Origin of the sequence: Cryobacterium sp. Hh7, assembly GCF_004403155.1 — a bacterium.
GTDB classification, from domain to species: domain Bacteria; phylum Actinomycetota; class Actinomycetes; order Actinomycetales; family Microbacteriaceae; genus Cryobacterium; species Cryobacterium levicorallinum.
On sequence record NZ_SOHG01000055.1, the window covers coordinates 1 to 44,846 of the forward strand.

Annotated in this window: 42 protein-coding genes, 1 tRNA gene and 1 other RNA gene; 24 read left to right on the forward strand and 20 right to left on the reverse strand. The window is 64.7% G+C overall.

Annotated features, from left to right (window positions below):
* Nucleotides 1–44: 44 nt before the first annotated feature.
* Both E3T43_RS15045 and E3T43_RS15050 read right to left on the reverse strand, forming a co-directional pair.
* Nucleotides 45–962 carry a hypothetical protein gene (locus E3T43_RS15045; RefSeq protein ID WP_134473027.1) on the reverse strand — a complete coding sequence of 306 codons (918 nt, stop codon included), beginning with the start codon at nucleotides 960–962 and terminating at the stop codon, nucleotides 45–47.
* An 875-nt stretch (nucleotides 963–1,837) separates the two neighbouring features.
* Nucleotides 1,838–1,913 (reverse strand) — tRNA-Lys (locus E3T43_RS15050).
* 125 nt (nucleotides 1,914–2,038) lie between these two features.
* On the opposite strand from E3T43_RS15050, the gene E3T43_RS15055 reads away from it, so the two are divergent.
* Nucleotides 2,039–2,881, forward strand: coding sequence for an inositol monophosphatase family protein (locus tag E3T43_RS15055; RefSeq protein WP_134473028.1), 843 nt, complete (start codon nucleotides 2,039–2,041; stop codon nucleotides 2,879–2,881).
* Nucleotides 2,882–2,892: 11 nt separating this feature from the next.
* Here E3T43_RS15055 and E3T43_RS15060 read toward each other — a convergent pair whose 3' ends face one another.
* Nucleotides 2,893–3,636, reverse strand: coding sequence for a trimeric intracellular cation channel family protein (locus tag E3T43_RS15060; protein WP_134473029.1), 744 nt, complete (start codon nucleotides 3,634–3,636; stop codon nucleotides 2,893–2,895).
* A 54-nt stretch (nucleotides 3,637–3,690) separates the two neighbouring features.
* Between E3T43_RS15060 and E3T43_RS15065 the strand changes: the two genes are divergently transcribed.
* The 13 genes from E3T43_RS15065 (at nucleotide 3,691) to E3T43_RS15130 (ending at nucleotide 18,749) form a co-directional block, all read left to right on the forward strand.
* Nucleotides 3,691–4,134, forward strand: coding sequence for an Rrf2 family transcriptional regulator (locus E3T43_RS15065; protein WP_134473030.1), 444 nt, complete (start codon nucleotides 3,691–3,693; stop codon nucleotides 4,132–4,134).
* A 114-nt stretch (nucleotides 4,135–4,248) separates the two neighbouring features.
* Nucleotides 4,249–5,412 (forward strand): globin domain-containing protein, encoded by a 1,164-nt coding sequence (locus tag E3T43_RS15070; RefSeq protein WP_134473031.1) that lies wholly within the window; start codon nucleotides 4,249–4,251, stop codon nucleotides 5,410–5,412.
* A gap of 39 nt (nucleotides 5,413–5,451) precedes the next feature.
* Nucleotides 5,452–6,984, forward strand: a complete 1,533-nt coding sequence (locus tag E3T43_RS15075; protein WP_134473032.1) for a CYTH and CHAD domain-containing protein — start codon at nucleotides 5,452–5,454, stop codon at nucleotides 6,982–6,984.
* Nucleotides 6,985–7,108: 124 nt separating this feature from the next.
* The gene (locus E3T43_RS15080) at nucleotides 7,109–8,296 is read left to right on the forward strand and encodes a TerC family protein (RefSeq protein ID WP_104132639.1); all 1,188 of its coding nucleotides are present in this window, start codon (nucleotides 7,109–7,111) and stop codon (nucleotides 8,294–8,296) included.
* Between the two features lie 76 nt (nucleotides 8,297–8,372).
* Nucleotides 8,373–9,332, forward strand: a complete 960-nt coding sequence (locus E3T43_RS15085; protein ID WP_241979026.1) for a xanthine dehydrogenase family protein subunit M — start codon at nucleotides 8,373–8,375, stop codon at nucleotides 9,330–9,332.
* A gap of 13 nt (nucleotides 9,333–9,345) precedes the next feature.
* A complete protein-coding gene (locus tag E3T43_RS15090) occupies nucleotides 9,346–9,849 on the forward strand; it encodes a (2Fe-2S)-binding protein (RefSeq protein WP_092449329.1) in 504 nt (167 codons plus the stop codon).
* Nucleotides 9,846–12,239, forward strand: a complete 2,394-nt coding sequence (locus tag E3T43_RS15095) for an aerobic carbon-monoxide dehydrogenase large subunit (RefSeq protein ID WP_134473033.1) — start codon at nucleotides 9,846–9,848, stop codon at nucleotides 12,237–12,239. Before E3T43_RS15090 ends, E3T43_RS15095 begins: the two co-directional genes overlap by 4 nt.
* 10 nt (nucleotides 12,240–12,249) lie before the next feature.
* Nucleotides 12,250–13,239, forward strand: a complete 990-nt coding sequence (locus tag E3T43_RS15100; protein WP_241979027.1) for an XdhC family protein — start codon at nucleotides 12,250–12,252, stop codon at nucleotides 13,237–13,239.
* A 78-nt stretch (nucleotides 13,240–13,317) separates the two neighbouring features.
* Complete coding sequence (locus E3T43_RS15105) at nucleotides 13,318–14,211, forward strand: MoxR family ATPase (RefSeq protein WP_241979028.1); 894 nt, start codon at nucleotides 13,318–13,320, stop codon at nucleotides 14,209–14,211.
* 13 nt (nucleotides 14,212–14,224) lie between these two features.
* Entirely contained in the window at nucleotides 14,225–15,589 is a 1,365-nt protein-coding gene (locus tag E3T43_RS15110) for a VWA domain-containing protein (RefSeq protein WP_241979029.1), read from the forward strand.
* A 19-nt stretch (nucleotides 15,590–15,608) separates the two neighbouring features.
* Entirely contained in the window at nucleotides 15,609–16,508 is a 900-nt protein-coding gene (locus E3T43_RS19335) for an SRPBCC family protein (protein ID WP_241979030.1), read from the forward strand.
* A gap of 29 nt (nucleotides 16,509–16,537) precedes the next feature.
* Nucleotides 16,538–17,776: an XdhC/CoxI family protein gene (locus tag E3T43_RS15125; protein WP_134473036.1), complete on the forward strand. Its 1,239-nt coding sequence runs from the start codon at nucleotides 16,538–16,540 to the stop codon at nucleotides 17,774–17,776.
* Between the two features lie 241 nt (nucleotides 17,777–18,017).
* Nucleotides 18,018–18,749 (forward strand): PIG-L family deacetylase, encoded by a 732-nt coding sequence (locus tag E3T43_RS15130; RefSeq protein ID WP_134473037.1) that lies wholly within the window; start codon nucleotides 18,018–18,020, stop codon nucleotides 18,747–18,749.
* A gap of 77 nt (nucleotides 18,750–18,826) precedes the next feature.
* Here E3T43_RS15130 and ssrA read toward each other — a convergent pair.
* The 5 genes from ssrA to prfB all read right to left on the reverse strand — a co-directional run bounded on the left by ssrA (nucleotide 18,827) and on the right by prfB (nucleotide 23,097).
* Nucleotides 18,827–19,201: a transfer-messenger RNA gene (ssrA, locus tag E3T43_RS15135) on the reverse strand.
* Nucleotides 19,202–19,312: 111 nt separating this feature from the next.
* A complete protein-coding gene (smpB, locus tag E3T43_RS15140; RefSeq protein ID WP_092449344.1) occupies nucleotides 19,313–19,789 on the reverse strand; it encodes an SsrA-binding protein SmpB in 477 nt (158 codons plus the stop codon).
* Nucleotides 19,790–19,902: 113 nt separating this feature from the next.
* The gene (gene ftsX, locus E3T43_RS15145) at nucleotides 19,903–20,817 is read right to left on the reverse strand and encodes a permease-like cell division protein FtsX (protein WP_134473038.1); all 915 of its coding nucleotides are present in this window, start codon (nucleotides 20,815–20,817) and stop codon (nucleotides 19,903–19,905) included.
* Nucleotides 20,814–21,908 (reverse strand): cell division ATP-binding protein FtsE, encoded by a 1,095-nt coding sequence (gene ftsE / locus E3T43_RS15150; protein ID WP_134473039.1) that lies wholly within the window; start codon nucleotides 21,906–21,908, stop codon nucleotides 20,814–20,816. The genes ftsX and ftsE overlap by 4 nt, the downstream gene beginning before the upstream one ends.
* Nucleotides 21,909–21,984: 76 nt before the next feature.
* A complete protein-coding gene (gene prfB / locus E3T43_RS15155; RefSeq protein ID WP_134442700.1) occupies nucleotides 21,985–23,097 on the reverse strand; it encodes a peptide chain release factor 2 in 1,113 nt (370 codons plus the stop codon).
* Nucleotides 23,098–23,282: 185 nt separating this feature from the next.
* Here prfB and E3T43_RS15160 point away from each other — a divergent pair, with 185 nt between their 5' ends.
* Genes E3T43_RS15160 through E3T43_RS15170 form a run of 3 tightly spaced genes read left to right on the forward strand, consistent with a single transcriptional unit; the run spans nucleotide 23,283 to nucleotide 25,724 of the window.
* Nucleotides 23,283–24,572 carry an MFS transporter gene (locus E3T43_RS15160; RefSeq protein ID WP_134442699.1) on the forward strand — a complete coding sequence of 430 codons (1,290 nt, stop codon included), beginning with the start codon at nucleotides 23,283–23,285 and terminating at the stop codon, nucleotides 24,570–24,572.
* 55 nt (nucleotides 24,573–24,627) lie between these two features.
* A complete protein-coding gene (locus tag E3T43_RS15165; protein ID WP_092449355.1) occupies nucleotides 24,628–25,065 on the forward strand; it encodes a nitroreductase family deazaflavin-dependent oxidoreductase in 438 nt (145 codons plus the stop codon).
* 2 nt (nucleotides 25,066–25,067) lie between these two features.
* Nucleotides 25,068–25,724, forward strand: coding sequence for a pentapeptide repeat-containing protein (locus tag E3T43_RS15170; protein ID WP_134473040.1), 657 nt, complete (start codon nucleotides 25,068–25,070; stop codon nucleotides 25,722–25,724).
* Nucleotides 25,725–25,798: 74 nt separating this feature from the next.
* On the opposite strand, the gene E3T43_RS15175 is transcribed toward E3T43_RS15170, so the two are convergent.
* The 11 genes from E3T43_RS15175 to E3T43_RS15215 form a co-directional block, all read right to left on the reverse strand.
* Complete coding sequence (locus tag E3T43_RS15175; RefSeq protein ID WP_241979031.1) at nucleotides 25,799–26,683, reverse strand: DMT family transporter; 885 nt, start codon at nucleotides 26,681–26,683, stop codon at nucleotides 25,799–25,801.
* 83 nt (nucleotides 26,684–26,766) lie between these two features.
* Complete coding sequence (locus tag E3T43_RS18860; protein WP_134467497.1) at nucleotides 26,767–27,051, reverse strand: hypothetical protein; 285 nt, start codon at nucleotides 27,049–27,051, stop codon at nucleotides 26,767–26,769.
* A gap of 340 nt (nucleotides 27,052–27,391) precedes the next feature.
* Nucleotides 27,392–27,838: a pilus assembly protein TadG-related protein gene (locus E3T43_RS15180; RefSeq protein WP_134473042.1), complete on the reverse strand. Its 447-nt coding sequence runs from the start codon at nucleotides 27,836–27,838 to the stop codon at nucleotides 27,392–27,394.
* Nucleotides 27,835–28,308: a hypothetical protein gene (locus E3T43_RS15185; RefSeq protein ID WP_134473043.1), complete on the reverse strand. Its 474-nt coding sequence runs from the start codon at nucleotides 28,306–28,308 to the stop codon at nucleotides 27,835–27,837. Before E3T43_RS15185 ends, E3T43_RS15180 begins: the two co-directional genes overlap by 4 nt.
* Entirely contained in the window at nucleotides 28,283–28,705 is a 423-nt protein-coding gene (locus E3T43_RS15190; protein WP_241979032.1) for a TadE/TadG family type IV pilus assembly protein, read from the reverse strand. The genes E3T43_RS15185 and E3T43_RS15190 overlap by 26 nt, the downstream gene beginning before the upstream one ends.
* Before the next feature lie 7 nt (nucleotides 28,706–28,712).
* A complete protein-coding gene (locus tag E3T43_RS18865) occupies nucleotides 28,713–28,889 on the reverse strand; it encodes a hypothetical protein (protein WP_166789417.1) in 177 nt (58 codons plus the stop codon).
* Nucleotides 28,890–28,933: 44 nt separating this feature from the next.
* A complete protein-coding gene (locus E3T43_RS15195) occupies nucleotides 28,934–29,866 on the reverse strand; it encodes a type II secretion system F family protein (RefSeq protein ID WP_134473044.1) in 933 nt (310 codons plus the stop codon).
* A gap of 16 nt (nucleotides 29,867–29,882) precedes the next feature.
* Complete coding sequence (locus tag E3T43_RS15200) at nucleotides 29,883–30,746, reverse strand: type II secretion system F family protein (RefSeq protein WP_134442693.1); 864 nt, start codon at nucleotides 30,744–30,746, stop codon at nucleotides 29,883–29,885.
* Nucleotides 30,743–31,975, reverse strand: a complete 1,233-nt coding sequence (locus E3T43_RS15205) for a CpaF family protein (RefSeq protein WP_134442692.1) — start codon at nucleotides 31,973–31,975, stop codon at nucleotides 30,743–30,745. Before E3T43_RS15205 ends, E3T43_RS15200 begins: the two co-directional genes overlap by 4 nt.
* 419 nt (nucleotides 31,976–32,394) lie before the next feature.
* Nucleotides 32,395–33,552 carry a Gfo/Idh/MocA family protein gene (locus E3T43_RS15210; RefSeq protein ID WP_134473045.1) on the reverse strand — a complete coding sequence of 386 codons (1,158 nt, stop codon included), beginning with the start codon at nucleotides 33,550–33,552 and terminating at the stop codon, nucleotides 32,395–32,397.
* A gap of 1 nt (nucleotide 33,553) precedes the next feature.
* Nucleotides 33,554–34,393, reverse strand: a complete 840-nt coding sequence (locus E3T43_RS15215; protein ID WP_134473046.1) for a class I fructose-bisphosphate aldolase — start codon at nucleotides 34,391–34,393, stop codon at nucleotides 33,554–33,556.
* Between the two features lie 172 nt (nucleotides 34,394–34,565).
* Here E3T43_RS15215 and E3T43_RS15220 point away from each other — a divergent pair, with 172 nt between their 5' ends.
* From E3T43_RS15220 to E3T43_RS15245, 6 genes are all read left to right on the forward strand, one after another.
* On the forward strand, nucleotides 34,566–35,588 hold the full coding sequence (locus E3T43_RS15220; protein ID WP_166791347.1) for a carbohydrate kinase family protein: 1,023 nt from the start codon (nucleotides 34,566–34,568) through the stop codon (nucleotides 35,586–35,588).
* Nucleotides 35,589–35,674: 86 nt separating this feature from the next.
* The gene (locus E3T43_RS15225) at nucleotides 35,675–36,661 is read left to right on the forward strand and encodes a LacI family DNA-binding transcriptional regulator (RefSeq protein ID WP_166791348.1); all 987 of its coding nucleotides are present in this window, start codon (nucleotides 35,675–35,677) and stop codon (nucleotides 36,659–36,661) included.
* A 33-nt stretch (nucleotides 36,662–36,694) separates the two neighbouring features.
* Nucleotides 36,695–37,723, forward strand: a complete 1,029-nt coding sequence (locus E3T43_RS15230) for a class I mannose-6-phosphate isomerase (protein WP_134473049.1) — start codon at nucleotides 36,695–36,697, stop codon at nucleotides 37,721–37,723.
* A 128-nt stretch (nucleotides 37,724–37,851) separates the two neighbouring features.
* Nucleotides 37,852–38,958, forward strand: a complete 1,107-nt coding sequence (locus tag E3T43_RS15235) for a substrate-binding domain-containing protein (RefSeq protein WP_134473050.1) — start codon at nucleotides 37,852–37,854, stop codon at nucleotides 38,956–38,958.
* Nucleotides 38,959–39,040: 82 nt separating this feature from the next.
* Nucleotides 39,041–40,084, forward strand: coding sequence for an ABC transporter permease (locus E3T43_RS15240; protein WP_134473051.1), 1,044 nt, complete (start codon nucleotides 39,041–39,043; stop codon nucleotides 40,082–40,084).
* A gap of 2 nt (nucleotides 40,085–40,086) precedes the next feature.
* Nucleotides 40,087–40,857: an ATP-binding cassette domain-containing protein gene (locus E3T43_RS15245; protein ID WP_134473052.1), complete on the forward strand. Its 771-nt coding sequence runs from the start codon at nucleotides 40,087–40,089 to the stop codon at nucleotides 40,855–40,857.
* An 83-nt stretch (nucleotides 40,858–40,940) separates the two neighbouring features.
* Here E3T43_RS15245 and E3T43_RS15250 read toward each other — a convergent pair whose 3' ends face one another.
* Nucleotides 40,941–43,808, reverse strand: coding sequence for an FAD-binding and (Fe-S)-binding domain-containing protein (locus E3T43_RS15250; RefSeq protein WP_370449987.1), 2,868 nt, complete (start codon nucleotides 43,806–43,808; stop codon nucleotides 40,941–40,943).
* A gap of 103 nt (nucleotides 43,809–43,911) precedes the next feature.
* Here E3T43_RS15250 and E3T43_RS15255 point away from each other — a divergent pair, with 103 nt between their 5' ends.
* A complete protein-coding gene (locus E3T43_RS15255; protein ID WP_134473057.1) occupies nucleotides 43,912–44,592 on the forward strand; it encodes a GntR family transcriptional regulator in 681 nt (226 codons plus the stop codon).
* The last annotated feature ends 254 nt before the right edge of the window (nucleotides 44,593–44,846 follow it).

Here is a 44,846-nt window from a genome sequence, read left to right on the forward strand (position 1 = left end):
GAAGCAAGCCCTCAGCCAGCTCGTGATGATTTACCCCGACCGAATCAACCCCCACCTCTAACCAATTCCCAACACTTACACAAAAGATTTGACAGGCTCAGCAACACCGCCTCCAACTCGGCCCGGGCGGGCTGCGGGACGGAATCGAGCTGTTCGAGCAGCCGCTGGGCATGCCGCAGGGAGATCTCCCCAGTGCGGAGGGCATCGAGGGTCTCGGGCCGGGACTCGACCAGCACCCGGCTCTCCCGCAACAGGCCAGAGGCTGTGCCGGCCGGGATGCGCAGCGCACAGGCCATTTCGGCGACCAGGCCCTGCTGGGCGGCGAAGGTCGCATCCCAGTCATGCTCATGTTGCGGACCGGCTTGCGGCCGCCCGGTCTCAGCACTGTTGGTGGTGTAATCCCACGCCTCCGTCAAGACCTCGGCCTTACTCGCCTGCGCCCACGCGATCACCTTCTCGAGGTAGAGCACTCGGTCGACGAACTGCGCCTGGTGCCGTTGAAACGGACTCAGGTCGTCGGCCCGACTACTGTCGGCCGGTAGCAGCGGACCCGGTTCGTCGTCCATGTCGTGCTCGGTGCGGAGGTACTCGGCATAAAGGAACTCCTCGCGAAGGTCGTCATCGAACAGGTGCTCGGGCGGCACCGCGGCGAACACCTCGATCAGTTCCAGGCCGGCCGGAATGGGCGGGCCGTCAAGCATCTCACGGCGATAGAACGCCGGGCCGACAGGATCCGCTACGAAGGGGTCGGTACTGAAAGGCTCCGTATCGACGTCTTCGAGGGCGTCGTACGGAGCGAACTGCCCGAGGCCCTCGGCGATCTCAACGCGCCAGTCTGCCTGGCACTGCGCCCAGAACGCATCAAACTCGGCGCGCTCCTCGGGTGTCGAAGGCCGGTAACCGTGGGCCGCAAAGAACGGATCGACGAGGCCCGGCTGGGGGGTGTCGCCGCTCTGGCTCATAGAACAAGTGTACCAAACTCATCCCTAAAAGTCGAGGAATTTTCAGACATCTTGGGAACTCTGAACGAAACTGCATTCGCATTATCAGTCCCGTTTTCGGCCGGCTCGACCCACGGGGAAAGGGCCCGGTTGTCAACGCCGGGCCAAAACAGGGCCAATAAGCCCGATACTCGCCCGGTTTTCGATCGGCGCCAACAGCCCCCAACACACGTGGGGGATGCGGTAATAATTTAATGCTCAGCAAGAACGCAGTTGCTCGAGGGAGTAGCACACTGTGGCGAGAACGATGCCCGGAGAGGTTGACGCCCTGAGCACGAATCCGCGAGGGCCACAGCTCTTCGAACCTCTGAATCAAACCAGACCTTATGACAACGACAGACCCTTCAGCATGAATACTCGCATGGCTGAAGAAAGGGCCTTCAGCGACGGGCGCCGCGGACATCAAATTGCAATCGGACATCGATATCACCGGGGTGCGGTACGTCCGTGAATACACCATTCCCACGCCACGCAATGTTCGCGACAATTTCCAAAGCGCTAACAATCCAACACAGCGGCCGCCCGAAGACGTCCAGACCGGGCGACGATCAGCAGTAGCTATTATCGACTTGCAGCAGCTAGCGATTCCGACGGAACCTCTGGCCCCGCTGCCGAACACACTGCCGTAGGCAAGCGGCTGGCGAGTGAGGGGCGATCGTGGGCCCGACCATCATTCGGGCGCAGAATGGCCAGCACCTCGCGGATGCCACGTTGGGGTCGGTCTGCGTACGCGTGGCCACGCGCAGGGCCCCGGCGATGCCGACACTGGTCGGGGACTCGAAAGACCGCGCACGAAAAACCCCGCCGCACTGAGAAACAGTAATGACGGGGTTTGATGGTGCACCCCCCCGGACTTGAACCGGGAACCCACTGATTAAGAGTCAGTTGCTCTGCCAATTGAGCTAGAGGTGCATGTCAAACAGCGGAACTATCCGCGGCAACGTGTAACCCTAACACCCCAAGAGGGCATGATGCCAATCGAGGCCGAAAAGCGGCGGTGACCGGCATCCGTTCGTGAAATTACTATCCTTGAGACCGTGACCGAACCGCAAAACTACGCCCTTTCCGACGATCTGCAGCTGGCTCTTGCCCTAGCCGATGCTGCCGACGCGATCTCCCGTGCCCGCTTCACAGCGCTCGATCTCGTCGTGACGACCAAACCCGACCGCACCCCGGTGACGGATGCCGACCGGGCGGTCGAGCGCGCCATCCGCGACCGGCTGGCCAAGCAGCGCCCCGATGACGGCATTCTCGGCGAGGAATTCGGTACGGCCGGATCAACCACGCGCCAGTGGATCATCGACCCCATCGACGGCACTGCCGGGTTCCTCCGCGGCATCCCAATCTGGGCCACCCTCATCGCGCTCGCCATCGACGGCGTCCCGGTGCTCGGCGTGGTCAGCGCCCCCGCGCTCGGCAAACGCTGGTGGGCCGCAACCGGCAGCGGCGCCTGGACAACTAATACAACCGCCGACAGCAGCAGCAGCAGCAGCAGCAGCAGCAAAGCGGATGCCGCCCCCACCCGCCTACGCGTCTCCGGCATCGCGACCCTCGCCGAAGCATCCATCAGCTACGGCAGCCTGCAGCAGTGGGATCAAGCCGGGCACCTCGACGAGCTCGTCACGCTTTCGCGCCAGGTCTGGCGCACCCGCGCCTACGGCGACATGTGGTCGTACATGCTGCTTGCCGAGGGGCACCTCGACGTGGCCGGCGAATTCGACCTGCAGCCCTACGACATGGCCGCCCTGGCCCCGATCGTGCAGGAAGCCGGCGGCACCTTCACCTCGATCGACGGCCAGCCAGGACCGTGGCACGGCAGCGCCCTGGCCACGAACGGCCTGCTGCACGCGGCAACCCTCGCCGTGCTGAACCCGGCCTGAGGGCGCCGAAACTAGACTCCGACACCCGGATCGTCGGGATTCACACCGTTGCGGGCGTTGCGCGCATCGAGGCGGCGCTTCCGCCAAGCCCGGGGGTTGAGCAGCAGAATCGGCTTGGGGATGCGCAGCGCGTACCCGGTCGGAAGAATCCAGCCGTAGCGTTTGGCCAGCAGTGACAGCGCGGCGCCGCTGAGAATCGCGACTCCGGTGCCGATCGCGACGAATCCGAGCTTGCTCAAGATGACCATTTCGGTGCTCGCGAGCAGCGCGCTCGTGGCGTAGAGCGTGTTTCCGCCGAAGATCGTCGGCACCTTGAGCAGCATAATGTCCCGCACCATGCCGCCGCCGACGGCCGTGATCATGCCGAGCAGAATCGCCGGGAGCCAGCCGAGACCGGCCTCGAGCGCCTTCTGCGCCCCGACCGCCGACCAGCAGCCCACGGCGAGTGCGTCGAGCAGCAGCAGCACACGGCGAGTCCACCGACCGTTGAAGGTCACGAAGTAGGCGATGACCCCGCCGAGGATGGCGCAGATCAGGTAGGCCGGGTCGAGCAGTGCGGCCGGCGTGCCCTGCTGCAGCAGCGTGTCGCGAATCATGCCACCGCCAAGCCCGCTCATGATCGCGAGCACCACGAAGCCGACAATGTCGAGGCGTGCGGTACGCGCGGCGACGCCGCCGAGAATGGCATTGGCGAGCACGCCCGCCAGGTCCACGAAGCGGATTATCTCAAACAGCGTCTCCGACTCAGTGTTCACTTGCCCCATTCTCTCCTACTCTCGGGGCGCAAGCCGCGCACCTACAGTTAGGGAATGAGGATCACTGCTTTTTCCGACGTGTGCCTGCGGATCGTCATGCTGCTGGCAGCCGCGCCGGAGAGCATCACGTACACCTCACGGGTCGTCGCCACCGAGGTCGGCACGCCCTACAACCACGTCACCAAGGCCATCATGCGGCTCCGCGAGCTGGGCCTGGTCGAGGTCATCCGGGGACGCACCGGCGGCGTGCGCATCAGCACGCTCGGCCGCGAAGCCACCGTCGGGGCGCTGCTGCGCCAGCTCGATACCCGCACCGATCTGGCAGCGTGCGACTCGCCCGATGGCCCCTGCCCATTATTGAGCGGATGCGGCCTCCGCGGCGCCCTGCGCCGGGCGCGGGAATCCTTCTACCGCGAGCTCGACGGCATCGTCATCGCGGCTCTGCCACACGGAAAACCGAATGGACCGGTTCTGGTCGAACTCGGTCTGGTGCGGTAGGACTAAAGTCCCTAATTTCTACAACTTGTAGAAAACATCCGTTTAATTGGTATATCAAATGCTACTTTTGACGCAGACCCCACGAACGGGTATCGCCACGCAGAAGGAGTATTCATGCTTTCGCCCCAGTCTCTCCCCTTCATCGAAGCCACCCTGCCGCTCGTCGGCGAGCGGATGCCCCAGATCGCGAAGAACTTTTACCACCGCATGCTCACCATTCACCCCGAACTGTTCGACGGGCTGTTCAGCCGCTCCAACCAGAGGAACGGCACGCAGCAGCAGGCCCTCGCCGGCAGCATCGCCGTCTTCGCGACCTACCTCGTGCAGAACCCGGACACCACGCCGGAGGCCATGCTCTCCCGCATCGCCCACAAGCACGTCTCCCTTTCTATTACGCCCGAGCAGTACGACGTCGTCTACAAGTACCTGTTCGAGGCCATCGCCGACGAACTCAGCGACGTCATCACCGCCGACATCGCCGCCGCCTGGACCGAGGTCTACTGGTTGATGGCTCACGCCCTGATCAAGATGGAGAAGGGCCTCTACGCCGGACTCGCCAGCGACAAGCCGCTCGCCCCCTGGATCGTCGTGAAAAAAGAAGCGGCCGGAACCGACGCCGTCACGTTCACCCTCGAGCCGGCCGACGACACTCCCGTGACGCCCGCCCTGCCGGGCCAGTACGTCAGCGTCACCGCCGTCATGCCCGACGGTATCCGCCAGGTGCGTCAGTATTCGCTCTCGGCCGGCACGGCCACGACCCGCGTCTTCACCACCAAGCTCGACGCCGACGGCGAAGTCTCCCCCGTGCTGCACCGCGACGTACAGGTCGGTGACACGCTCATCCTCTCCGTACCCTGTGGCGACATCACCCTCGATGCGGGCACCGGCCCGTTGGTCCTGGCCTCGGCCGGAATCGGCTGCACGCCCAGCGCCTCGATTCTGCGTTCTCTGGTAGACACCGGCTCAAAGCGTGAGGTGCTCGTACTGCATGCCGAGAGCAACCTTGAGCGCTGGGCGCTGCGCGACCAGATGAACGAAGACGTCGCCCTGCTGGAGGCGGCCGAGCTCGAACTCTGGCTGGAGATCCCGAGTGAGGGTCACCACGAGGGCTTCATGTCGCTGGAGAACGTGACGATCCCGGAGGACGCCTCGGTGTATCTCTGCGGTCCGCTCCCGTTTATGCAGAGCCTCCGCTCCCAGGCGCTAAAGTCCGGCGTTCCGGCCGACCGCATCCACTACGAGATCTTCGGCCCCGACCTCTGGCTCGCGGGCGTCTGACCTCGGCAGCCTGGCGCGGGTCCCGCGCTAGGCTGAATCGTGGATACTAACGGCGGCATCGAGACAGAACTCAAGTTTGACGTCGACGAAACGGCGCTGCTGCCCCGGTTGTACGACCTTCCCGGGGTGCAGACGGTTGCCGCGCCGGTCACCCACGATCTTCAGGCCGTCTATTTCGACACCGCCGACCTCGTGCTCACCGCCCAGCACGTCACCCTGCGTCGCCGCACCGGCGGCGACGACGCCGGGTGGCACCTGAAACTGCCGCTGGATGCCGGGCGTCGGCGCGAAATTCACGCACCGCTGGGCAAGCACGTACTCGTTTCTGATGGGCACAGCGAAGCGGATGCCGTCCCCGAGTCGCTCGCCCAACTCGTGCGGTTTCACGTGCGGGACTCCCCGCTCGTTCCCGTGGCCCGGCTGAACACCGAGCGGGTGGTGCATGCCCTGATCGGCCTGGGCGGCGAGACCCTCGCGGTGCTCTGCGACGACCACGTTCAGGCCGAGCGTCTCACCACCGATCCGGCAACGGCGGCCTGGCGTGAATGGGAGCTCGAACTCGTCGATGGTCCGGACGACCTGCTCGACGCCGGGGAGTCCATGCTCGCGGCGAGCAGCATCCACGTGTCGCTGCACGGGTCAAAGCTGGCCCGCGCCCTCGGCGACCGGTTTCCCGAGCGTCCGGACGCTGCGCCCCGGCGGCCCCGGTCTTCGGGATGGGCCGGCGACGTTTTGGTGTTGAACCTGCACGAACAGTACGAGGTGCTGCGCGCCCAGGATCCCCAGGTACGGCAGGCCACAGCCGGAAGCGTGCACGCCCTGCGCGTCGCCACTCGGCGGCTGCGCTCGGTTCTCGCCACCTATCACTCCCTGCTCGATGCGACCGTGGTGCCGCACCTGCGCAGCGAACTCGCCTGGCTCGGGGCCGTTCTGGGCGGCTCCCGCGACGAAGAGGTGATGCAGCGCCGCCTCACAGGCCACCTCGACCGCGAACCCGAGGGGCTGCTGCTCGGCCCGATTCGCGAGCGTCTTGGCAGTCGCGCGGATACTGACACCGACGCGGCGCACCACGCGCTCCTGACTGCCCTCAACAGCCACCGCTACTTTCGGCTGCTCGATGCGCTCGCGGCGCTCGTGACCTCACCGCCGTTCACCGCCGTGGCCAGGCAGGAAGCACGCACGGTCGTGCCGGCACTGATCAATAAGGAATGGAAGAAACTGCGCCGTGCGGTGCGAGCCGCCACGAAAACCGTGCCGGGCGCCGAGCGCGACCTCGCCCTGCACGAGGTGCGCAAGCGGGCCAAGCGGCTGCGCTATGCGGCTGAGACGGCGCATCCGCTCAGCCGCAAGCGCGCCGCCACGGTCAGTGCCTTCGCCCAGAAACTTCAAACCATTCTCGGCAACCAGCACGACAGCGTCATCGCCCGCGAGCGCCTGCTCAAGCGCGGCGCGGTCGACGCCTACCTGCGCGGCGAGAACACCTTCAGCTACGGCCGCCTGCACGCCCTCGAGCAGCAGAAGGCAGCCGTAGCCGAGTCGAAGTTTTGGCAGGAGTGGAAGAACCGCCCGTGATTACCCGGGCGCGGACGAAGCGGTTAACCTTGGGCAACCGCAAGCCGCCACTTTGCCGCCAAGAGTCACGCAGCATCCGCAACTGGGCTAGGCTCGCTGCCGCCACCTTAGGAAAGCAGGGTTCATGACTGTTACACCCCTCATCTGGGTCATCACCATCGTTGTCATCCTGGCTTTGCTCGCCTTCGACTACTTCTTTCATATTCGCAAGGCGCACGTTCCCTCGCTGAAGGAAGCCGCTGTGTGGTCCTCCATCTACGTCGGCCTGGCCATCCTCTTCGGCATCCTGGTCTTGGTCTTCGGCGGCAGCACGATGGGGTCGGAATATTTCGCCGGCTACATCACGGAGAAGGCGCTGTCCGTTGACAACCTGTTTGTCTTCCTGATCATCATGGCGAGCTTCCGGGTTCCCCGCGAAGACCAGCAGAAAGTGTTGCTGTTCGGCATCGTCTTCTCCCTGATTGCCCGCACCGGGTTCATCTTTCTGGGCGCGGCGCTGATCAACTCCTTCGCCTGGGTGTTCTACATCTTCGGCCTGATTCTGCTGATCACCGCGGGCAATCTGCTCAAGCCCGAAGCACACGGCGATAATCAGGCGGATAATTTCATGATCCGCCTGGCCAAGCGGAGCTTTCACACCACCGACCACTACGACGGCGACAAGCTGTTCACCATGCACGAGGGAAAGAAGGCCCTCACGCCCATGCTGTTGGTCATGGTGGCGATCGGCGGTACGGACATCCTGTTCGCGCTGGACTCCATTCCCGCGATCTTCGGCCTGACCCAGAACGTCTACATTGTCTTCACAGCGACCGCGTTCTCGCTGATGGGGCTGCGCCAGCTGTACTTCCTGATCGACGGGCTCCTGGACCGGCTGATTTACCTCTCCTACGGTCTGGCGTTCGTCTTGGCGTTCATCGGGGTCAAGCTGGTGCTCCACGCGCTCCACGAGAACAATCTGCCGTTCATCAACGGTGGTGTACCGGTCCCGGTCGTGGAAATCAGCACGGGGCTGTCCCTGAGCGTGATCATCGGAGCGCTCACGATCACCGTTGTGGCCTCGCTGTTGAGTAAGGCGGGCAAAGCCCAGACCGCCATCAACAACGCGCGCCGCCACGCGGTCAGCTACCTCGATCTGGATTACACCGCTGATCTGGCCGAGCGCGAGCGGATCTACCGAATGCTGACCGCGGAAGAAGAACAGGTCCTGGCCATGGACCTGAAATACCGCGACAAGGCCAAGGACATCAACCGCATCCGAGAGCAGGTAGCTGAGGCGCATCGGCAGCATGACGAGTATTTGGCCCGGTAGAGCGCGCCGGAGCGCCTAACTTCGCCGAGGTCGTTGTTGACAGCGGGTGGGCGCGGGGAGCAAGCTGTGGCACACAATGGTGTCGCGCAATGATGCGTGGGGCCAAGGAACCTTCTTTCGTGAGGAGAAGCCCGTGCAGATTCCGGCTCCGTTCGATTATGTTCGTGCCAGTTCGGTCGAAAATGCCCTGGCCCTGCTCGATCGTCACGGGCCCGAGTCCCGGGTGGTCGCCGGCGGTCACAGCCTGCTGCCCATGATGAAACTGCGTCTGGCTCGGCCGGACTGGCTCATCGACATCAACGACCTGTTCGAGCTCGACTACTTGCTGATTGACAGAGTGCTCGTTGATCAGCACGTGCTGCGGATCGGTGCCATGACCCGGCACACGACGCTGCTCGAATCCGACGACGTCAAACGACTGTTTCCCATCATCACCGATGCCGAACGGGTCATCGCCGACCCGATCGTGCGCAATCGCGGCACCATCGGCGGTTCGCTCTGCCAGGCCGACCCGGCCGAAGATCTCTCCACGGTCTGCCACGTGCTCGAAGCGGTGGCCGTCGTGCGCGGGCCGGCCGGTGAGCGGATGCTGTCCATGGCCGATTTCCACCGCGGCCCGTACGAGACCGCGGTCGCCCAGAACGAACTGCTGATCGAGGTGCGCGTGCCGATTCGGGAGCGCTCCGGCAGCGCCTACGAAAAGGTCGAACGACGAGTCGGAGACTGGGCCGTGGCTGCGGCCGGCGCTTCGGTCAGCCTCGACTCCGCCGGCGCGATCAGCCAGGTGGCCGTCGGACTCACCGCGGTCGGACTTGACCGCAATGTCACCGAGGTCGAAGCGGTGCTGGTCGGCCAGGCTCCGACCGAGGAGCTATTCACGGAGGCCGGGCGCCTCGCTTCCCTCGCCTGCGATCCCCTCACCGACCAGCGCGGACCGGTCGACTACAAGCGGCACCTCGCCGACGAACTGACCCGTCGGGTGCTGCGGGCGGCCTGTCGTCGCGCCGCGGCATCCGTTTCCGAGATCACGATTTAGGAGTTGAGCCCTCATGCAGATCAGCCTGACCATCAACGGCACCGATGTCACCCGCGAGATCGAACCGCGCGTACTGCTGGTGCACTTCATTCGCGACGACCTGCGGCTCACCGGAACGCACTGGGGCTGCGACACCAGCAATTGCGGTACCTGCGTGGTGCTCATGGACGGCCAGCCGGTGAAATCGTGCACCGTGCTGGCCGCCATGGCCGACGGCCACACGATCACGACGGTGGAAGGACTCGCCGACGGCGCCACTCTCGACCCGGTGCAGCAGGGCTTCATGGAGGAGCACGGCCTGCAGTGCGGTTTCTGCACCCCCGGCATGATGCTCACCGCCCGCGCCCTGCTCGACCACAATCCGCACCCCGAACCGCTCGAGATTCGCGAGGCCATCTCGGGACAGATCTGCCGCTGCACCGGCTACGCCACCATCGTGCGGTCGATTCAGTGGGCCGCCGAGCATCCGCTCGTTGCCGCCGTTGACACAACCGAAGATGAAGAGGTGCGCGCATGACCATCCTCGAAGACCGCCCGTCGAACCCGGCGGCCGGCGACCACGACCGGCCAATCGGCCACGGGCGTATGCAGCGCAAGGAAGACCCGCGATTCGTGCGTGGCAAGGGCCACTACGTCGACGACATCGTGCTGCCCGGAATGCTGCACGGTGCGATCCTGCGCGCTCCCGTCGCCCACGCCCGGCTGGTCTCGATCGACACCACCGCGGCGCTCGCCCATCCCGGCGTGCACGCCGTCATCACCGGCAGCGACCTGCAGGCCCTCGGCCTGGCCTGGGCGCCGACCCTCTCGATGGACGTGCAGGCCGTGCTGGTCACCGACAAGGTGCGCTTCCAGGGCCAGGAGGTCGCCTTCGTCGTCGCCGACGACCGCTACGCCGCCCGCGACGCCCTCGAACTGATCCAGGTCGAGTACGACGTATTACCGCCCGTCGTCGATGCCCGCAAGGCGATGGACCCGGGCGCTCCCGTCATTCGCGACGACCTCGAGGGCCGCACCGACAACCACATCTTCGACTGGGAAGCCGGCGACAAAGCCGAAACGGATGCCGTCTTCGCGAGCGCCGACGTCGTGGTGACGCAGGAGATCGTCTACCCTCGGGTGCACCCGGCGCCGATGGAAACCTGCGGCGCCGTCGCCGACTTCGATGCCGTCGACGGCCGCCTCACCCTGTACGAGACGACGCAGGCGCCGCACGCCCACCGCACCCTGTTCGCGATGGTCTCCGGCATTCCCGAGCACAAGATTCGGGTGGTCTCCCCCGACATCGGCGGCGGCTTCGGCAACAAGGTCGGAATCTACCCGGGCTATATCCTCGCCGTGGTCGGCTCCATCGTCACCGGCAAACCGGTGAAATGGGTCGAGGACCGCTCCGAGAACCTCATGAGCACCTCGTTCGCCCGGGACTACATCATGCAGGGCGAGATCGCGGCGACCAAGGACGGCAAGATCCTGGCCCTGCGCACCAACGTACTCGCCGACCACGGCGCGTTCAACGCCACCGCCCAGCCCACCAAGTATCCGGCCGGGTTCTTCCACATCTTCACCGGCAGCTACGACCTTCAGGCAGCGCACTGCACCGTGACCGGCGTGTACACCAACAAGGCGCCCGGCGGCGTGGCCTACGCCTGCTCGTTCCGGGTCACCGAAGCGGTCTACCTGGTCGAGCGGATGGTCGATATCCTGGCCCGCAAGCTCGAGATGGACCCGGCCGAGTTGCGCCTGAAAAACTTCATTAAGAAGGAGCAGTTTCCCTACGCCAACAAGACCGGCTGGGAGTACGACTCGGGCGATTACGAACCCACCATGCGGCTGTCGATGAAGATGGCCGGCTACGACGAACTGCGCCGCGAACAGAAGGAGAAACGCGAACGCGGTGAACTCATGGGCATCGGCATCTCATTCTTCACCGAAACGGTCGGTGCCGGCCCGCGCAAGGACATGGACATTCTCGGCCTCGGAATGGCGGACGGCGCCGAACTGCGCATCCATCCCACCGGCAAGGCCGTCGTGCGCATCTCGGTGCAAAGCCAGGGTCAGGGCCACGAAACGACGTTCGCGCAGATCGTGGCGGAGGAGATCGGCATCCCCCCGGAAGACATCGACGTCGTGCACGGTGACACCGACCAGACACCGTTCGGCCTCGGCACCTATGGCAGCCGGTCTACTCCGGTCAGCGGAGCCGCCGTGGCGCTCGTCGCCCGCAAGGTGCGGGAGAAGGCCCGGTTCATCGCCGCGGCCATGCTCGAGACCCGGCCGGAAGACCTCGAGTGGGAGAAGGGCCGCTGGTTCGTCAAGGGCGATCCGAGCGTGGGCAAGACCATGGCCGAGATCGCGATGGGCGCCCACGGCACGGTCGCGCTGCCCGAGGGTATCGACGGCAATCTCGACGCCGAGGTCACCTACGATCCGCCCAACCTCACTTTTCCGTTCGGCGCCTATATCTGCGTCGTCGACGTCGACCCGGGCACCGGCCATGTCAAGGTGCGCCGCTTCATCGCCGTCGACGACTGCGGCACCCGCATCAACCCGATGATCATCGAGGGCCAGATTCATGGTGGCCTCACCGACGGTGTCGGCATGGCACTGATGGAGATCATCGAGTTCGACGACGAGGGCAACTGCCTCGGCGGCTCGTTCATGGACTACCTCATCCCCACCGCCATGGAGGTACCCGACTGGGAGACCGGCTTCACCGTGACTCCGTCGCCGCACCACCCGATCGGAGCAAAGGGCGTTGGTGAGTCTGCCACGGTCGGGTCACCGCCGGCCGTCGTCAACGCCGTCGTGGATGCCCTCGCCCCGTTCGGCGTGGTGCACATGGACATGCCGTGCACACCATCCCGGGTCTGGGAGGCCATGCAGGGCCGCACGAGACCGCCGGTTTAGCATGCCCGAGATGAAGTCCGTGCTGGAGCGGGAGCTTGAGGCGCGCCGCGAACCGTTCGTGCACGCGACCGTGGTGCGCGCGGTGCGACCGACGAGCGCGCACGCCGGCGACACGGCGCTCGTGCGCTTGACCGGCGAGATCGAGGGCTTCGTCGGCGGAACCTGCGTGGAGGCATCCGTTCGCCTGTACAGCCTGCAGGTGCTCGAAAGTCGCCAGCCGCTGCTGCTCAAGGTCGTGGCCGGCGTACCGTCGAGCACGGTGGAGGACGGCGCGGTCGAGGTCTCCAACCCCTGTGTCAGCGGCGGGGCGATCGAGATCTTTCTCGAACCGCGCCTTCCCCTGCCGCGCCTGATCGTGGTCGGGTCGACGCCCGACGCCGCGGCCCTTGCCACCCTCGCACCGCTCGTCGGTTTCGAGCTCCTGCAAACGGATGGCGCCTCTGCCGCCCCGCAGGCCGGCGACGCTGCGCTGGTCGTCGCGTCCCACGGCAGGGACGAGGAGTCCGCGCTGCTGGCGGCGCTGGCTGTGGGGGTGCCGTACGTGGCGCTCGTGGCTAGTCCCCGGCGCGGTGCGGCGGTGCTTGCGTCGCTCGACGTGTCGCCGGAGCAGCGCGCTCGGGTGTTCAGTCCGGCGGGCCTTGACCTCGGGGCGCGAACGCCCGGAGAGATTGCGGTGTCGATTCTGGCGCAGCTGGTGCAGGAACGGACCGGGCGGGGACATCCGGTTGGTGTGGGCGCGGCTGGTGCCGGTGCGGTGGCGGGAGCGGCGGATTCGGCGATCGCCGCAGAGCCGCCTGACGCCAAAGCGCGTGCTGCCGACCCACCTGCTGCCGAGCCGCAGGCCGCCGGCGTCGCGATCGACCCGGTCTGCGGCATGTCCGTGGCCGCGCTGCCGTCGACGCTGCAGGTCGAGCACAATGGCGGGACCGTCTATTTCTGTGCGGCGGGTTGCCGCAAGGCGTTTCTGGCGCATCCGGAGCCGTATGCGACCGCGCGGTAGGCACCCGCGCGGTAGCCGCCCGCGCCGTAGCCGCCCGCGCCGTAGCCGCCCGACTTCACGATGGGGGTGGCTGCGTTGGTGACTCTGCCCGAGATCGTGCCCGATGTCGCCGCGTTACAGCGCGCCCTCGATGCCGAGGACTATCTGGCCGACGACGGGCTCGCAACCGCGGTGTTCCTGGCCGTCCGCATGCGGCAGCCGCTGCTACTCGAGGGCGAACCGGGGGTCGGCAAGACCGAGATCGCCAAGGCACTCGCCCGACTGCTCGACACCGAACTGTTTCGCCTGCAGTGCTACGAAGGCATCTCGGCCGCGGAGGCACTGTACGAGTGGAATTACCCGCGGCAACTGCTCGGCATCCGTTTGGCCGAGGCGCGCGGGGTTGAACTGGCCGAGACCGAGCTGTTCGGCCGCGACTACCTGCTGCGCCGCCCGCTGTTGCAGGCGATCGAGCACGCGGGCCCGCGGCCGGCCGTGCTGCTGCTCGACGAGATCGACCGGGCCGACGCCGAGTTTGAAGCCTTCACCTTCGAGCTGCTCGCCGAAGCTGCGGTCACCATCCCCGAGCTCGGAACCGTGCGGGCCACGCATCCGCCGATCGTGATTCTCACCAGCAATCGCACCCGCGACCTGCACGACGCGCTGACCCGGCGCTGTCTCTATCACTGGATCGACTACCCGGGGCCGGAGCGGATCGCGCAGATCGTGCGCCGCCGGGTACCGAGCAGTTCACAGGCGGTTGCGACCGAGGCCGCCCAGGCCATCACCCGCCTGCGTTCGCTTGACCTGGTGAAGCCGCCCGGAATCGCCGAGGCCATCGACTGGGTGGGCGCGCTCGGGGTGCTCGGCATTGAGCAGCTGAGCGGCCGGGCGGTCGAGCAGACCTGGGGTTTCGTGCTGAAGAACCGTGACGACCTCGATCTCGCTACCGCTCGCGGGGCCGCCTGGGTCGTCGAGGCCGCCGGTGCCTGACCGCGGCGCACCTGTGCCCGGCAGAAGTGAGCCCGGCACCAGTGAGCCCGGCACCAGCAAGCCCGACGCACGTCAGCCCGACGCACGTCAGCCCGACACCGAGTCGACCTCACCGAGGCTTCCGAAGCTGCCGGCCCAGGGCCGAATCCCGCCGATCGAAGCTGCGGCCCTCGCCGCCGGGTTCAGCACGGCCCTGCACCGCGCCGGACTTCCCGTGTCGCCCGACCGGGCGGCCCGTCTGGCCGAGGCGCTCCGCCTCGTCCCCCCGACCGACCGCGCCGCCTTGTACTGGGCCTGCCGGATCGTGTTCGTCTCCCGGCAGCAGCACCTTGCCCGGTTCGACGCCGTGTTCAGCGCCGTCTTCGACGGTCGACTCGACCCGGCCGAAAGCCGCGGTGATCCCAATGCTCCCCCGGCGATCGGCTCGGAAACCCGTTCCCAGGCCGCCCCGCCGACCAATCGTCCGGCCGCAGCTCCCGAGCCTGGGGCCGATCGCCCGCCGGCCCCCTTGCCCGGCACCGACTCGAGCGACAACGATAACGCGGCCCCGGAGCACGACGCCATCCTCGCCCTGGCCTCGAGCGACGAACACCTGCACGACATGGCGTTCGCCGACCTCGCCCCCGACGAACTCGCCCGCCTGCGCGAGCTCGTTGCCCGCATCGTGCTGTCGACGCCGACCCGCCTGACCCGCCGCAGGCATCCGTCGCGGCACAGCCGTGACCGGCTCGATCTGGCCCGCACCGTGCGGTCAGCGCAGCGTACCGGGGGCGATCCGATCGCCCTGCACCACGCCCGCCGCCGGTCGAAGCCGCGCCGACTCGTGCTGCTCTGCGATGTGTCGGGCTCGATGGAGCCCTACACCCGGGTGTTCCTGTCGCTGCTTCAGGGCGCGGCGTCCGGCGCGCGGGCCGAAGCGTTCGTGTTCTCCACCCAGCTCACCCGGCTGACCCGTCAGCTCGCGCTCCGCGACCCGGACCAGGCACTCGCGCAGGCGGCCGCCACCGCGACGGACTGGGCCGGCGGTACCCGGCTGGCCGCGAGCATCCGTCGATTCATCGACGATTTCGGGCGACGCGGTCTGGCCCGGGGAGCGGTGATCGTGGTGTTCTCGGACGGCTGGGCGCAGGACGACCCGGTCGACGTCGACACCCAGATGGCACGCCTGCGCCGACTCGCGCACCGCATCATCTGGGTGAACCCGCGCAAGGTCGCCGTCGACTACCGGCCGCTCGTCGGCGGAATGGCCGCCGCGCTCCCCTACTGCGACGCCTTCGTCAGCGGCCACAGCTACGCCGCCCTGGCCGAGGTGGCGGCCGCGATTCGCGGCGACCCGCCAGCATCCGATCAACGAGCATTCTCCCACCAACCGACCTGACCGAGCAGAGGACACCCTGATGCAACTTGACAGCACCTTCACCGTTATCGCCCCCGTCGACACGGTCTGGGACACCCTGATGGACTTCGAACGTGTCGCCGGGTGTGTGCCGGGCGCTCAGATTCTCAACCAACTCAGCGATGACAACTACCAGGTGGGGATGAAGGTCAAGCTTGGCCCGGTCACGATGCAGTACCGCGGGCAGATGAACGTCGACGAGCGCGACGCCGAGGCACACCGGGCCGTATTCTCCGGCAAGGCTCAGGAGACCCGCGGTCAGGGTACAGCCCAGGCCACGGTCACCCTCGTTCTGGTCGAAACCGACGGTGTCACCCAGGGCACGGTCAGCGCCGATTTGTCCCTCTCCGGCAAGGCGGCGGCCATGGGCAAGGGCGTCATCAGCAGCGTCACCGAGCAGATGATGGGGCTGTTCGCCGGCAATCTGCAAGACCTGATCGAGGGCGGTGCCGCTGCTGATTCCGACGGTGAAGCGGATGCCGCAGCCAGGGCCGCCGACAGCGCTGCCACCCCCGTAGGCGACCACCTCGACGACCCGGCCACCCTCGTCCAGGGCTCCCCCCGCGCCGTCACCGACGTGAGTGATATTCCACCCGGGGATGCCCCGGCCGCCGATACCCTCCCTAACGTCACGCCGGATGCCCCCGCCCGGCTGCCCAGCGCCGTGCCGCCGCGCCCAGTGCCACCGCGCGCGGCTCCGGCAGGCGGCCATAGCGGGGCGCCCGCTGGTGGGCATCGCGGCGCGCCGTATCGGGCAGCGCCGGCCCCGAGCCTCAACGCTCTGAGCCTGGTCAAGGGCGTCATTGCCGACCAGTTGAGCGACCCGGTGAAACTTGTGGGTCTGCTGGCCACGGTAGCGTTCATCGCATACCGAATCGGTCGACGGGCATCCGGCCGTTAGAGTCGACCGACGACAGAAGGGAGCCCGGCATGCGTGAAGTTCTCACTACCCTCTTCGCTGGCTGGCAGGGCGGCGCGACGGCGGGCCTCGCGACCGTCGTGCGCACCTTCCAGTCGGCACCTCGGCCAGCCGGCGCATCGATGCTGGTCAGCGCCGACGGCACGGTCGCCGGCTCGGTCTCTGGCGGCTGCGTCGAGGGCGCCGTCTACGAACTGGCCACCCAGGTCGTAGAGGACGGCGTGCCGGTGCTCGTGCGCTACGGCATCAGCGACGACGACGCCTTCGCGGTGGGGCTGACCTGCGGCGGCATCCTCGACGTCTTCATCGAACCCGTCTCCCGCGACACCTTCGCACTGCTCGAGGGGGTGCATGACGATGTGGACGCCGGGCGCCCGGTGGGGGTCGCCACGGTGATCGAGCATCCGGATGCCGGCTGGATCGGCCGCCACCTCGTGGTGCGGCCGCAGGGATTCGAGGGCGATCTCGGATCGGACCGCGCCAACCACGCCATCGGCGACGACACCCAGGGGCTGCTCGCCGCCGGCCGCAACACGACTCTGACGTACGGTCCAGACGGCGAGCGTCGCGGCGAGGGCATGCGGGTGTTCTTCGCGAGCTACGCGCCCAGGCCCCGCATGCTGGTCTTCGGAGCGATCGATTTCGCCACCGCTCTGGCCCGGCTCGGAACCTTTCTCGGCTACCGGGTCACGGTCTGCGATGCCCGTGGCGTGTTCGCCACCGCCGCCCGCTTTCCCGGGGTCGACGAAGTCGTGGTGAGCTGGCCCGACCGCTACCTGCGCGAACAGATCGCGGCCGGCCTCATCGATCCCCGCACGGTCATCTGTGTGCTCACCCACGACCCGAAATTCGACGTTCCCCTGCTTGAAGCCGCCCTGCACGGCCCATCGGTGGCGTATATCGGCGCCATGGGATCCCGCCGCACCCACCTCGACCGGCTGGAACGACTGCGGGCGGTCGGCGTGACCGACAGCGAGCTGGCCCGGCTGCGCAGTCCGATCGGCCTCGACCTCGGCTCCCGCACGCCGGAGGAGACCGCGGTCTCGATAGCGGCCGAGATCATCTCCCTGCAGTGGGGCGGAAGCAACGAACCCCTGCACGCCCTCGTCGACTCCATCCACGGCGACTCTATCCACCATGACGACCTCGTCGACCCCAACCCGCCGCCGTCATCGTCGCGGCCATCGCCATCGCCATCGAGTCAAGCTCCGGGGAGCACGTCCATTTCACGAACGGTCCTTCGCGGCTAGCTGTACCGGGCAGCGCGCGCAGTTCGACGCGCGTGTTACGCGAGGTGCAACCTTTCGCCCCCAAGCCGCGGCTTCCAGGGCCAAAAGTGGCACCTCACCGCGCGTACACACGCGCGGTGCCATCTTTCGCCCTATGGCGTACGTGGGGTGCCACGGGCGGGCGGCGATAGGCTCGACGGATGTCTCTCGAATCCGCTGTCCCCCCGACTGTCACGCCGAAGAGCGATCGAGATTCTGCCCGATGAGCATTCTGGACGCCGTCAGGTCGGTGCTGTTCGTGCACGCGCACCCCGACGACGAGACCATCGGCACCGGCGGCCTGATCGCGTATCTCGCGAGCCGCGGCATCCGTATCACCCTGGTCACGGCCACCCGCGGTGAACGCGGTGAAGTCGTCGCGGGGCCGCTCGCGGCGCTCGTCGGCACTGCCGCCCTGGCCGAGGAACGCGAGCGCGAACTCGAGCGCGCCGCCCGGACGCTCGGCATCAACGCGGGAGTCTGGCTCGGCGAGGCACCGGCCCGCGCGCCCGGGCTCGCGCCGCGCCACTACCGCGACTCCGGTATGGAGTGGATCCGCCCCGGCCTGGCCGGCCCTGCCACCGATTCCGCAGCGGATGCCCTCGCCCGCGCGCCCCTCACCGAGGTCACCGCCGACCTCGTCGCCGTTCTCCAGCACGTGCAACCAAGCCTGGTCATCAGCTACGACCGAACCGGCGGCTACGGCCACCCGGACCACGTGCGCGTACACGACGCCGCCCTCGCCGCCAGCCGAGCACTCGCCATCCCCTACGCCGAGATTCTCCACTCCCCCACAGAGGATGCGGAATGGTTCGACCTCGACGCTCATCGCGCCACCGTCGTGGCCGCCCTCCGCTGCCACGCCAGCCAGCTCAGTGTCGACGGCGACTTCATCGTGCACTCCGGCGGCCAGCGTGAACCCATCCGCCCGTCGGTCGGCCTGCGCCTGCGCTGACCATAGCATCCGCTTAAACCAAATGAGGCCGCCCAATGGGCGGCCTCAGAAGCGGTAACAGCGTGTGACAGAACCGGTGGTGGAGATGCGGGGAATTGAACCCCGGTCCACTGCTGTGGTCATATGCCTTCTACGGGTGTATCCAGTGAAATCGCTTTCTCGGCCCCGGAATTTGCCACTGGCATCTACTCCGACGGGCCCAGCCTTCGTTTAAGTCCCTCTACACCCCGTGGCTCAATGTAGAAGCAATCTCTCTAAATGGCGTCAGGATCCGGGTAGAGAGCATTCCCGGTCTGGCGGACTTCTTTAGTGCTTTCGCTTAGGCAGCGAGAGCGAAGTCAGTGCGCTTTGAATTGGCACTTATTGTTTTGCAGAGATCGTTTACGAGATAACCCTGCATCCTCGACCCGCTTCTCACAATTGCGCAAACAATGTCGAAACCGATCATCCCCCTACACATCGCACGCCTCAAAAAGCGCCAGCGATGGGTTCGTGTCACACGCTGTTGAGTTACCAATCTGCACCAGTTTCGGTGCAGCCCTCCATACTACTACAGAAGTTGCCTAGTCGCCGAGATGGCGCTGCGCCGACATCGCGCGGTCCGATTCGCGCTTGTCGGTGCGTTCCCGCAGAGTCTGACGCTTGTCGTACTCTTTCTTACCCTTGGCGACGGCGATCTCAACCTTGGCCCGACCATCCGCGAAGTAAATCCGCAGCGGAATGAGCGTGTAACCGCCCTCCTTGGTCTTGTGGCTGATCTTAATGATCTCCTTCTTGTGCAGCAGGAGTTTGCGCTTTCGGCGCGGCGGGTGATTGGTCCACGAGCCGCCGGAATACTCCGGAATGTGCACCGCATCCAGCCAGGCCTCGCCGCCCTCGATGAAGGCGTAGCCGTCAACCAGGGTGGCCCGGCCCGCGCGCAGCGACTTGACCTCGGTGCCGCTCAAGACCATTCCGGCCTCGTAGGTGTCACTGATGAGGTAGTCATGTCGGGCCTTGCGGTTGGTCGCCACGACCTTTTCGCCACGTTCCCTGGGCATGTGTTCACCTCAATTTTTATTCGTCAAGTGGATGCCGCCGAAAGATCCGGCAGACAGCCCACCAGTCTACCGGCCCCGCGCCTGATCGCTACGCGCGGACATCCGCTGACTGCTTAGACCTTGAGGTAGCGGGTGATCGCGAAGTTGGCCGAGAACGCGGCGAGCACCGCACCGACCACCAGCAGGATGGGCACCACGACGAGCGCATCATCCATACCGACCAGGGCAAAGCCGGTGAGTCTGGCCCCGAGATAGCCCTGCACGAAGAAGTACACCAGCGCCACAATCGCGCCGCCGGCGAGCAGTGAGCCGAGCAGCGCCGCGAAGACACCCTCGAGAATGAACGGCGTTTGAATGAACCGGTTGCTCGCGCCGACCAGTCGCATAATGCCGAGTTCGCGGCGTCTCGAGAACGCCGACAAACGGATGGTCGTGGCGATCAGCAGCGCCGCTGCGATCAGCATCAACCCGGCAATGCCGATGGCGGTGTAGCTCGCGACGTTGAGCACCGAGAAGATCTGGTCCAGGTATTTGCGCTGGTCAGCGACGTTTTCTACGCCGGCCACCCCGGACAAGCTCTCGACCAGCACGGCGGACTGGGACGGGTCCTTGAGGTTGACCCAGAAGGTCTGGTTCAACTGATCCGCGGTGACGTAGTCGGCCACCGGGTTGCCGGCGAACTGCTTCTTGAAGTTCTCGAAGGCCTGCTCGTGCGTCTCGAAATAGTAGGTGTCGACGAACGGCGTCAGGGTCGGCGATTCGAGCTGGGCCTCGACTGCTGCGATCTGCTCTGCCGAGGCGTCGCCGCCGGTGCAGGTTTCGCCCGGCGAGATGTCGGAGCACATGTAGATGCCGACCTGCGCCTTGTCGTACCAGAAGTTCTTCATCTGGCCGATCTGCATCTGCATCAGTACGGCCGCGCCGACGAAGGTCAGCGAGATGAAAGTCACGAGTACCACGGAGACGACCATGGATGCATTACGTCGCAGACCGTTCGCGGCCTCGGAGAGCACCAGTCCGAGCCTCATCGGTTGGGCCCCACGTTCTGTTCGCCGGTTTGGTCGGGTTTCTCGCCCGGCGCCCGCAGCCCGAGTTTCTCGGCGAGGGTGAGCTGTTCGGGGGCGTCGTTGGGGGCGACCGGAAGCACCGGGCGCGCCATCGGCGGCGTGGCCCCGGCGGTGTCGGCCTCCTCATCAGCAGGAGCCTCGGCCGCGGGAGCCGACACGGTCGGTACCGAAACAACCGACGCGGCCGCCGCGGCAACCGCAGCTGCCGCCGCCTGGTGCAGCGACACGGAGGTTTCGGGAACCGGCGCCGACGGATGCGTCAACGAGGGTTGGGCCGCGGCCCGCGCTGCGACGGCGGCCGACGCGACCGGCGCGGGGTCGCTCGCTGCGGCATCCGCTTCAGACGTCGGCACGATGGTCGGGATGGACGCGGTGGCGTAGCCGCCCTGGCGTTCATCCCGCACGATCTCGCCGTTGACCAGTTCGATCACGCGGCGCTGCATCTTGTCCACGATGCCGGCCTCGTGGGTGGCCATGATCACGGTGGTGCCGCCCGCGTTGATGCTCGCGAGCAGTGCCATGATTTCGGCGCTCGTGGTGGGGTCGAGGTTTCCGGTGGGCTCATCGGCCAGCAGAATCTGGGGCTTGTTCACGATGGCGCGGGCAATGGCCACGCGCTGCTGCTCACCACCGGAGAGTTCGTGCGGCAGGCGCTGGGCCTTCTCGGCCAGGCCGACCATCTTCAGGGTGTCGGGCACGGCTTCCTGAATGAAGCCACGGCTCTTGCCGATGACCTGCAGGCTGAACGCGACATTGTCGAAGACCGTTTTGTTCGGCAACAGCCGAAAGTCCTGAAAGACCACGCCCATGTTGCGGCGAAAATAGGGCACCTTGCGGTTGGAGATCGAGCGCAGGTCTTGCCCTAGCACGTGGATGCTGCCGCTGGTCGGCTTCTCCTCCTTGAGCACGAGCCGCAGGCAGCTCGATTTGCCCGATCCGGAGGCGCCGACCAGAAAGACGAATTCGCCTCGCAAAATCTCGACGTCGATCGAGTTCAGGGCCGGCCGAGAGGTGCCGGGATACTTCTTGGTTATGTGATCAAAGCGGATCATAGCTCTTAGAGCCTAGGCACCCGCTGGCGTTTTCCCTACTGCGACATACCCGAGAGGGGGAAGGCTCAGCATCCGTTTAGTCTTCGGGGGCTTTCTTGCGCCAGCGGATGCCGGCCGAAATGAAACCGTCCAGGTCACCATCGAAGACGTTGCTGGGGTTGTTCACCTCGTACTCGGTGCGCAGGTCCTTGACCATTTGGTAGGGCGCGAGCACGTAGCTGCGCATCTGGTCGCCCCAGCTCGCGGTGATGTTGCCGGCGAGCTCTTTCTTGGTCGCGGCCTCTTTCTCGCGCTCGAGTACCAGCAGCCGGGACTGCAGCACGCGCATGGCGGCGGCCCGGTTCTGAATCTGGCTCTTCTCGTTTTGGCAGCTCACCACGGTGCCGGTGGGCAGGTGGGTGATGCGCACGGCGGAGTCGGTGGTGTTGACCGACTGGCCGCCAGGGCCGCTCGAGCGGAAGACATCCACTCGAATATCGCCGTCGGGCACCTCGATCGACTCGGTCTGTTCGATCAAAGGCACCACCTCGACCGCGGCGAATGAGGTCTGGCGCTTGCCGGCCGAGTTGAACGGGCTCATCCGCACCAGGCGGTGGGTTCCGGCCTCGACGCTGAGCGTGCCGAAGGCGTAGGCGGCATCGACCTCGAAGGTCGCGCTCTTGATGCCGGCTTCTTCGGCGTAGCTGATGTCGAGCACGGTCGTGCGGTAGTCGTGCTGTTCGGCGTAGCGCAGGTACATGCGCAGCAGCATTTCGGCGAAGTCGGCGGCATCCACTCCCCCGGCGCCGGCGCGAATGGTGATGACGGCGTTGCGTTCGTCGAATTCGCCGTTGAGCAGGGTCTGCACTTCGAGCTCGCCGAGCAGCTTCTGCAGGCTGGCGAGTTCGACGCCGGCCTCGTCGGCCAGTTCCTGGTCGCCCTGGCCGTCATTGGCCATCTCCACGAGCACCTCGAGGTCATCGAGGCGGGCTCCGATGCTTTCGATGCGGGCCAGTTGCGACTGCCGGTGGCTGAGGTCGCTCGTCACCTTCTGGGCGTGCTCGGTGTCGTCCCACAAGTCGGGCATACCGGCCTCGCCGCTGAGGTCGTCAATCTCCGCGCGCAGTCGATCAATGTCGATCACCGAGCGGATGTCGCCAAACGTGGTCCGCAGCGCGGCGATCTGTACTGAGAAATCCAAGTCAATCATGTTCTGTTCAGCCTACCGGGCGAAGGTGCGGTGCTGCCGGGCTGGTGGGAGCACCACTCGAACAGCACTCCGGAAAACAGGGTCGGGATTGCACATGCCTGATTACAGGGGCGGGATCGCACGGGTCTGAGCAGCACGGGTCGGGATAGCACCGTCGGGATTGCACTGCGAGTAGCATCGAACCGATGAGCAACCACGAGCGCCCCTTCAGCCTGCGCTCGGTCGCCCTGGTCGCATTCCTACCAACCCTGCTGTTCTCGATCGGCGAGGGCGCGATTATCCCGCTGATTCCCCTGGTTGCGACTGACCTCGGTGCTTCCCTGGCCATTGCCGGTGTGATTGCAGCGATGGTCATGCTCGGTGAGCTGGTCGGCGATATTCCCAGCGGCTGGATCGTCTCGCGCATCGGGGAACGGAACGCGATGATCTGGGCATCCGCTCTCACCATCGGTGCCGTGATCGTCTGCATTGTCGCTCCCAACCCACTCGTGCTCGGTCTCGGCATTTTTCTGGTCGGCCTCGCCACAGCCATTTTTGCCCTCGCCCGGCATGCCTTCATGACCAACTATGTGCCGCTGGTCTACCGGGCCCGCGCGCTGTCGACCCTCGGCGGCGTGTTTCGAGCCGGCTGGTTTGTCGGCCCCTTTCTCTCGGCCGGCCTGATTCACCTCACCGGTGGTACGCAGGCCGTGTTCTGGGTGTTCATCATCTGCTGCGTCGCCGCATCAGCGACGCTGCTGTTGTTGCCAGACCCGTCGAAAGCCTTTGCCACTCCCTCCGCTGATAGGACCATATTCGACGCCACCGACACGAGCACCGGCGCGATCAGCAGCACCGGAACGGCGCGACCGGCCGTGCCGGTGCAGGGATTGTTCCAGACGATTTGGAGTCACCGCGGAGTGCTTTTGCGGCTCGGTACGGGTGCCGGTCTGATCGGTGCGATGCGGGCCAGCCGCACGGTGATGCTGCCGCTCTGGGCGGTCAGTATCGGCATCAGCGCCCCCGACACGGCGTTGATCATCGGCATCGCCGGCGGCATCGACTTCGCCCTGTTCTATGTCAGCGGCCAGATCATGGACCGGTTCGGCCGCATCTGGAGCGCGCTGCCCTCGATGATCGGCCTCGGTGTCGGTCACCTGGCACTCGCGTTCACCCACGACCTGCCGAGCAACGTGGAGTGGTTCATCGGCGTGGCCATGTTCCTCTCGCTCGCCAACGGGGTCGGCAGCGGCCTGCTGATGACGCTCGGCGCCGACCTCGCTCCGCGGCCGAATCCCGCACCGTTCCTGGGCGCCTGGCGGTTCACTGCCGACTTCGGCAGTGCCGCAGCTCCCCTGGCGGTCGCCGGCATCACCGCCCTGGTCTCGCTCTCGGTTGCCAGCGGCGTCATGGGGGCAATTGGCCTCTGCGGCGCGGTGCTGCTGCGCCGCTACATTCCGCGCTACGCCCCGCATCGCCCCGGCCGCCTGCTCTGACCGGGCGAACCTGACCGGGTGGAATGTTCCCGGCGGCTCGCGCGTTGGGCCAAATATGCCCCTCATCGGAGAATACGAGCCAAGCACCGCCCAGTGGGTGCGCGACCAGGTCGACCTGTACGAGAAGTCCGGCGGAACCGAGGGCACGACTCTGCGTGACATGCCCGTGATCGTACTCACCACCGTCGGCCTCAAGAGCGGCAAGTTACGCAAGGCACCGCTCATGCGCGTCGAACACGACGGTCATTATGCCGCTGTCGCCTCGCTCGGTGGCAGCCCCAAAAACCCGGTCTGGTACGCCAACGTCATCGCGCACCCCGAGGTGGAGTTGCAGGACGGGCCCGAGAAGTGGGACATGCGCGCCCGCGAGATCACCGGCGACGAAAAGGCCGTCTGGTGGGAGCGCGCCGTGGCAGCGTTCCCCGACTACGCCGCCTACCAGGTCAAGACCGAGCGGAAGATTCCGGTTTTCGTGCTCGAACCCATCGAATAAAGGTGGCGAAAGCAGCCACCCGCAAGGCGTCGATCGACCGCATAACGCTGCCCGAACTCGACGACGACGACGGGGCGCAGCTTTGCTCCGGCGACGGTCGCGAGGCCGAGCGCTACACCGGCGTGAACCTCGACGGCCGCGACCTGACCGGCATCTCCTTCGGGGAGTGTGAATTTGCGGGAGTCTCGCTGCATGAGACCAAGCTGCGCGGAGCATCCTTCTCGGAATGTCTCGCCACCGATCTGCACGCCCCGGTGTTCAGCGCGCCGCGCTCGAACTGGCGTGACGTGCAGATCAACCACGCCCGACTCGGCTCGGTCGAGGTCTACGAGGCGACGCTGCGCTCGGTGCACATCGACGGGTCGAAGCTCGATTTCGTAAATCTGCGCAACGCGACCCTGACCGATGTGCTGCTGAGCAACTGCATTATCGACGAGCTCGACCTCGGCAGCGCCACCGTGCAGCGCCTCGAACTGCAGAACTGCCGCATCGGCACCCTCGATGTCGGCGGCGCCAAGCTCAAGGACGTCGACCTGCGCTCCAGCGACTTCTCGGCCGTCCACGGCCTTGAGAGCCTGCGCGGTGCCACGATCGACGATGCCCAACTCGGCATGCTGGCGCCGCTTCTCGCCGCCCACCTCGGCCTGCGCGTCGAATAGGCCGGGCCTCGGCGCCGCTCGATAAGAGGATGCCCGGGCCGGCCTGGTACGGCCGACCGCGCGGGGTCGCCGCGTCAGGGAATCGCGACCGCGGTCAGCTCGAGGTCGGACTTCGGCTGGTCGCGCTGGGTCGCGATCGCAGCCCCGGCGGCCACGCAGACCACGACGATCGCTATCTGCTGCAGCAGCGTGAAGGTTTCGCCAAGCACGAGCGCGCCGAACCCGGCCGCGATCACCGGGCCGAAGCTCGTGATGATCGCGTACAGGCGAGGGCTGATCCGCCGCAAAATGTACGTGTCGAGTGTGTAGGGAAAGGCCGAGGAAACCACTCCGACGAGCAGGAGCAACCCGACAACGCCCCAGGTGAACGCCGACAGGTCGAGGGTGAGCACGGCGAACGGCACCACGATCACGAGGCTGACCAGGCTGGCAATGGAGATACCCTCAAGGCCGGCAAATTCGGTCGCCACCCTGCGGGTCAGCAGGATGTAACAAAACCAGGAGGCCGCTGCGGTCAGCGCGAGTGCAATGCCGAGCAGGTCGAGCGTGCCGTCCGACCAGGTCAGCAGAAACACGCCCCCGGCGGCGGCCGCGGCGCACACGAAGTCCAGGATGCGGCGGCTGGTGACGAGGGCGAGAGCGAACGGGCCGAGAAATTCAATGGTCGCCGCAACGCCCAGCCCGAGCATGCTCACGGCCTGGTAGAAGCTGAGATTCATCACGGCGAGCACGACGCCGAGGGCGAGCGGCGGCCAGATGCGGCTCCAGGTCAGGTTCTTGAGCCTGGGCCGGGCCAGCGGCAGCACGACGATGACCATGACGATTTGTCGGGCCGCGACGACGACCGGCGAGCCGACGAGGGGAATGAGCAGTCCGGCCAGCGACGAACCGAAATTGATGCTGACTTCGGTGGCGAGTTGAGCGCCCGCACCCTTCCACTGCCCCCGCTTGGTACGCACACTGCTCCTGTCGGCGCCGTCAGGGCACCTAGCGAGGGTACCGCGCGCGGCATCCGCTCTGAGAATGCGCGGACGACCGCGGCCTAGAGCTGCAGCGGAACGAAGGTGTATTCGCTGGTCAAATGTTCGTGCTGGCAGGCACCGCAGTAGAGCACTCCGGACACGCGCATCGCGTCGACCCGGGAGGAGCATTGGATGACCTTGGGCCCACAGCACGGCGAGATCACCATGAAGCCACCCGATTCGGCCGGATCGTGACCGCTCAATCCGCGGTAGTGATGCACTCCCTCGCAGGGGAGAAGAGACTCGAAGTCGAGCTGCTCCACACTGTGCTCATCGACTTCGTGTCGGTCTAGTAATGCATCCATGAATTAACAGCCGTTCTCGGTGATTCTCAGCCGCCATGCTGGGCCACGTCAACCGGTGGCGACCAGCCCGGTTGAACGACGACCCGAGGTCGCCAGCACTACCAACCGGGGACCGGGGCTGGAACGAGTTTCGACTGCGTAAAAATGTGAAGCCCCCTACGGGTAAGAGGCCTCCGTGTCGGCTACGTGTCTGTGCATAGTACGCTTCCATCCTGAAAAAGCTAGTGCGCCTTTGTGGGCGCTCCCCGCCTACCCCGGCCCTCTCCCTCGAGAGCGGGAAATGTGTTGCTTCACGGGTGCTGAGGCAGCAATTATCCCGCTCTCGCGGAAGGGGATGCTGCTAGTGGAACACGGCCCGGGACACCACCGTCACCTCGAGCGGCACCCCGTCGGGAACCACGAGGGTGAGCACGGGTGGGCGCCACCACGACCGCAGGGTCACCGACGCGCTCTGCCCATCAGCGGATGCCGCGCTCGTCACGCCGAGCGCCTCGAACGAGGGATGGGGAACGAGGCGCAGGTACTCATCCACCGCAGCCGACACGTCACCGGAGCGCAGCTGCGGCCGAGGGCCCACCATGCCGACCTGCACCTCGCCGAGAGTGAAGGCCTCGGACCCGGCGAGCGCCGCCCCGTCGGCAAGGCTCAGCAGCCGCTTGTGCTCGAGGTAGAGCGACGTCGCTGAGAGTGCCACGAGCACGAGGCTGAGGGCGAGAAAGCTGTAGAAGATGATGAGCAGCAGGGTCGACCCGTCCTCGGCCCCGGCATGCGGCAGGCGCCCGCTCATTCGAGGCCGCCAAACCGGGACACGATCTGCGTGGATGCCGCAGTCATCGGCACGCTCGCGCTCTGCTCGAGCGCCAGCAGGTCGGGCACGAGCGGCAGGGCGATGCCGATGCGCACGGTGACCGTCACGAGAGCCTGGCGGGTGAGGCATTGGCTCGGCCCACCGGAGCACTCGATCTGCACCTCGGCATCTCCGGCGTCCAGTCCGTAGTCTTCGAGCGCGAAGGCCACGGCGCGCCGAGCGCGCTCGGTCGCCGTGGCCTGGTCCGGCGCCTGCACGTAGACCCTGGCTGCCTGCCGCGCGGCTCCCTCCACGGCGAGCGCACCGCCCTGCAACGACGACAGGGCGAGCACGAGGTAGACCAGCGGAACCAGCAGGATCATTCCCGCCGTGATGAATTCCAGCGAGGCCGAACCGGCCTCACTTCCGGGCGCCCCGGAGCGACTACTCCAGCGTTTCGACCGCGGCATGCGCGACCACCTCCAGTCCGCGCGGGGTACCGAGCAGGCCCATCAGTGGCAGCGGCGCCACCACCCGCACTTCGACGCTCGGGTAGTCGGCACGGGGGCCGTAGCGAGCGACCACATCGGTGGCATAGGTTGCTCCGATGGCGGTCGTGATCAGATCGCGCGTTCGCGCAGCTCCGGCGGGCAGGCTGCTATCGGCGAGTGTGGCATAGCGGGCGCCCTCGGCCGCGGCATCGAGCACGGTGTTGCGAATGTGCAGCGCGAGCGCCAGCTGCATGACCATGAGCGTGAGAAAGGTCAGCAACGACACCACCATGACAAACTCGGCCACGGCGCTACCCGCCTCGTCGCGCAACTCGTGAAGGCGCAACCAGGCGAGCCGGCGCATCCGGTTATGCATGGGTCGATCAGAAACTGCTGACGCGATCCATGGCCTGCTGGAAGACCCCGCTGAGGGCCGGACCGGCCAGGCCCCAGATGATCAAAACCAATCCGGCCGTCATGAGCGTGATCAGCACCCAGCCGGGGACGTCACCCGTTTCGTCGTGGAGCAGACCCTTGAGGCGAAGCATGATTCGGGACATGGCATTCTCTTTTCTGGTGAGCGGAACGGTACCGGGCAGTGCGTTTAGAAGCCGGCCTGCAGAACAACGAGGCCGGGAAATACAGCGAATAGAACGGTCATCGGCAAAATCAGAAAAACCAGGGGCACGAGCATGGCAACTTCCTTCTTGCCGGCCATCTCGAGTAGCGAGCGTTTGGTCTGGTCGCGGGAATCCTGGGCCTGCGCGCGCAACACCTCGGCGATCGGCGAGCCCCGGTCGAGGGCACCGGTGACCTGATCGACAAATCGGGTCACCTCCGGCAACTGGATGCTCCGCGACAGCGCCGAGAGCGCCACCCCGATCGGTACCCCCGCGTGCACCTCGGTGATCACCCCCGCGAATTCTCGCGACAGCTCCCCCGAACTCGTGCGGGACACCCGCCGGATCGAATCCAGGATGCCTTCCCCCGCCGACAGCGACAGGGTGAGAAATTCGAGAATGGTCGGCAACTCGCTGCGCATGCGGGCCAACCGGGCGGTGGCGGCCCGCTGCAGGAGCCAGTCCCGCAACACGGCGCCACCGATTCCCGCCACGAACGGCACGACCACGCGCGCCGGCCACGGCAGTTCCGGAAGGGTGACGATGGTGATCACCGTGCCGGCGGCAAAGGCGAGAAGCGCCCAGACCAGTTGCACCGAGCGAAACTCCAGCGCGGTCTTCGCCGAGCCTGACTGGTGGAGCCGGCGCGCGATGAACTCGCTGCCGCCGAGCAGGTTCGACAACCCGCGGGTGAGCGATCCGAACAGCGGCGCAAACAGGCTGCCCAGCACAGGAATCGGGTTGACGGTTTTCCGGGCGACGATGCTGCGGGCTTCGGCGGAGACGTCGAGAATGTACGGCACGACCCGATCGATCAGACGGGGCCGGGTCAGCCGCGGCGTCAGGCTCACGAGCGACCACAGCCCCACACCGAGACCGCTGCCGCAGAGGACGGCCCAGCCCAGGCTCGCGCTCATGGCAGGCACCCGCCGGCTACGCGAACCATCGGCGTTCCTCCGGCAGCCGGCCGAGCGCGAGCATGACCCGGTAGGCCACGATTGACAGGGCCAGGCCGCTCGCGATCACGGCGACGCCAGCCGGCGAGTTGTAGGCGACGGCAGCCTCCGGGCGGGACGCGAGCAGCACCAGGATGATCCACGGTGCGGCCACCCCCAGTCGGGCCGCATTGACGACCCAGGACTGCCGCGCCTCAACTTCGAGCCGTACCGCGGCATCCTGTCGTAGCCAGGCTGCGAGGCTGCGCAGCACCACGGTGAGGTCGCTTCCACCCACTTCCCGGGCCATGCGCAGGGTTTCCAGGATGCGATCGGCGACCGGATCGGCGAGGGAGCGTTTGAGTTCGTCGACGCAGTAGCTGAAATTGCCGGTGGCCCGGTACTCCCGCTCGAACTGGGCAAACGCCGTGCGGGTGGCCACCGGTCCGGCCTGGGCGAGGCTGCTCACGCTGTCGGGCAGGGCCAGCCCGGAACGCAGTGCCGACACGAGGTGATCGACGACATCGGGCCAGACCGTGCGATTGGCCCGGCGCCGGGCCGCGGCCCGCCACGAGACGATCAGCCACGGCAGCAGCACTCCGACCAGTCCTGCGACGGCGCTCAGGGCCTGTACGGCGAACAGGCCGTGCATCAGGGCAGCGGATGCCACACCCACGATCGTCGACACCGCCAGGAACGCCGACACCGGCACCGACCGCAGCCCACCCTGAACCAAGCGCACCCGCATCCGCTCCCCGGCGCCCGCCCGGCCTCCCGCGGATACAGCGCCGGCCGGCCAGAGAAACGGCGCCAGCAGCAGCACGAGCCCACTCCCGAGCAGGCACCCCAGCACGAGAGTCATGCGGCACCCTGCCGCAACACCAGCGCCGGGTCGACGCCGGCGGCACGAAATTTGGCGAGCTTGGTGGGATGCGAGCCGGTCGGCTCGAGGTGCCCGTGCGGGGACAGAAACAGAGGGCTCGCCTCGATCGTCGAGCCGGCCAGTTGGCCGCTCGGCGCAATGATCTCGGTGACCCGGCGACGACCGTGCCGATCAATCTCGCAGTGCACCACGATGTCGATGCAGCCGGCCACCGTCGGCAGCACGAACGACGAGTCGATGTTGCGCCCGGCCAGCAGCGGCAGGGTGGAGAGCTTGGCCAGCGCGTCCCTGGCACTGTTGGCATGAATCGAGCACATTCCGGGGAGCCCGCTATTAAGGGCGATCAGCAGGTCAAGGCTTTCAGCCTCGCGCACCTCACCGACCACCAGCCGGTCGGGCCGCATGCGCAGGGATTCCTTGATCAGGCGGCGCAGGGTGATCTCGCCGGTGCCCTCGAGGCTGGGCTGCCGGCACTGCATCGCGACGACGTCTCGGGCCGACAGATCGAGTTCGAAGGTCTCCTCGACGGTCACGATGCGCTCACCCGGCCGCGTCGACGAGAGCAAGGCGTTCAGCATCGTGGTCTTGCCGGTCTGGGTGGCGCCGGAGACCAGAATATTCTGGCCGCCGAGCACGCAGATCCGCAGAAAATCGGCGGCCTGCTGGGTGAGTGAGCCGAGCCCGACGAGCTGGTTCAGATCGCGAATGCGCCGGGTGAACTTGCGAATGTTCACCGCCCAATATTTTCGCGTTATATCCGGGATCACGACGTGAAGTCGGGAACCGTCGGGTAGCGAGGCGTCGACGAACGGCGACGAGAGGTCGACTCGGCGACCGGAGGCCTGCAGCATCCGCTCAACGAGGTCGCGCACGTCCTGCTCGCCGAGCAGCAGCGTGGTCAGCTCTGGGACCCCGTCGCGGGCGACGAACACCCGGGCCGGGCCATTGATCCAAATCTCTTCGATCTCCGGATCATCCAGAAACGGCTGCAAGACGCCGAAACCGGTCAGCGCGGCCACAACCTCGCGGGCGGCCTGGTGCTCATCGGCGATCATCGGCGCGAGCCCGCTGAGCGCCCGCTCGCTGTACCGGCGCAGTTCGTCGCGCACGTACTGCTCGACCAGCGCGTTATTGGCCGCCAGGTCGACGCCCTCGCGGCGCACCCGCGATCGCACTTGCTCTGTGATGATACGAACGGCTTCGGTCATCCCCGTATGATGGCCTCATTTGCCGTTCTGCGTAAAAGTTATCCACAGGGCTTGTTTTTAGGTGCCCCGAGCCCCAAAAATGGTCGCAACGGATGCCGGGCATCCGTTGCGACCTAGCTCCCTCGAGACGATGCCCGTGCCGCACGGGGACCGCTGTCCTGCGACCCCCATATTATTCGTACGAACACCCCGGACCCGTCCCTGTCATCCACTTCGGAGGACAGATCACACGGCCGAGGCTCGCTGCTGACGACGCGGTGCGTGTGATCAACTGTTCACAGGAACCTAAGCCCTCTCGACCCGTGGATCGTTCCTGCGGAAGTTTGCTTTCGAACATGGTGCGGGTGTCTGCGGATCGCCTGGCAACGCGCGGCTCGATGTGCAGTCCTTCACTCTTCGACCCGCGCGCTTGCCTGTCGCTATTCGGCGACGAGAACGGCCGAGTGCGTCTCGTGGGATGCGAGCGCAGCTTCGTAGATACGGTGGGTTTTCAGAGCTTCCTCGGGAGTGACGCATCCGAATCGGTCTCCGAGCAGGCCAGCGCGCTCCGCGAGAAAAGCCGCCCACATTTGCAGAATGGAATCTGAGAACCCGCTCTCAAAGATACCGCCGGTAACGGTTGGCCACACCGACTGGCTCCCCACGTCGGAGTGCTGCCAGACCTGTTCTCGGCCGGAGCCGGGGAGGTCTACCACGGCAAAGGTTGAGACGCGTTTTGGATTCTTCGTGGAGAAGAAGACGCCGCCATCAAGCCCAACTGCGCGCAATTCCCAGGTGTTCTTATCACCCGGCGAGATTCGTTTTGTTTCTATGGTCAGGGGGAACTGCTCACCGTCCTCGAGGAGGACGTTCGTGGTGAGCACGGCATTCTCAAACGTGTCGCAGGCCTCGGGTGCCCCGTCGGGACCAGGCCGAGTGGGTACGAGGTTTTGAAGAGTGCTAAAAACCGATTGAGGATTCCATCCGAGCCGGAGCGGCACATGGAGCGCATGCAGGCCAAGATCATTCATGACTCCGGCTTTACCGCAGTAAGCCGTCTGCCGCTTCCAATTGATTCCCTTCTGAAGGTCAAGATCGCTGGAGTGCAGAAATGAACTACGCACCTCAATTATCCGGCCCAACGAACCGGATCGAATCGCGTTGATGGCCTGCTGCGCTCCGGGAAAGAAAGGCATTTCACTGGAGCATCGCACGAAGGAATCAGGGTGAGCGCGTGTTGCTTCCACAATATTTTCGGCTGCAGCACGATCGATTCCAAAGGGCTTCTCCGCGAGCAGATCCTTACCCGCTGCGATCGCGTCGATGTACATCTGCTCATGGAGGTCGTGTCGGACCGCAATATAGACGACATCAATCGCCGGATCGGCGAGCAGCTCCGAGTAGTTGGTCACTTTTGTGATTACCGTTGGAATCTGATCAAACCATTCCATGGCGGCGGGATTAATATCGCACACCGCGGTGACTTGCGCTCTCACCGGGTGATCGATGAGGGCTGGCCATCGCTGAATTGCCATCGCAATTTCACGCCCCATGAGGCCAGCGCCGACGATTCCGATGTTGACTGTTCGAGCGTTCATGTCATTCCCCGGCGATGAGCTGGAGGGCGTTGTCCACGCTCGTTCCGCTGTGCAATACGGCCATCATCGCCCGTGTAATGCCGACCGGGTCGCGGTGCTGCATGATGTTGCGCCCGTAGACCAGCCCGCGGGCACCTTGAGCAAGCACGCCTACCGTGCGCTCCAGGAGTGCGCGATCCGAAATGTTCCCGCCGCCGCCGCGAACGAGCACCGGGAGATCTCCAGCGGCCTCAATCACGAGGTGATAATCCTCCACCTCGGACGTGGGGTCGGCTTTGATGAGGTCCGCACCGAGTTCTCGGGCCTGGCGCACCAGCGAGACGATTTTTCGCGTGTCTCCGTCCACCATGTAGCTCCCGTTGACTGAATTGTCTTGCATCACGAGCGGCTCGACCATGAGCGGCATATTGTAGCGCGTGCAGTCTTTACGCAGCGACATGATGCTCTTGATGTTTGCTTCGCGAATCTCCGGTCGGCCGGGCAGTTGAATGAGATTTGCGACCACGCAGACGGCGTCGAGTCGGACTGCCTCTTCGACAGCGTCGGGAAAGTGATGGCTGTAGAGGTGGTCGTCCAGCGGCACGCCATAGACATTAGCGATGTCCGTGCGTAGCACGAGCGCGGGCTTCTGCTTCCCTGGCACTGATTGCAGAACACGTGCTTGACCCACGGTCAGCTGGATGGCGTCAGGGTTCGCTTCTACGAGAGCACCGACGGCCGTGTCGATGCTTTCGATACCTTTGAGGAACGAAGGCTCCCCAAAAAAGCCATGGTCGACAGCAACGTCGAGTGCGCGGCCGGAAAGAGGGTTGAAAAGACGATTGAGTCGATATGAGGTCACGAGGTTTTCCTTCTGTTCAGCACGGACATGGGCTGATGACGAGGGTCGCTTCCTCGCTCACACCTCAGCATCATGCCGCTACTTTCTTTCATTTTGGTTGCGACATGTGTCACACTAGCCTCACCGAGACAACGTTGTCCAGCAACTTAAGATGACACAAAGGAGTGTGGCAATGTACAAGATTTCTGTAGCCGGACATATCTGCGCGGATCTAACGCCAGAGTTGCCGGCCGGCATTGGCATGGTTCCTGGCCAGCTCGTTAATGTCGGTCGACTCAAGATCCGCCCCGGTGGCTGCGTCGTGAACACCGGAGGGGACTTGGCTGCGCTCGGTATATCCGTTTCAACTTCCGGCATCATCGGCGACGATGAGTTGGGGAGAATCGTCTTGGCTAGTTTGGTCGAACAGGGAATTACGACAACGGACCTTCAAGTCGAGCGAGACTACTCGACGTCGTATTCCATCGTGCTCGAGCCCCCCGGCATGAATCGATCGTTCTGGCACCACGTTGGCGCCAGCATCCGCTTTGACGGTACACGCGTCAGCGTGGAGGGTATCGACCTCCTGCACCTGGGCTACCCACCGCTCCTGCCGTCACTGCTGCCAAGCACCGCGCAGCCAATTGTTGACCTATTTAACCGGGCCCGCGACTCCGGGGCCACGACTTCGCTGGATATGGCGGTGGTTGATGGTGATTCACCCGTTGGCCGGGTCGATTGGCATGGCATCTTTAAGCGGGTTTTGCCACTCGTTGACATCTTTACGCCGAGTCTCGATGACCTCCAGTCTGCGCTAGCATTGCCGGTCGTTACAGATAGGAGCGCTCTCAGCGAACTGGCTCAATCGCTGATTGATGATGGCGTAGCTATCGTGATGATTTCGACCGGAGAAGATGGCGTACTCCTTCGCACGGGCACTTCGGCCCGATTTGCGTCCGGCGGTCGAGTGTTGGCATCTCTCGGCGCCGACTGGCACGATGCGGAGTTCTGGGTGCCGGCAGTTCATGTCGAACGCATCATGACGACTAATGGCGCCGGTGACGCGGCATCGGCAGGAATGCTCTTTGGGCTCGTCTCGGGATATTCTCCAAGAGAAGCCGCCGAATTGGCTGTGCTCGTTGCTTCGGCCAAGATTCGCGGTGAGAGCGTTGCCGACCTTGCGATTCCATTGCCGCACGAGACTTTTGCGTCGTGAGAGCTGTGCTCGACGCGATCGGGGTCCCCCCGTAGGAAAGGACTACCTTCATGACCACGGTCCCATATGGGCATCGACGCCCCACAATGACTGACGTCGCCCGGGAGGCGGGGGTTAGTCTCAAGACGGTCTCGCGCGTTGTCAATAATGTCGCGACGGTGGAGAGCGGAATGGCGGAGCGCGTGCGTGCTGCGGTGATAACGCTGGGCTTTCGACCCAATCAATTGGCCGCAACACTCAAGTCGGGTGCGTCAACTGCAACCGTTGGACTCGTCGTCAGAGATCTGTCCAACAGTTTTTACTCGGCGCTTGCAACCGGGGCAGCTGGTGTTGCTCGGCGGCACGGGACCCAGGTGATCACGGCGACAATCGGCGAATCGGCATCACCGGAGGAAGAGATCGAACTGATCTTTGAACTCTGCCGCAGACGCGTCGATGGCCTTATTATTGTGGCCGGCCCGGGGGACCACTCGGTGCTGGCCGGCGAGATAGGTATGGGCACGCCCATGGTCTTCGTTGACCGAGTTCCTCGAGGACTGGTGACTGATTCGGTGGTCTTGGATAATGCGGGAGGCGCTCACGCAGCCATAGAGCGACTCATCGCCGACGGTCATCGTCAAATCGGTCTGGTGATGGACCACCTTGACATCGAGCCGATCAGAGCGCGCTTTGAGGGGGCCAAAGCTGCGATGCGAGAGGCCGGCCTGCTGGTCTCTCAGGCCCCGACCGCTACGGGCGTCCGTACGCCCGGTGGAGCTGCAGAAGCCGTTTCTCGCATGCTGGATTCGAATGCGGCACCGTCGGCAATATTTTGCGGAAACAACCGCGCGACACTCGGAGCCATTGAAGAAATCTGGCGCCGCCGTTCCCGAGTAGCCGTAGCCGGCTTCGACAATTTCCCACTCGCTCACTTGATGCCAATCCCGTTGACACTGGTGGAGTATGACGCGTCCGACATGGGCCGACGAGCTGCGGAAATGCTGTTCCGTCGCTTCGAACGGCACACAGAGCTGCCCGAGCAAGTGATTCTCCCCACCACTCTGATTCAAAGCGGCATCGGGTGGGGTAGTTAATTCAATAACCACATATACACGAAGAGGGCACCAATGCTGTTACCCATTTTTCTCTCGGCCAATCAGCCACCGGAACGCTTCTACCTCGGCGGGCCTGCAATCTCCAGTTTTCGAGGGTCCGCCGCCGTAGGTGACAGAGTTCCTGAGGACTGGGTCGGTTCGACCACCACCGTCTTCGGCGAAACCGAACTTGGTCTGTCCACGCTACCGAGCGGTGAGACTCTTCGGAACGTGATCGCCAGCGACCCCGTGGCCTGGCTGGGCAGCGAGCACCTGCGGGGCTTCGGTAAAGACAGCATGATACTTGTCAAGCTGCTCGACGCCGGGCAACGACTACCGGTGCATATCCACCCGGACGGCGACTTCGCGGCCCGGAACCTCGCTCAACTTCACGGAAAAGCCGAGGCGTGGATTATTCTGCAACCAGGGGTGGTACATCTCGGGTTCAACCGCGAAGTATCGTGCGAAGAGCTGGCGAATTGGGTAGACACGCAGAATACCGGGGCAATCCTCGCGGCCATGAATGTGGTTCCGGTGCGGGTCGGAGACGGAATCTTCGTCCCCCCTGGGCTTCCACACGCCATTGGGCAAGGAGTATTTCTCGTCGAAGTGCAGGAACCCGCAGACCTCTCGATCCTTCTTGAATGGGTAGGTTTTGAGATCGATGGCGCGACGGACGGCCATTTGGGCTTAGGTTTTGAGGTCGCGCTCGAGGCGGCAGACCGCAGCCTCTGGACGGCTTCTGAGATTGACGCTCTTGTGTGCCGCGAGAGTGCGTCCTCGGGGCATGCGCTCCCTGATCTAGCCGGCCGGTATTTTCGTGCCAACCACATCGCTGGCTCGGCGAAGCGGATACAAGCGGCAGGATTCTCGATTTTAATCGCGGTCGCAGGCCAAGGTGCTCTCGAGGCTCGACCCACCGCGGACAGCCAGCCTGTCTTTTCGACAAATGTGCAATCCGGAGACACCATTCTTATCCCGCACGACTTTGGGGAGTTTTGGGTTACTGGGAATGTCGAAATGATCCGTCTGCAACCTCCCGAGGTAATCCCAATTCGCTAGGGGAACGAATTCCTTCGCGAACTTGGGGCCAATTTCGCGAACGGATTGACATCCTGCCCCGACTCCCATTAAATGGACAGACAACGTTGTCCCACGAGAGGTGGCGACAGCGAATTAAAGGAGATTCAATGAAGAGTCCTAATGCGGTACGCCGCAATATTCGATTTTGGAAGTCCTCCGCGGTTCTTGCGACCGCTGTGGCTCTGGGCCTTACGGGGTGCGCCTCATCCCCCGGAGCGACTGACGCGGGTGCAAGCGATGCCGAAGAAGAAATCGGCGTGTCGCTGATCATCAAGACATCGTCCAACCCCTTCTTTGTCGCCATGCAAGCAGGCGCAGAATCGGCAGCCGCCGAACTCGGCGTCAAACTCACGGTGGCAGCGGGTCGTGATCTCGTCGATGAAGACACACAGATTCAGGCCATTGAAAACGCAATCGCCCAGGGCCAAAAGGGAATTCTGATCACGCCGAACGGTCCTTCAGTTCTGAACGCTATCGAGCAGGCGCGCGATGCGGGGCTCTACGTTATCGCTTTGGACGATCCACCGAACCCTGCGGACGCCGTGGACATCACCTTTGCAACGGACAATCGTATGGCCGGGAATCTCATCGGTGAGTGGACGGCGGGTGCGCTCAAGGGCGAAGACGCCGTCATCGCCCTGATCGATCTGAGCGCCGAGACGAACGCGTCCGTCGACTTCGAACGAGATCAGGGATTCCTTGAGGGGATGGGGATCGATACCAACGATCCGGACCTTAACGGTGACGAAGACGCAACAGGTTCGTATTCGGGTGGAGCCTACGAAATCGTGTGCAATCAGGACTCCGATGGGGCTGAAGACGGCGGGCGAACGGCGATGGAGACGTGCCTGTCCCTGAGCGATGACATTAACGTCGTATATACAATCAATGAGCCCGCGGCTGCTGGTGCCTACGAGGCACTCAGCGCACTGGGTAAGGAAAGTGGAGTTCTCTTCGTTTCCGTCGATGGTGGTTGTGCCGGCGTCGGCCTCATTGGTGACGGTGTCATCAGCGCGACCAGTCAGCAGTACCCACTCAAGATGGCCGAGCTTGGCGTCGAAGCCATTCATGCGCTCGTGACGACGGGACAGGCGCCCGAGAACACGAACGGGCTCGACTTTTTCAACACGGGTGTTGCCTTGATCACCGACCAGCCTGTCGATGGCGTTACCAGCCTCGATAGCGCCAAGGGCGCGGAACTCTGCTGGGGCTAAAACCCCGTGTCAAGCCGGATGGCAAGGACTCCACCCGGCTTGACGCTCCACGCTCACTCACCCTGAATCGCAGGAGTTCAACGTGACCCCATCTTCAACACCCGTCGCCTCGGCGACCGCACCGAATCTCGACGACGAGTTCAAAACTCGTCCCACGAACGTACAACGCACGCGCAATGTTCTGCACCGCTACCCGGTCATCAGTCCCGCGCTGGTCTTGATCTGCGCGGTGATCATTTTCGGTCTGATCAACGATCGTTTCTACACTCCGCAAAACCTCTCACTCATTGCGCAGCAGGTGGCCGTGGTCGGCTCACTGGCGGTTGGACAGACCCTTATCATCTTGACTGCCGGGATTGACCTATCGGTCGGTGCGGTCATGGTGATGAGCGCTCTCGTGACGGGACAGACCGCGGTCAACCACGGCGTCAACCCCGTGGTTGCCCTTATCTCCGGTTTTCTGGTCGGCATGGGCGCAGGCCTGCTGAATGGCATATTCGTGACACGCCTCAAGCTGCCGCCGTTCATTGTAACTCTGGGTACTCTCAACATTTTTCTGGCACTGAGCCTGCTCTACTCCGGTGGTTCTGCAGTTCGAGGATCGGACATGCCTGCGCTGCTCACCTGGACGGGGGTTGGGCTGAGCCTCGGTCCGTTCCGGATAACGACCGGAGTCATCCTCATGATCCTCATCTATGTCGTCATCGGCTACGCCCTGGCTAAGACCGCGTGGGGCAGACATGTATACGCGGTTGGCGATGATCTCGATGCAGCTCGACTTTCCGGAATCTCCGTTAATCGCGTTCTCCTCAGCGTCTACGTCGTGGCGGGATTCGTCATGGCACTCGCCGCCTGGATTCAAATCGGCCGCACAAACGCAGCGAGTCCCAATGTTGCCGGGGACCTGAATCTGGATTCGATCACTGCGGTCGTCATCGGCGGAACGAGCTTGTTCGGCGGCCGCGGGATGATCTGGGGCACGCTGCTCGGAGCGCTAATCGTTGGAGTGTTCCGTAACGGTCTGTCTCTGGCCGGTTTTGATGCGCTCTACCAAACACTTGCAGTAGGAGTTCTGATCATTGTCGCTGTCGCGCTTGACCAGTGGATTAGGAAAGGGCGCAAGTAGCCATGATCACCGAAACACGGACTCCAATCCTCAAGGCCACCGGGCTGACGAAGACATATGGACATGTCGTCGGACTCGACGGAGTTGACCTTGAACTGTATCCCGGGGAAGTCCTCGCCATCATTGGGGACAACGGAGCGGGCAAGACGACCCTGGTCAAGTGTTTGACCGGTGCGGAGACGCCAGACGCGGGGCATTTGGAATTAGACGGCAAGCCCGTCACACTCAAACGCCCGCAAGACGCGCGAGCGGCAGGAATAGAAACCGTCTATCAAAGCCTGGCAGTGTCACCGGCGTTGGACGTCGCAACAAACATGTTTCTAGGTCGGGAACTGCGACGCAAGGGTATCCTCGGTTCCGTTTTTCGGATGCTTGACACAAAAGGCATGCGGGCGGCAGCGACCAGAGAGCTTCTGTCACTCGGCATCTCGACCCTCCAAGACGTATCCGTTGCCGTGGAAAATTTGTCCGGCGGGCAACGCCAGGCCGTCGCTGTTGCTCGAGCTGCAGCTTTCGGCTCGAAAGTTGTCATCCTCGATGAACCAACGGCTGCCCTGGGCGTTCGGGAGTCCAATCAGGTGCTGAAAATGATCAGCGACATGCGCGATCGCGGACTACCCGTAATCATCATCAGCCACAATATGCCCCAAGTGTTTGACATCGCCGACCGCATTCACGTGCAACGACTTGGCAAGCGCGCGGGGGTCATCACGCCCGACTCCCATTCGATGAATGACGCTGTTGCGATCATGACGGGTGCCCTGACACTCTGACTATCCGAGACTCGCGGAAGGGTGCCGCGACATCCAGCGAAGCGGTCACAGAGGATATTGGGCACGTTTAGGTTCGGCTCTTTCTACTCGGCCAACTTGCCGGAACGTGTCCTGGCAGCGAGCAGTTCGAGCACGTGCTGATAGTCGGCGCCCGTGGCCCGGGTCATTCCCAGTTCACAGGTGCGATTACAGCTGGCGTGTGCGGTGGCGCCGGCTGCCCGCACTTCAGCTGCTTGTACCCGGGTGGCCGAGGCTGTGAGTTCGGGCTGCAACATGCCGCGGTCGCCGGCGAAGGCGCAGCAGCCCCAGCTCTCGGGCACGATCACGGTCTCAGCAACTGCGCCGGCAACCGCAGTGAGTTGCGAGTTGATGCCGAGCCGGGTCGAGGAGCAGGTGGGATGCAGGGACAGCGAGTCAATCTTCTCGACAGAAGGCAACGTGGGCAAGATGCGCTCGGCGACGAATTCGACGACGTCAACGACCCGCATCCGCGGCAGGTCGGTGTCGGTCTGGATCGTGTGAAGTAGTCCCTCAGTGCACGACGACGCGTCGCAGATTACCGGCAGCAGACCGTCACGAGTCGCGCTTCGGAGGCTCGCCAGCATCCGCTTTCGCATGATTGCTGCCCCCTCGGGAAGGCCTTTCGACGACCACGGAGTGCCACAGCAGAGCGAGTCAACGTCGGTCGGCACCAGCAGCGAAACGTCGGCGCGCTCGCACAACTCCTCAAAGCTGCTCTGCACACCGGCTGCGCCATCGGCTGGCCCAAACATGGAGTTGACACAGGCCGGCAGGTAGACCGCCTCGGGCTCGGTGCGCGGCGAGCGCCGAGCGCGGCGAGCGCCGCCGGCTGGCAGCTCCGCCGACCACAGTGGAAGCACATCATCTCCCACGATGGCACGGGCCAGCCTGTTGGGCACCGTAACCACGGCGGTCAACGGGTTAGGCAGCGCGGACGCGACCGACAGGACCGTGCTCGCGATCTTCGTCGTGGTATCCCAGTGTTTCGCGACCGACGACCAGACGGCCCTTTCAGGTTTCGTGTGCTCCGCCTTGCGTAGTCGCCGCACCAGGTCGCCGGTATTGATCAGTACGGGGCACGCGGTCTGGCACATCCCGTCGACGGCGCAAGTCTGAACGCCCTGGTACTCGTAGTCACTCTCGAGCTCGGAGGCCAGAGCGGTGTCTCCCTGCGCGGTGGCGGTCGCGATGGCGCGCTTCACGACGATCCGCTGGCGGGGAGTGAGCGTGAGGTCCCGGCTGGGGCACACCGGCTCGCAGTACCCGCACTCGACGCAGCGGTCGGCCTCGACCTCAATTTGCGGGGTCTTCTTGATATTCTTCAAGTGAATTTCGGCGTCGTCGGTGATGATCACGCCCGGATTGAGCATGCCACCGGGGTCGCAGAGCTGTTTCACCTCCCGCATGATCGCATAGAGTTCATCGCCGTACTGGCGCCGAACGTACGGTGCCATCACCCGACCGGTGCCGTGCTCAGCCTTCAGCGATCCACCCTGCCCGAGGATCAGGCTCACCATTTCCTCGGTGAACGCCGCATACTTCTCGAGCCCTCGCCCCTCGAAGAGATCCGTGAGCATGAAGTGGATATTGCCATCTTTGGCATGACCGAAAATGACGCTGTTCTCGTAGCCGTAGGACTCGAACAGGTCGATCAGATCAGTACAGGTTCGGGCGAGAGAGGGCACGGGCACGACAACATCTTCGAGCAGAGCGGTCGTGCCGGACGGCCGCGAACCAGCGACCGTGGCATACAGCCCCTTGCGCAGGTGCCACAGCGATGCCCTCGTCGCCGCATCACTCGACAGCACGGCGGGGGTGCTGAGGTGAAGTGCGGCGAGTTCCCGGTCCCCCGCGGCTTGGGCGACGGCCAGCTCGTCGGCCGTCGCCGCCTGGTACTCGACCAATAGGGCTGCGTGCCGCTCCACGATGAGACCGCGAATAAGCGGATGCGCGTCCGCTTCGGCTTTACCCACCCGCAGCGACGCGGCATCCATCAATTCGATTGCCGATGCGCCGGTCGCCACGATGCCGGGCAGTGCCTCGTTGGCTTGCAGGAGGTCATCGAAGATCACCAGGCCGGTTGCGGCGTGCGTGAGCAGCGGCAACGTTCGGAAGACGGCTTCTGCGACGAAGCCGAGAGTGCCCTCGCTTCCGATCACCAGATGAGCGAGAAGCTGTGCCGGGTCGTCATGGTCGAGGAACGAGTTGAGTCCGTACCCCATCGTGTTCTTCATCGAGAATTGGTGCTGCACCAGGCGCACCGATTCTCGGTCACCGCGCACCCGGTCGCGCAGGCGCAACAGGCCGTCGAACAGGGCCGGCTCGTGGTAGCGAAGGAGCGCATCCGCATCCGGAGCGCCCGTGTTGACTACGGTTCCGCTCGGCAGCACGATCGTCATCGACTCAAGGGTTTGATAGGTGTTACCAGTGGTGCCGCAGGCCATGCCGCTGGAGTTGTTGGCGACGACTCCCCCGATGGTGCAGGCCGACTCACTGGCCGGGTCGGGGCCGAGCTTGCGACCGTGCCGAGCGAGCCGGGCATTCACTTGTCGCACTGTCGCGCCCGGCTGAACCCGCACGCGGGCTCCGTCGTCGAGCACCTCGATGGAACGGAAATTTCGGCGCACGTCGATCAGCACGCCGTCGGTCACTCCCTGCCCGCTCAAGCTCGTGCCGCCAGAGCGCAGCGTCACCGGCACGCTGTGGCGTGAACTCGCGCTGAGTAAGCGACCGACTTCTGCGGCGTCCTGTGCAATAACGAGCGCTTCGGGAATGAGCAGGAAGTGAGACGCGTCATGCGCGTTTGCGTGCAGGTCAATGGCGCGGGTGCGAACCCGGTCGTGCATCGGGGTTTTGGTGCCCGCTTCGTCAACGGTGCCAATGAGTTTATGCGCGAACATGTCCGCGACGGATGCGCTCCATTGCGCCATGGGATTCTCCACTTCGTGGTTGACTTGTCAGACAAGTCTACATGAGCGGCATTGGCTAAACTCGAGACCACCACACATCGTGGAGAGCAGGGAGTTGAACGTGATGGTTCGCCAGATCACCGTTACGTCGGTAGTCGATGCCGTGGGCGACGACATTCGACGCCGTCTCTTCGCCGGCGAGTTACCCGGAGGGTCGGCACTGACCGAGGTGGTCGTCTCGGAGGAGTATGCCGTTTCACGTTCAACCGCGAAGGCCGCTATCGAGAAGCTAAGCACCGAGGGGCTCCTCCAACGGGGCGCGCACAAGACCGCACGAGTACCCCTTCTGAGTTCGCACGACGTATTCGATATCTACCGCACCCGACAACGACTAGAGAGCCAAGCCGTTCGCGAGCTCGCCACCGAGCGACGTGTGCCGCGATCCGCCACAGAAGCCAACGAGCGCGTGCGTGCCACCGGGACCGGGCCCGCGATCGAATCCGTCGAGCCGGACCTGCGATTCCACACTGCGCTCGTAAACGGGCTCGACAGCCCACGTCTGGAGCGAATGTACGCTTCTCTGGTCGACGAGGTTCGCTTGTGTATGGCACAGGTACAGGGCCGCAGCCTGCTGAGCGTCGAGCAGATCGCTGCCGAACACCATGAGATCCTCGACCGCATCGGCACGGGCGACGCGGCGGGTGCCGTCGAATGCTTAACTAGCCACCTCGGTCGCGCGAGCGAACGACTCGCCCAAGCGATCACCGAGCAAAGCGACGGCGGCAGCGACTCGCCCTTGCGTTGACCGCGTCACCGGACACACTTCTCCGCACGTCCGGTTGGTTTTCGATGCAACGCGTCTGGCTCGGCTAATTGCAATGGACGCAGACTCGGCCCGACACGCAAGCCTGTGCCCCTTGGACACACTTGCGATCACCTATCGCCGAGCAAATCAGAGAACTGAGCTGCCGCGGGGATTTCGGACAGCGGAATTAGTGGTTTCTTCTACGCTGCCAGGGCTGGCTTTTCATAACCGTAGTGCACTTCGTTAGGCCGTCG

What these genes read in the sequence shown, in the direction of transcription:
- E3T43_RS15180 (WP_134473042.1), bottom strand. Translation starts at nt 27,838, where the DNA reads ATGAGCGGGCGCCTGCCGCATGCCGGGGCCGAGGACGGGTCGACCCTG.
- E3T43_RS15190 (WP_241979032.1), bottom strand. Translation starts at nt 28,705, where the DNA reads ATGCATAACCGGATGCGCCGGCTCGCCTGGTTGCGCCTTCACGAGTTG.
- E3T43_RS15085 (WP_241979026.1), top strand. Translation starts at nt 8,373, where the DNA reads ATGGTGTCGCGCAATGATGCGTGGGGCCAAGGAACCTTCTTTCGTGAG.
- E3T43_RS15225 (WP_166791348.1), top strand. Translation starts at nt 35,675, where the DNA reads ATGACTGACGTCGCCCGGGAGGCGGGGGTTAGTCTCAAGACGGTCTCG.
- E3T43_RS19335 (WP_241979030.1), top strand. Translation starts at nt 15,609, where the DNA reads ATGCAACTTGACAGCACCTTCACCGTTATCGCCCCCGTCGACACGGTC.
- E3T43_RS15255 (WP_134473057.1), top strand. Translation starts at nt 43,912, where the DNA reads ATGGTTCGCCAGATCACCGTTACGTCGGTAGTCGATGCCGTGGGCGAC.
- E3T43_RS18860 (WP_134467497.1), bottom strand. Translation starts at nt 27,051, where the DNA reads ATGGATGCATTACTAGACCGACACGAAGTCGATGAGCACAGTGTGGAG.
- E3T43_RS15090 (WP_092449329.1), top strand. Translation starts at nt 9,346, where the DNA reads ATGCAGATCAGCCTGACCATCAACGGCACCGATGTCACCCGCGAGATC.
- smpB (WP_092449344.1), bottom strand. Translation starts at nt 19,789, where the DNA reads ATGCCCAGGGAACGTGGCGAAAAGGTCGTGGCGACCAACCGCAAGGCC.
- E3T43_RS15080 (WP_104132639.1), top strand. Translation starts at nt 7,109, where the DNA reads ATGACTGTTACACCCCTCATCTGGGTCATCACCATCGTTGTCATCCTG.
- E3T43_RS15235 (WP_134473050.1), top strand. Translation starts at nt 37,852, where the DNA reads ATGAAGAGTCCTAATGCGGTACGCCGCAATATTCGATTTTGGAAGTCC.
- E3T43_RS18865 (WP_166789417.1), bottom strand. Translation starts at nt 28,889, where the DNA reads ATGTCCCGAATCATGCTTCGCCTCAAGGGTCTGCTCCACGACGAAACG.
- E3T43_RS15125 (WP_134473036.1), top strand. Translation starts at nt 16,538, where the DNA reads ATGCGTGAAGTTCTCACTACCCTCTTCGCTGGCTGGCAGGGCGGCGCG.
- E3T43_RS15095 (WP_134473033.1), top strand. Translation starts at nt 9,846, where the DNA reads ATGACCATCCTCGAAGACCGCCCGTCGAACCCGGCGGCCGGCGACCAC.
- ftsX (WP_134473038.1), bottom strand. Translation starts at nt 20,817, where the DNA reads ATGAGGCTCGGACTGGTGCTCTCCGAGGCCGCGAACGGTCTGCGACGT.
- E3T43_RS15200 (WP_134442693.1), bottom strand. Translation starts at nt 30,746, where the DNA reads ATGACTCTCGTGCTGGGGTGCCTGCTCGGGAGTGGGCTCGTGCTGCTG.
- E3T43_RS15210 (WP_134473045.1), bottom strand. Translation starts at nt 33,552, where the DNA reads ATGAACGCTCGAACAGTCAACATCGGAATCGTCGGCGCTGGCCTCATG.
- E3T43_RS15250 (WP_370449987.1), bottom strand. Translation starts at nt 43,808, where the DNA reads ATGGCGCAATGGAGCGCATCCGTCGCGGACATGTTCGCGCATAAACTC.
- ftsE (WP_134473039.1), bottom strand. Translation starts at nt 21,908, where the DNA reads ATGATCCGCTTTGATCACATAACCAAGAAGTATCCCGGCACCTCTCGG.
- E3T43_RS15185 (WP_134473043.1), bottom strand. Translation starts at nt 28,308, where the DNA reads ATGCCGCGGTCGAAACGCTGGAGTAGTCGCTCCGGGGCGCCCGGAAGT.
- E3T43_RS15130 (WP_134473037.1), top strand. Translation starts at nt 18,018, where the DNA reads ATGAGCATTCTGGACGCCGTCAGGTCGGTGCTGTTCGTGCACGCGCAC.
- E3T43_RS15230 (WP_134473049.1), top strand. Translation starts at nt 36,695, where the DNA reads ATGCTGTTACCCATTTTTCTCTCGGCCAATCAGCCACCGGAACGCTTC.
- E3T43_RS15220 (WP_166791347.1), top strand. Translation starts at nt 34,566, where the DNA reads ATGTACAAGATTTCTGTAGCCGGACATATCTGCGCGGATCTAACGCCA.
- E3T43_RS15165 (WP_092449355.1), top strand. Translation starts at nt 24,628, where the DNA reads ATGCCCCTCATCGGAGAATACGAGCCAAGCACCGCCCAGTGGGTGCGC.
- E3T43_RS15160 (WP_134442699.1), top strand. Translation starts at nt 23,283, where the DNA reads ATGAGCAACCACGAGCGCCCCTTCAGCCTGCGCTCGGTCGCCCTGGTC.
- E3T43_RS15100 (WP_241979027.1), top strand. Translation starts at nt 12,250, where the DNA reads ATGAAGTCCGTGCTGGAGCGGGAGCTTGAGGCGCGCCGCGAACCGTTC.
- E3T43_RS15195 (WP_134473044.1), bottom strand. Translation starts at nt 29,866, where the DNA reads ATGAGCGCGAGCCTGGGCTGGGCCGTCCTCTGCGGCAGCGGTCTCGGT.
- prfB (WP_134442700.1), bottom strand. Translation starts at nt 23,097, where the DNA reads ATGATTGACTTGGATTTCTCAGTACAGATCGCCGCGCTGCGGACCACG.
- E3T43_RS15205 (WP_134442692.1), bottom strand. Translation starts at nt 31,975, where the DNA reads ATGACCGAAGCCGTTCGTATCATCACAGAGCAAGTGCGATCGCGGGTG.
- E3T43_RS15245 (WP_134473052.1), top strand. Translation starts at nt 40,087, where the DNA reads ATGATCACCGAAACACGGACTCCAATCCTCAAGGCCACCGGGCTGACG.
- E3T43_RS15045 (WP_134473027.1), bottom strand. Translation starts at nt 962, where the DNA reads ATGAGCCAGAGCGGCGACACCCCCCAGCCGGGCCTCGTCGATCCGTTC.
- E3T43_RS15065 (WP_134473030.1), top strand. Translation starts at nt 3,691, where the DNA reads ATGAGGATCACTGCTTTTTCCGACGTGTGCCTGCGGATCGTCATGCTG.
- E3T43_RS15070 (WP_134473031.1), top strand. Translation starts at nt 4,249, where the DNA reads ATGCTTTCGCCCCAGTCTCTCCCCTTCATCGAAGCCACCCTGCCGCTC.